The sequence below is a fragment of the Rouxiella badensis genome (assembly GCF_026967515.2).
Classification (GTDB): Bacteria; Pseudomonadota; Gammaproteobacteria; order Enterobacterales; family Enterobacteriaceae; genus Rouxiella; species Rouxiella badensis.
The window spans coordinates 4,135,405-4,192,696 of record NZ_CP114062.1; the positions used below are offsets into that span (position 1 = coordinate 4,135,405).

General features: G+C 52.8%; 52 protein-coding genes and 1 tRNA gene (2 of these 53 running past the window's edge). 26 read left to right on the forward strand and 27 right to left on the reverse strand.

Annotated features, from left to right (window positions below; translation table 11 throughout):
- Positions 1–674, forward strand: the 3' portion of a protein-coding gene (locus O1V65_RS19080; protein WP_017493503.1) for a DsbA family protein. Its footprint begins 115 nt before the window's first position; only the last 674 of its 789 coding nucleotides appear in the window; its start codon lies beyond the left edge, outside the window; its stop codon occupies positions 672–674.
- 65 nt (positions 675–739) lie between these two features.
- On the opposite strand, the gene O1V65_RS19085 is transcribed toward O1V65_RS19080, so the two are convergent.
- Positions 740–1,090 carry a hypothetical protein gene (locus tag O1V65_RS19085; RefSeq protein WP_269129944.1) on the reverse strand — a complete coding sequence of 117 codons (351 nt, stop codon included), beginning with the start codon at positions 1,088–1,090 and terminating at the stop codon, positions 740–742.
- Positions 1,091–1,321: 231 nt separating this feature from the next.
- Positions 1,322–2,212, reverse strand: coding sequence for a LysR family transcriptional regulator (locus O1V65_RS19090; RefSeq protein WP_017493501.1), 891 nt, complete (start codon positions 2,210–2,212; stop codon positions 1,322–1,324).
- Positions 2,213–2,665: 453 nt separating this feature from the next.
- Here O1V65_RS19090 and O1V65_RS19095 point away from each other — a divergent pair, with 453 nt between their 5' ends.
- From O1V65_RS19095 to O1V65_RS19110, 4 genes are all read left to right on the forward strand, one after another.
- Positions 2,666–3,505, forward strand: a complete 840-nt coding sequence (locus O1V65_RS19095; protein WP_017493499.1) for a sugar phosphate isomerase/epimerase family protein — start codon at positions 2,666–2,668, stop codon at positions 3,503–3,505.
- Positions 3,506–3,538: 33 nt separating this feature from the next.
- Entirely contained in the window at positions 3,539–4,813 is a 1,275-nt protein-coding gene (locus tag O1V65_RS19100) for an MFS transporter (protein ID WP_269129945.1), read from the forward strand.
- Positions 4,814–5,032: 219 nt separating this feature from the next.
- Positions 5,033–5,809: a type I 3-dehydroquinate dehydratase gene (gene aroD / locus O1V65_RS19105; RefSeq protein WP_225741543.1), complete on the forward strand. Its 777-nt coding sequence runs from the start codon at positions 5,033–5,035 to the stop codon at positions 5,807–5,809.
- A 955-nt stretch (positions 5,810–6,764) separates the two neighbouring features.
- Entirely contained in the window at positions 6,765–7,415 is a 651-nt protein-coding gene (locus tag O1V65_RS19110) for an acyl-homoserine-lactone synthase (protein ID WP_165429890.1), read from the forward strand.
- Here O1V65_RS19110 and O1V65_RS19115 read toward each other — a convergent pair.
- Entirely contained in the window at positions 7,402–8,142 is a 741-nt protein-coding gene (locus tag O1V65_RS19115) for a helix-turn-helix transcriptional regulator (RefSeq protein WP_165429891.1), read from the reverse strand. The genes O1V65_RS19110 and O1V65_RS19115 overlap by 14 nt on opposite strands.
- A 655-nt stretch (positions 8,143–8,797) precedes the next feature.
- Here O1V65_RS19115 and O1V65_RS19120 point away from each other — a divergent pair.
- The 3 genes from O1V65_RS19120 to O1V65_RS19130 all read left to right on the forward strand — a co-directional run bounded on the left by O1V65_RS19120 (position 8,798) and on the right by O1V65_RS19130 (position 12,749).
- Positions 8,798–10,726, forward strand: a complete 1,929-nt coding sequence (locus tag O1V65_RS19120) for a PTS mannitol transporter subunit IICBA (protein ID WP_017494176.1) — start codon at positions 8,798–8,800, stop codon at positions 10,724–10,726.
- 154 nt (positions 10,727–10,880) lie between these two features.
- On the forward strand, positions 10,881–12,029 hold the full coding sequence (locus O1V65_RS19125; RefSeq protein WP_192504258.1) for a mannitol-1-phosphate 5-dehydrogenase: 1,149 nt from the start codon (positions 10,881–10,883) through the stop codon (positions 12,027–12,029).
- Positions 12,030–12,200: 171 nt separating this feature from the next.
- On the forward strand, positions 12,201–12,749 hold the full coding sequence (locus O1V65_RS19130; RefSeq protein ID WP_038328484.1) for an MltR family transcriptional regulator: 549 nt from the start codon (positions 12,201–12,203) through the stop codon (positions 12,747–12,749).
- On the opposite strand, the gene O1V65_RS19135 is transcribed toward O1V65_RS19130, so the two are convergent.
- Both O1V65_RS19135 and O1V65_RS19140 read right to left on the reverse strand, forming a co-directional pair.
- Entirely contained in the window at positions 12,750–13,082 is a 333-nt protein-coding gene (locus O1V65_RS19135) for a hypothetical protein (protein ID WP_225741542.1), read from the reverse strand.
- Positions 13,083–13,270: 188 nt separating this feature from the next.
- Complete coding sequence (locus O1V65_RS19140) at positions 13,271–13,882, reverse strand: LysE family translocator (protein ID WP_017494180.1); 612 nt, start codon at positions 13,880–13,882, stop codon at positions 13,271–13,273.
- A 161-nt stretch (positions 13,883–14,043) separates the two neighbouring features.
- Between O1V65_RS19140 and O1V65_RS19145 the strand changes: the two genes are divergently transcribed.
- Together O1V65_RS19145 and O1V65_RS19150 are read left to right on the forward strand one after the other, a co-directional pair.
- Entirely contained in the window at positions 14,044–15,549 is a 1,506-nt protein-coding gene (locus O1V65_RS19145) for an aminotransferase-like domain-containing protein (protein ID WP_017494181.1), read from the forward strand.
- Positions 15,550–15,639: 90 nt separating this feature from the next.
- Positions 15,640–16,002 (forward strand): YibL family ribosome-associated protein, encoded by a 363-nt coding sequence (locus O1V65_RS19150; RefSeq protein WP_084912974.1) that lies wholly within the window; start codon positions 15,640–15,642, stop codon positions 16,000–16,002.
- A gap of 96 nt (positions 16,003–16,098) precedes the next feature.
- Here O1V65_RS19150 and sodA read toward each other — a convergent pair whose 3' ends face one another.
- Together sodA and fdhD are read right to left on the reverse strand one after the other, a co-directional pair.
- Entirely contained in the window at positions 16,099–16,725 is a 627-nt protein-coding gene (gene sodA, locus O1V65_RS19155) for a superoxide dismutase [Mn] (protein ID WP_273636401.1), read from the reverse strand.
- 264 nt (positions 16,726–16,989) lie between these two features.
- Positions 16,990–17,820: a formate dehydrogenase accessory sulfurtransferase FdhD gene (gene fdhD, locus O1V65_RS19160; protein ID WP_227955972.1), complete on the reverse strand. Its 831-nt coding sequence runs from the start codon at positions 17,818–17,820 to the stop codon at positions 16,990–16,992.
- Between the two features lie 176 nt (positions 17,821–17,996).
- On the opposite strand from fdhD, the gene O1V65_RS19165 reads away from it, so the two are divergent.
- A complete protein-coding gene (locus O1V65_RS19165) occupies positions 17,997–18,602 on the forward strand; it encodes a glutathione S-transferase (RefSeq protein WP_017493897.1) in 606 nt (201 codons plus the stop codon).
- A 53-nt stretch (positions 18,603–18,655) separates the two neighbouring features.
- Here O1V65_RS19165 and O1V65_RS19170 read toward each other — a convergent pair whose 3' ends face one another.
- Entirely contained in the window at positions 18,656–19,891 is a 1,236-nt protein-coding gene (locus O1V65_RS19170) for an MFS transporter (RefSeq protein ID WP_026110796.1), read from the reverse strand.
- A 245-nt stretch (positions 19,892–20,136) separates the two neighbouring features.
- Here O1V65_RS19170 and O1V65_RS19175 point away from each other — a divergent pair, with 245 nt between their 5' ends.
- Positions 20,137–21,132, forward strand: coding sequence for an acyltransferase (locus O1V65_RS19175; RefSeq protein WP_084912971.1), 996 nt, complete (start codon positions 20,137–20,139; stop codon positions 21,130–21,132).
- Positions 21,133–21,134: 2 nt separating this feature from the next.
- Here the strand turns inward: O1V65_RS19175 and O1V65_RS19180 are convergent, their stop codons facing one another.
- From O1V65_RS19180 to O1V65_RS19195, 4 genes are all read right to left on the reverse strand, one after another.
- Complete coding sequence (locus O1V65_RS19180; protein WP_269129947.1) at positions 21,135–22,055, reverse strand: GlxA family transcriptional regulator; 921 nt, start codon at positions 22,053–22,055, stop codon at positions 21,135–21,137.
- Between the two features lies 1 nt (position 22,056).
- Positions 22,057–23,085 carry an isochorismatase family protein gene (locus O1V65_RS19185; RefSeq protein WP_269129948.1) on the reverse strand — a complete coding sequence of 343 codons (1,029 nt, stop codon included), beginning with the start codon at positions 23,083–23,085 and terminating at the stop codon, positions 22,057–22,059.
- A 95-nt stretch (positions 23,086–23,180) separates the two neighbouring features.
- A complete protein-coding gene (idnD, locus tag O1V65_RS19190) occupies positions 23,181–24,212 on the reverse strand; it encodes an L-idonate 5-dehydrogenase (RefSeq protein WP_017493902.1) in 1,032 nt (343 codons plus the stop codon).
- Positions 24,213–24,362: 150 nt separating this feature from the next.
- Complete coding sequence (locus tag O1V65_RS19195; protein WP_017493903.1) at positions 24,363–25,568, reverse strand: benzoate/H(+) symporter BenE family transporter; 1,206 nt, start codon at positions 25,566–25,568, stop codon at positions 24,363–24,365.
- Positions 25,569–25,766: 198 nt separating this feature from the next.
- Between O1V65_RS19195 and O1V65_RS19200 the strand changes: the two genes are divergently transcribed.
- Positions 25,767–26,219: a GNAT family N-acetyltransferase gene (locus tag O1V65_RS19200; RefSeq protein WP_192504253.1), complete on the forward strand. Its 453-nt coding sequence runs from the start codon at positions 25,767–25,769 to the stop codon at positions 26,217–26,219.
- Here the strand turns inward: O1V65_RS19200 and O1V65_RS19205 are convergent.
- On the reverse strand, positions 26,216–26,755 hold the full coding sequence (locus O1V65_RS19205) for a hypothetical protein (RefSeq protein ID WP_017493905.1): 540 nt from the start codon (positions 26,753–26,755) through the stop codon (positions 26,216–26,218). The two genes, O1V65_RS19200 and O1V65_RS19205, sit on opposite strands and share 4 nt — an antisense overlap.
- Positions 26,756–26,868: 113 nt before the next feature.
- On the opposite strand from O1V65_RS19205, the gene yfcF reads away from it, so the two are divergent.
- Positions 26,869–27,501: a glutathione transferase gene (gene yfcF, locus O1V65_RS19210; RefSeq protein WP_269129949.1), complete on the forward strand. Its 633-nt coding sequence runs from the start codon at positions 26,869–26,871 to the stop codon at positions 27,499–27,501.
- Between the two features lie 37 nt (positions 27,502–27,538).
- Here the strand turns inward: yfcF and O1V65_RS19215 are convergent, their stop codons facing one another.
- The 3 genes from O1V65_RS19215 to bhsA form a co-directional block, all read right to left on the reverse strand.
- The gene (locus tag O1V65_RS19215) at positions 27,539–27,991 is read right to left on the reverse strand and encodes a GNAT family N-acetyltransferase (RefSeq protein ID WP_265576867.1); all 453 of its coding nucleotides are present in this window, start codon (positions 27,989–27,991) and stop codon (positions 27,539–27,541) included.
- Between the two features lie 37 nt (positions 27,992–28,028).
- The gene (locus O1V65_RS19220; protein ID WP_165429896.1) at positions 28,029–28,658 is read right to left on the reverse strand and encodes a LysE family translocator; all 630 of its coding nucleotides are present in this window, start codon (positions 28,656–28,658) and stop codon (positions 28,029–28,031) included.
- A 138-nt stretch (positions 28,659–28,796) separates the two neighbouring features.
- Entirely contained in the window at positions 28,797–29,054 is a 258-nt protein-coding gene (gene bhsA, locus O1V65_RS19225) for a multiple stress resistance protein BhsA (protein WP_017493988.1), read from the reverse strand.
- Positions 29,055–29,448: 394 nt separating this feature from the next.
- Between bhsA and O1V65_RS19230 the strand changes: the two genes are divergently transcribed.
- Positions 29,449–29,697 (forward strand): GlsB/YeaQ/YmgE family stress response membrane protein, encoded by a 249-nt coding sequence (locus tag O1V65_RS19230; protein WP_026110808.1) that lies wholly within the window; start codon positions 29,449–29,451, stop codon positions 29,695–29,697.
- A 61-nt stretch (positions 29,698–29,758) separates the two neighbouring features.
- Here O1V65_RS19230 and urtE read toward each other — a convergent pair whose 3' ends face one another.
- The 9 genes from urtE to O1V65_RS19275 all read right to left on the reverse strand — a co-directional run bounded on the left by urtE (position 29,759) and on the right by O1V65_RS19275 (position 42,444).
- A complete protein-coding gene (urtE, locus tag O1V65_RS19235; RefSeq protein ID WP_084912968.1) occupies positions 29,759–30,457 on the reverse strand; it encodes an urea ABC transporter ATP-binding subunit UrtE in 699 nt (232 codons plus the stop codon).
- 22 nt (positions 30,458–30,479) lie between these two features.
- Positions 30,480–31,280: an urea ABC transporter ATP-binding protein UrtD gene (urtD, locus tag O1V65_RS19240; RefSeq protein ID WP_017493991.1), complete on the reverse strand. Its 801-nt coding sequence runs from the start codon at positions 31,278–31,280 to the stop codon at positions 30,480–30,482.
- Positions 31,277–32,353, reverse strand: a complete 1,077-nt coding sequence (gene urtC, locus O1V65_RS19245) for an urea ABC transporter permease subunit UrtC (protein WP_269129950.1) — start codon at positions 32,351–32,353, stop codon at positions 31,277–31,279. Before urtC ends, urtD begins: the two co-directional genes overlap by 4 nt.
- Entirely contained in the window at positions 32,353–33,966 is a 1,614-nt protein-coding gene (gene urtB / locus O1V65_RS19250; RefSeq protein ID WP_390896415.1) for an urea ABC transporter permease subunit UrtB, read from the reverse strand. The genes urtC and urtB overlap by 1 nt, the downstream gene beginning before the upstream one ends.
- An 86-nt stretch (positions 33,967–34,052) precedes the next feature.
- Positions 34,053–35,321 (reverse strand): urea ABC transporter substrate-binding protein, encoded by a 1,269-nt coding sequence (gene urtA, locus O1V65_RS19255; RefSeq protein ID WP_017493994.1) that lies wholly within the window; start codon positions 35,319–35,321, stop codon positions 34,053–34,055.
- A gap of 114 nt (positions 35,322–35,435) precedes the next feature.
- The gene (locus tag O1V65_RS19260; protein WP_017493995.1) at positions 35,436–36,155 is read right to left on the reverse strand and encodes a GntR family transcriptional regulator; all 720 of its coding nucleotides are present in this window, start codon (positions 36,153–36,155) and stop codon (positions 35,436–35,438) included.
- Between the two features lie 17 nt (positions 36,156–36,172).
- A complete protein-coding gene (gene uca, locus O1V65_RS19265; protein WP_269129951.1) occupies positions 36,173–39,817 on the reverse strand; it encodes an urea carboxylase in 3,645 nt (1,214 codons plus the stop codon).
- A gap of 12 nt (positions 39,818–39,829) precedes the next feature.
- A complete protein-coding gene (gene atzF, locus O1V65_RS19270) occupies positions 39,830–41,674 on the reverse strand; it encodes an allophanate hydrolase (RefSeq protein WP_269129952.1) in 1,845 nt (614 codons plus the stop codon).
- A gap of 179 nt (positions 41,675–41,853) precedes the next feature.
- Complete coding sequence (locus O1V65_RS19275; protein ID WP_420066642.1) at positions 41,854–42,444, reverse strand: HD domain-containing protein; 591 nt, start codon at positions 42,442–42,444, stop codon at positions 41,854–41,856.
- Positions 42,445–42,553: 109 nt separating this feature from the next.
- Here O1V65_RS19275 and O1V65_RS19280 point away from each other — a divergent pair, with 109 nt between their 5' ends.
- The 4 genes from O1V65_RS19280 (at position 42,554) to O1V65_RS19295 (ending at position 45,594) form a co-directional block, all read left to right on the forward strand.
- Complete coding sequence (locus tag O1V65_RS19280; RefSeq protein ID WP_026110574.1) at positions 42,554–43,018, forward strand: MarR family winged helix-turn-helix transcriptional regulator; 465 nt, start codon at positions 42,554–42,556, stop codon at positions 43,016–43,018.
- A 127-nt stretch (positions 43,019–43,145) separates the two neighbouring features.
- The gene (locus tag O1V65_RS19285; RefSeq protein WP_017492238.1) at positions 43,146–43,571 is read left to right on the forward strand and encodes an organic hydroperoxide resistance protein; all 426 of its coding nucleotides are present in this window, start codon (positions 43,146–43,148) and stop codon (positions 43,569–43,571) included.
- Positions 43,572–43,719: 148 nt separating this feature from the next.
- Positions 43,720–45,405, forward strand: a complete 1,686-nt coding sequence (gene eptB, locus O1V65_RS19290; RefSeq protein ID WP_269129953.1) for a kdo(2)-lipid A phosphoethanolamine 7''-transferase — start codon at positions 43,720–43,722, stop codon at positions 45,403–45,405.
- Positions 45,406–45,517: 112 nt separating this feature from the next.
- Positions 45,518–45,594, forward strand: a tRNA-Pro gene (locus O1V65_RS19295).
- A gap of 55 nt (positions 45,595–45,649) precedes the next feature.
- On the opposite strand, the gene O1V65_RS19300 is transcribed toward O1V65_RS19295, so the two are convergent.
- The gene (locus tag O1V65_RS19300) at positions 45,650–46,075 is read right to left on the reverse strand and encodes a VOC family protein (protein WP_017492236.1); all 426 of its coding nucleotides are present in this window, start codon (positions 46,073–46,075) and stop codon (positions 45,650–45,652) included.
- Positions 46,076–46,246: 171 nt separating this feature from the next.
- On the opposite strand from O1V65_RS19300, the gene O1V65_RS19305 reads away from it, so the two are divergent.
- Positions 46,247–47,131: a LysR family transcriptional regulator gene (locus O1V65_RS19305; RefSeq protein WP_084912963.1), complete on the forward strand. Its 885-nt coding sequence runs from the start codon at positions 46,247–46,249 to the stop codon at positions 47,129–47,131.
- A gap of 55 nt (positions 47,132–47,186) precedes the next feature.
- On the opposite strand, the gene O1V65_RS19310 is transcribed toward O1V65_RS19305, so the two are convergent.
- A complete protein-coding gene (locus tag O1V65_RS19310; RefSeq protein ID WP_017492234.1) occupies positions 47,187–48,722 on the reverse strand; it encodes an FAD-dependent oxidoreductase in 1,536 nt (511 codons plus the stop codon).
- A 938-nt stretch (positions 48,723–49,660) separates the two neighbouring features.
- On the opposite strand from O1V65_RS19310, the gene dppA reads away from it, so the two are divergent.
- The 6 genes from dppA to hmsP form a co-directional block, all read left to right on the forward strand.
- Complete coding sequence (dppA, locus tag O1V65_RS19315) at positions 49,661–51,268, forward strand: dipeptide ABC transporter periplasmic-binding protein DppA (RefSeq protein ID WP_017492233.1); 1,608 nt, start codon at positions 49,661–49,663, stop codon at positions 51,266–51,268.
- A 138-nt stretch (positions 51,269–51,406) separates the two neighbouring features.
- Positions 51,407–52,426, forward strand: coding sequence for a dipeptide ABC transporter permease DppB (gene dppB, locus O1V65_RS19320; protein ID WP_017492232.1), 1,020 nt, complete (start codon positions 51,407–51,409; stop codon positions 52,424–52,426).
- Positions 52,427–52,436: 10 nt separating this feature from the next.
- Positions 52,437–53,351: a dipeptide ABC transporter permease DppC gene (gene dppC / locus O1V65_RS19325; RefSeq protein ID WP_017492231.1), complete on the forward strand. Its 915-nt coding sequence runs from the start codon at positions 52,437–52,439 to the stop codon at positions 53,349–53,351.
- A 10-nt stretch (positions 53,352–53,361) separates the two neighbouring features.
- Positions 53,362–54,384, forward strand: a complete 1,023-nt coding sequence (gene dppD, locus O1V65_RS19330) for a dipeptide ABC transporter ATP-binding protein (protein WP_017492230.1) — start codon at positions 53,362–53,364, stop codon at positions 54,382–54,384.
- On the forward strand, positions 54,374–55,390 hold the full coding sequence (gene dppF / locus O1V65_RS19335) for a dipeptide ABC transporter ATP-binding subunit DppF (RefSeq protein WP_165429902.1): 1,017 nt from the start codon (positions 54,374–54,376) through the stop codon (positions 55,388–55,390). The genes dppD and dppF overlap by 11 nt, the downstream gene beginning before the upstream one ends.
- Positions 55,391–55,556: 166 nt before the next feature.
- Positions 55,557–57,292 carry the 5' portion of a biofilm formation regulator HmsP gene (gene hmsP, locus O1V65_RS19340; protein ID WP_206023971.1) on the forward strand. The gene runs 244 nt beyond the window's last position, so 1,736 of the gene's 1,980 nt are visible here — the first part of the coding sequence; its start codon is at positions 55,557–55,559; the stop codon falls past the right edge of the window.

Here is a 57,292-nt window from a genome sequence, read left to right on the forward strand (position 1 = left end):
TTGCCTCTGAGTACATCATCGCGCACCCGGAAGTGTTGGTGCAGGCAAGCCAGAAGCTGCAGGCTCAGCAGCAGCAACAGCAGGAAACGGATTCTCTCAACGCGGTGCTGGGTAATGCGCCTGCGCTGTTGCAGGACAAAGACACTCCGTCTTACGGCCCTGCGGATGCAAAAGTTGCCTTCGTAGAGTTCTTCGATTACCAGTGCATGTACTGTAGCCACATGGCGCCGGTGGTGGAGCAAACCATCAAGGCGAATCCTAACGTGCGCTTCATCTTCAAAGAGTGGCCAATCTTTGGCGACCGCTGGAAAGCATCAATCACTGCTGCTGAAACCGGGCAGTATGTCTATAAGCAGAAGGGCGCGCAGGCTTACCTGGCCTACCACAATGCGATTTATGCGACTGGGCATGACGAAGGCAAGCTGACCGATGCGGATATCTCGGGTGCGGTTGAAAAGGCACATGCTGCGCTGCCAAGCGACGCACACCGTCAGGAAACGCATGCCGCGTTGGCGAAAAATGACGAACTGGCAAAATCTTTGGGCTTCCAGGGCACGCCTGGCTTTATCGTGATGCCAGTCAGTGGCGCTAACGCCGACAACACTACCGTGCTGCCTGGCGCAGTGTCGGCAGAACAGCTGCAGGCTGCCATCAGCAAGGCGCAGGGCAAATAATTATCTCTGTCTGAACGCAGAGCCTGAGAGGGCTCTGTGTTATCTCCCCTTCACAAATTCGCCTACTAATTTGCCTTGTCTGACGGACCTGCCGCCATGACATTGATACAGCTGTCTAGATTCTGACCTGCTATGGCCTTCTGCCCTGAGCTCAGTGACTGATATCGTTTAATGGATACCATAGCCACACTCTCGCTAAACTTGACCTTACTCACTGAATAATCGCTGTTTTCATTATCAATCACGGTGCGGATTTTATTTAAGAAAGCGCTATCGGTGTCGGGAGCAGCCTTACCCATCACATCGACCGCGACGCACGCTGCGGCATCGTAGTGAGGGTCTCGCGGTGGTGTACGCTTGAACCACCAAACGGCCAAACCAACCACCACCACAACGACCAGGAATAACTTTTTCATTACGAACACTCGTTCCAAACTAAATATCAAGGGTGAGTAGGGTAAAGAGCTGACAAGATAAAAGCCAGCTCTGTGAAAAATAGAGCACGTTGCCCTGAATATCTGCCCGGATCTTTAACATCTTTGGATCTGTATTAATCAATAATTAACATCACAGGCGGTTGCTACTGAAACATTAATTTACCAGCGCAAGTATGGATATTAAATAATACTCTCTCGGAATGTTTCCTATTAAATGTTTTGATCCTGGTAATGTAACAAAATATTCAGTAATTCTGGCTGATGCGGTGCAGCAGCTAATTTCACGAACGTCGGGAAAAAGATATTCGGCGTCGGGTAAATATCCACGATATGACAATATTCCAGTGCCTGTGGCGGTACCTCGCAGGCGGGCATCATTGACGCTGCGGCAATTCCTGATGCGATTAACTCACATACCATTCTCGGCTCATTGGCGGAAATAATAATATTGGGCCGCACGCCAAGCCTAAGCAGCTGATTATTAATGTACTCAAACGTGCCTTCGCCATTGATTCTTCTAATTAAAATCAGTGGAAGTTGCCCCAGTTCGGAGAGCAATATGTGATCTTTTGGCGGCGCTGGCAGCAATTTTTTTGAGACAACGGCGACTGCTTTCACCGGTTGCATACTGATACATTCGTAACTGCTTGCCATTTTTGGCTGTTGAAAAAGGCCGATATCGATGCGTTTTTTATCCAGCATTGACTCAAGCGTGCTGGAGTCAGCGACGATTGTTTCGATCTTTACGCCTTCAAGTTTTTGATAAAATTCAGATATTAGCGGGCTGAAATGGCGTTGAAACAAGTAGGAAATACCGATACGTAAAATCTCCTTCTTATTGTTCGCCACGAAGATGGCTTCACTGCGTGCCTCCTCGACGTTGCGCAGAATATCGCACGCCCGCAGATACAAAACCATGCCTGCCTCGGTGGTGGTAATTCCGCTCCCGTTGCGGGATACCAGCGGCGTGCCTACCTCCTCCTCCAGCTCCTGAAGCCGCTTGCTGAGCGGGGGCTGTGAAATATTGAGAATACGTGAAGCCTTGCTGATAGAGCCTTGTTCTACAATAACGCAGAAATAACGCAACCGTTTTAAATCCATACAAAACCTTTATAAATATTATTGTCTATAATAAGAAGATTTCAGTGAATAAAAATAGACTGACAAACTTGACGAATAACGTTGACGCAGATCAAAGGTAATTAATCCAACATACTACTTTTTCGGTATGGCTTACCACTGTTAAACAGTATTCCCTTCCCAATAAAGTTTATGACTACTCTTAAGGCTCGAGAATAAGACGAACATCGTAAAGAAGGTCCCATTATGATTAAGTCCATTAAAGAGGGTAGGTCAGTATATGACTCGATTTCGCTGTTCAAACAAGCTGATGTGAAACGCTTTATTCTCGCTTTCAAGTCCTGGCTTTAAGCAGGTTTCCGGCAGAGTCATTTTTGTTCTGTACGGCATCGCTCACCTATTTTTTGGTCGCGCTTTGCGCAAAATAAAGAGTTCGCTACGGCGAAAACAAGCACCAGTATCGGGAGAATTATGATGAAAAAGGCAGAAAATCCATTGTTTATTAACACCGTATGTTTAGGTGGAACGACTGATGACAAACTGCGTGCTGCGCATGACGCCGGTTTTCAACAGGTTGAGCTTTGGAGACAAGACGTTGAAGCCAGCGGGGGAGATACCGCAGGTATTAAAACGCTATTGCAGAAGTTGCCCGTCGGATTGACTGATTATCAGGTGCTGCTGGATTTTGACGGAGCGCCTGACAGCATCCGCGAAGATAAACGCCACGAGGCGCTGCGGATGTTGGATACCGCGGTTGCTCTCGGTGCGACCCTATTACTTACACCGGCCTGCACGCATAAAGAGTGCGTCGGTGAGCGTATTGAAGAAGATTTACGCTGGCTGGCTCGTCAGGCGGGTCAACGGGGTTTGCGCATTGCCTATGAAGGTATGGCCTGGAGTACCAAAATCAACAATACCGCCGATGCCTGGAAAATGGTTCAGCGCGTTAATGAACCTAATCTTGGGCTGGTCGTTGATGCCTTCCACATTTTTGTTCGTCAACGCACGGTAGCGGATTTACACGGTATTCCGATGGATAAAATCTTTTTGGTCCAGCTTTCTGACCTCTCCGAGCAGCCAGATCCTGAAAACCTTATCGACACCGCCCGCCATCGTCGACTGCTGCCGGGGCAGGGCAAGTTCCCGATTCATACTCTTATCGAGTATCTGCAAGAACAGGGTTACACCGGTCCTTTAGGTCTGGAAGTGTTTAGCGATGTCTTGAAAGCGCAAGATCCAGCCAGCGTAGCGCGTCAGGCCATGAAAGCGTTGCAAGAAACCTGTTTTGGTAAAACTCATCAGTTTTCAAACTAACGTAGAGCGCTTTCATTTCTGAGGAGAGACAAGATGTCTGAGCTACCTAGTTCTATCAATCTGGAGACTCCGGCCGCGAAAGCGGCCCCTCAAACCAATAAACCCGCCTACAATTCGACTATTCCAGCCAGGCGAACGCTGGTATTGGTTGGTCTGGTTTTAGTGTCGCTTAACCTGCGCGCCGCCGTCACGTCACTTAGCGCCATCTATGGTTTTATCGAGCACGATATTTCCGGGTTTAACGCGAATATCCTCGGTGTGTTGCCGCTGTTGTCGTTTGCGGTGTTTGGTTCGCTTACCGCCTCTGTGTCTCGCCGACTGGGCTATGAAGGCGCGCTGTTGCTCTCCATGCTGCTGGTCTGCGCCGGTATCGGGCTGCGAACCTTCACCGCTAGCTTCCCAGTTTTTGTGGCTTGCAGTATTTTGGCGCTGGCCGGAATGGGCTTCGGAAATGTGCTGGTTCAACCTACCATCAAGAAATATTTTCCCGACAGCGTAGGCGGTCTGACGGCAACTTATGCGGTCATGATTGCGGTATCGGCCGGTCTGCCGTCGGCGATTGCGGTGCCTATTTCTCAGTCCGACGGCTGGCGTGCCAACGTGGCGCTATGGTCTCTGACCGCATTGATCGCGGCGCTGCCTTGGGTATTACAGACTATCCGTACCCATCACCAGAGCGATGCGACGGTGGCAAAACCGCAGCAGAAAGCGCAATCCGCTGTTAAACACATTGCGGTGTGGAAATGGCCAGTTGCCTGGTCGATGGTTATCCTCTTTGGTGTCAGCATGATGAGTATGTACGCCATGCTCAATTGGTTGCCTACCTATCTCATTCAGAATGGGATCAGCGCAGCTAACGCGGGCGACATGCTGTTTGTATATAACATCGTCGGGATCGCGCACTCCATTCTGGTGCCAATTTATCTCGGGAGGATGAAAAAACCGTACATTGTGGTGGCAATCGGCGGCGTCATGCAGATTGTGGGATATATGGGCTTCCTGTATATGCCGGGTGAATCCTGGGTTTGGGCCGTCGTTGCGGCACCTGGCCTGATGACTATCCCTGCCACCTTCCAGCTGATTAACCTGCGCACGCGCAGCGTTCAAGGAGCTGCGTCGTTGTCTTCTTTCACCCAGGGTATCGGATACGTATTTGCTGCCGCAGGGCCTTTCTTCTTCGGACAACTGCACCGTTTCACCGCGGGCTGGCATGCCTCATTCTGGTTCTTGACCGTGATGGCTATCATCATGATGTTGGCCGGAGGCGCTGCAGTCCGCAACAAGTACCTCGAAGACGCGCAAAGCTGAATCCTTATCTAAGAATACTTAACCTCGATTTTAGTCAAAACCATCACTAGCCTTATGTCTTGAGGACGTTATTTTATGAAACGCCGGGAATTTATGAAATCAGGCGCAGCGCTGATTGCGGGAGCTTTTGTCCTTAAAAATGCCTCAGCGGCCATTTCTCACTCTGACAGCCTGACACCGTCAGGCGCCATTGCAGTCCCCAAGGGAGGGAACAAGCGCATGATTAAATTATTAAAGGTGAAAGGAATCTCTATCGGTGAGGGTGCACCAAAGCTGATTGTGCCGACAACGGCCACTCAGGAATCTGAAGTGTTGGACTCCGTACGACAGTTGGCCGCGGTGAAAGAGATTGATGTGGTTGAATTTCGCCTCGACTATCTGGACAACGCGCTAGACAAAATTGCCGTGGCTAAAATGACGCGTCAGGTTGCTGAACTCTTACCCAACAAAGTGATGTTAGTGACCTTCAGGACTGAGGCCGAGGGCGGTGCGAAGGCCATCAGCGACGCAGCGTATGGCAGTCTTTATCTGGAAATCCTCAACAACGGCAAAGCCGATCTGCTGGACGTAGAGATGTTCCGCAGTGAAGCGGTGGTAAGCAAGGTTGTGGCACAGGCACATCAACAAGGTGTCGCGATAGTGATGTCTAGCCATGATTTCAAGAAAACGCCGCCGAAGGAAGAACTCATTCGCCGTCTCCGTCACCAGCAGGCGCTGGGGGCCGACATCCTTAAAATAGCCACCATGCCTCATGACTCGGGAGACGTATTAAGTCTGATGAATGCGACCTGGGAAATGCACAGCCAGTATGCCGAAAGGCCGCTGCTGACAATGTCGATGAAAGGCATAGGCGTGGTGTCTCGCTTGTCCGGTGAATTAACCGGTTCAGCCTTGACCTTCGGCATGGTCGGTAAACCTTCAGCACCCGGCCAAATTGATGCCAGCCATTTACATCAGGTACTTGACGTTATTCATCAGGCCAGTCAACCGGTATAAATAAGCGGAATACCCTCGTCTTTTAGAAACTATTTAGAAAAATCTTGTGTATTATTTTATCAGAGGCAGGCTCTTTATTATTTTTATCATCTATTTGCAGTGGTTGAAAAATAAAGAGCCATTTTAATGCTTTATTTTTTAGAAAATACTTTCCTATTAACTTTAAAATAAAAAAATCCCCTTACTCTCGGCGAGATAAGGGGCTGCCAATTGGCCAACACCAGGGAATCTTCATGTTTATTGCTGTACTTAAGTATAGGTATTATTGGGTCATAAACCAGACCTTTTTATAGAATAGGATAAAGTGCTACAAATTTGAGCGAAATGTGAGATTGAGCGTACAGGGTCTATTCCTTCTATTTCCCCCACAGCAGATACCTTACTGAGACAACAATTTTTAATGTTAAGTAAATGATTTTAATGGATATGAGTATAATTGTGAGTGTTACCATCGTACAATCCTCCGTCCGACGTTAAATTAACTTAGCTTTAAACGCGGACTAATTGAAAAATTTCTAATATATTAATAATATTTTTATTCCAAAAATTAATGACTCTGCTACTTATTCTGCTTTCTTCTTAAATAATATTACCTGTGCTTTAGTGTAGGTAACATAAGAATATTGATTTTCGTATAGAGAGAAGTGGCTACCGTACACAGAAAGTTCTTGGATGGAGGGGCTGGATTTTTCAAATTTTTCAACGCTGCTTGAGATACGCCTTATCTATTAATTTCAATCATTCACTCGATTTATTGAATAAACGCTATTACGTTATTTTATCGCGTAACTCTCTGTATTTTAATAGACCCATAAATTTAGTTATTGATTGGGTGAATTAATTTTATTAAGTAATATTGAATGGAGAATAATGGGTTTTATTTATAGATAATTCTCTAATACTCAGATATTATTTTTCGCGATGGATTAACCCATACCATGGAAAGGGAGTGGAAATGATTAACTTTATTGATGTTGGCTATAATAATCTTACAAAAGAAAAATCTCAGGAGATGTATTCATTAAGAAAGAAAGTGTTCAAAGACAGACTGGATTGGGAGGTGCTGTGCAATGAAAACATGGAGTTCGATGAATATGATAATTCTGATACAACCTATTTGTTTGGTATATATAAAGGTAGAGTGATATGCAGTTTGCGTATTATAGAAATAGCGAATCCTAATATGATTACGGGAACTTTTTCATCTTGTTTTAATATGGAAAATATTCCCAAAGGCAATTATGTTGAATCAAGCCGCTTCTTTGTCGATAAAGAAAGAGTAACTACGTTGGGCTGTGAACAGAACTCCATTACTTTAATGCTTATTCTTTCTTTGATTAATTATTGTTTAAAGTCTAGTTATGAAGGCATTTTAACCATTGTTAGCCATGCGATGTATATTATTCTAAAACGCTCCGGGTTACATCTAAGCGTCGTCGAACAAGGATTTTCAGAGAGTCAGGATAAAATATACTTACTATTAGTCTCTGTCGATGACAGAAATCAGGATGTACTAAACATGAAGATCCATAAAGGGGTTTTATCACCTGAAAATTATTTAAAAAAATGGCCATTCGATATACCCTTTCAACTCAAGCAGGTTTAATCAATTTCATTTCAGTGCTCAATCGTATAGCCTGTTTTGCGTTGATAACGCCTAGCTTTTTTACCGCATTACCCATATGAAATTTAACGGTGGTTAATTTAATGCCAAGAATGAGAGTTATTTCTTTATAAGTTTTCCCCATGCTGGACCAGTAAAGTACATCATTTTCGCGCTTTGAAAATAACTCTTCATTTTTTTTATTGTTTTTTAATGTTACAGCGTTAATGTCTCGATAAAGAGTGGTCAATTTGTCGTGAGCCAAGATAAGAAGCATTTGCAGTTTGTCTTTATCTCTTTCAATATCCTCTTTAATGATAATTTCGTTTTCTTTATCAATTAGGATTGAAAGTGTGGCTAAGTTATTTAAATTATCATGAAGAACGAAGGTGTAGCCGTTTATAATTTCGTATTTTTTCCCGATCGAAAATACTTTAGATAATTTCAAATTTGCGTTAATCATAATATTGTCATTCCAGGGGAATGGCAATATGGTATTGAGTGAAGTAATAACGACGGGATCAATATACTGATAATCATTACTCTTATAGATACTGGTCCATTCATCTGGGTAATTCGAGATTGCAAAAAAATCTGAGGGATTTCTTTTGTTCATGACGGCATAAGTAAATTTCATTTCAGTATAGGTTGAAAATTTTCTTTTTAAAAAATATTCAACTGTTTCATTGATAATGTCGTTGTTATATATAGAGTTAGTCACAATGCTCATTGTGAATGATACCTTTAGTGAAATAATCAATTAGGTGATTATAGTCCACTGGTTAATATTATAATAGTCATAAAAAAATTAAACGAAAGAGATCCCTCTTCATACAAAACATTTATTTTTTATAAATTTTTTATTTATTCTGTGTCATGTCTTCTTCATTTTTGTCTTTTTGATAAGAACGGGTGCTTTAATTTTTTTATAACCTTTAGCTGTAATTTTATTTCATTAGTTCCTAAAAAATCGCTCGGTGAGTGAGTTCCGGTTCTCTGTGGTTTTTTTAATCACCTCGTCTCAACGTTAAGCTAAAAATAAATTGTGATATTCATCACGTTTTGGTGATAAATACTGACCTAAAAAAAGTGATTTAGATCACAAATAATGAGGTCATGTGCACTTTTTTTGACCTTTGTTCTTTAGTTACAAGGCTTTTATGTGATGTGGGTCACTAAAATGAGGGGTGGTGAGGGGGGGGGCTCGTGATCGTAATCACGCCCTTGGGCCTCTCTACGCGTGGTCATAATGACGTGCTAGAGTTCGCCTTGCAGACAGCAATTCGACGGAATCCCATAGCTTGGTTTTGGGGAAAATACCGTCCCAATAATTATCACGTATAGCGCGCTCTTATTGTTAGCGCGTATCAATAGGGGTGTATTTTATGTTTTCACCAGACGTTAAGGTCAAAGTTCAAAACTTTGGCCGCTTCCTGAGTAACATGGTAATGCCCAACATCGGCGCATTTATAGCCTGGGGTATTATTACCGCACTGTTTATCCCAACCGGCTGGATCCCGAACGCGACGCTTGCCAAGTTAGTCGCCCCAATGATCACCTATCTTCTGCCGTTGCTGATTGGCTTCACCGGTGGACGTCTGGTCGGCGGCGATCGCGGTGGCGTGGTGGGTGCTATCACCACGATGGGTGTGATTGTGGGGGCGGATATGCCCATGTTCCTCGGCGCGATGATTGCTGGTCCGCTGGGCGGGTGGTGCATCAAGCGCTTTGACCGCTGGGTAGACGGTAAAATCAAAAGCGGCTTCGAGATGCTGGTGAACAACTTCTCTGCCGGTATCATCGGTATGCTGTTGGCCGTGCTTTCGTTCCTGGCGATTGGTCCATTGGTTGAGGCATTGTCCAAACTGCTGGCTGCGGGCGTGCATATCATGGTTATCCATAACCTGCTGCCGCTGGCCTCGATCTTCGTGGAACCCGCTAAAATTCTGTTCCTGAACAATGCCATCAACCACGGTATTTTCTCCCCGTTGGGCATACAGCAGGCCACCGTCGCGGGTAAATCTATTTTCTTCCTGATTGAAGCCAACCCGGGTCCGGGCATGGGCGTGCTGATTGCTTACATGGTGTTTGGTCGCGGTAGCGCCAAGCAGTCTGCGGGCGGTGCGGCAATCATCCACTTCCTGGGGGGGATTCACGAAATCTATTTCCCATACGTGCTGATGAATCCGCGCCTGCTGCTGGCGGTAATTCTCGGGGGTATGACCGGCGTGTTCACGCTGACCGTGCTGAACGGGGGGCTGGTTTCTCCTGCATCTCCGGGCTCTATCATTGCCGTATTGGCGATGACGCCAAAAGGCACTTACTTCGCTAACATTACCGCTATCGTGCTGGCTTTCCTGGTTTCGTTTATCGTTTCTTCAATCCTGCTCAAAAGCTCGAAAGTGAAAGATGAAGACGATCTGGAGGCCGCGACACGCCGCGTTCAGGATATGAAAGCGCAGTCCAAAGGCCAGGTTTCGGCGGGTACTTCCGCCGCAGCAACCGGTGTGGCGGGTGACTTGTCTACCGTGCGTAAAATCATCGTAGCCTGCGACGCCGGTATGGGTTCAAGCGCGATGGGCGCAGGCGTGCTGCGTAAAAAAGTACAGGATGCCGGGCTGAGCAATATCTCTGTGACCAATACAGCGATAAACAACCTGCCGGATGACGTCGATTTGGTCATTACCCATCGTGACCTCACCGAGCGTGCGATGCGTCAGGTTCCTCATGCGCAGCATATTTCTCTGACCAACTTCCTCGACAGCGGTCTGTATACTGACCTGGTTGCTCGTCTGGTAGACGTCAACAAGGCGACCGAATATAAAGAGCGCGTTAACACCACCCTGAGTGACAGTCTGGTGAGCGAAGCGGATAATACCAACCTGTTCCGCATTAGCCCGGAAAATATTTTCCTCGGACTGACCGCGAGCAACAAGGAACAAGCTATCCGCTTTGCCGGTGAGCAACTGGTGAAAGGTGGCTACGTGCAAGAAGAGTACATCGAGGCGATGCTGGCCCGTGAGCAGCTGACCTCAACCTATCTTGGCGAGTCTATCGCGGTTCCTCACGGCACTATCGAAGCGAAAGACCGCGTGCTGAAAACCGGTATCGTGTTCTGCCAGTATCCGCAGGGCATTCGCTGGGGTGAGGATGAAGACGACTCGGCGCGTTTGGTTATCGGTATTGCGGCTCGTAACAATGAGCACATTAACGTGATTACCAAACTGACTAACGCACTGGACGAGGACGGCGTTATCGACCGTCTGGCAAACACCACCAGCGTTGAAGAAGTGCTTAATATCCTGCGCGGTTAAACGCAGTTCCTCAATAACCTCAGGGTTATCGAGCTTTAAAATTTGAGAACGTGACTAACCGGGTCTGCCAATATCCAGCGTAGGGATAGCAGACCCGGTTGTTGATTCGAAGCCCAGAGCTTCCTGGTTCTTGTCACCGTTTTAGGGAGTCATCATGAAAGCTTTACATTTTGGAGCAGGCAATATTGGCCGTGGTTTTATCGGCAAACTGCTTGCGGACGCACAGGTCGAGCTCACGTTTGCCGACGTCCATCCTGTTTTGCTCGATGCGCTGAAAAGCCGTAAAGGCTATAACGTCAACGTGGTTGGCGAGCAGGCCACCGTTGAGACCGTCAGCAATGTAAATGCCGTGAACAGCGCCGGTCAGGAGGCCATCGACCTGATTGCTCAGGTTGATTTAGTGACCACCGCCGTTGGGCCAACCATTCTTGAAAAAATCGCCTCTAACGTGGCGAAAGGCTTGATTCTGCGTCACCAGCAGGGCAATGAAAGCCCGCTGAACATTATTGCCTGTGAAAATATGGTGCGCGGCACCAGCCAGTTTAAACAGCACGTCTTCAACGCATTGCCAGAAGATGAAAAAGCCTGGGTTGAAGCTCACGTCGGTTTCGTAGATTCCGCCGTTGACCGCATCGTCCCTCCGGCAGCCGCAGGCTCTTCCGACCCGCTCGAAGTGACGGTTGAAACCTTCAGCGAATGGATTGTCGATGAGACCCAGTTCAAGGGGCCGCTGCCAGACATTAAAGGGATGGAGCTGACCGACAACCTGATGGCCTTCGTCGAGCGTAAACTCTTCACGCTTAACACCGGCCACGCGATCACCGCCTACCTGGGTCAGCAGGCCGGCCATGCGACCATCCGTGATGCCATTCTCGACTCTACAGTGCGTGATGTGGTGAAAGGCGCGATGGAAGAGAGCGGCGCAGTGTTGATCAAACGCTACGGTTTTGACGCAGAAAAGCACGCGGCTTACATCAAGAAAATTCTTTCTCGCTTTGAAAACCCTTACCTACAGGACGACGTCGAGCGCGTTGGTCGTCAGCCTCTGCGCAAACTTAGCGCGGGCGATCGTTTAATCAAGCCGCTGCTGGGCACTCAGGAATATGGCCTGCCGCACGCCAATCTGATTATCGGCATTGCCGCTGCTATGCGCTATCGCAGCGAACAAGACCCGCAGGCGCTGGAACTGGTTGAACTGCTTGACACACTGGGACCCAAAGCCACATTGGCACAAATTTCTGGCCTGCCGGCTGAGAGCGACGTGGTGGCTGAGGCCGTCAGCGCCTATGAGAAAATGCATTAAGGGAGCATTGAATCTTTCTAAACCCCCAAGTTACTGGAGCGGATTCAGCCACTGAAGGGTATCCCAACACCAGGTGAAGAAAGAGGTGTCGGGCGTAAATCGCCCGACCTGCCTCAATCAGGGAAGACGCCGTGGGCGTTGAAAGACTCACTTAACATCGTGATAGCGACCATGGAAAAAGCACAGGCGTTCGAGAACCGGGTATTGGAAAAGCTGAATGCGGGCAAAACCGTGCGCACTTTTCTGATGACAGCGGTAGAGCTGTTGGCTGAAGCACTGGATATTCTGGTGGTTCAGGTCTTTCGCAAAGATGACTATGCGGTGAAATATGCCGTAGAGCCTTTACTTTCCGGCAGCGGGCCGCTGGGAGATTTGTCAGTGCGCCTTAAGCTGGTTTATGCGCTTGGCGTAATCAGTCGCAACGAATATGAAGATGCCGAGCTGCTTATGGCTCTGCGTGAAGAACTCAACTACGACGGCAACGAATACCGTTTTACCGATGACGAAATTCTTGGTCCCTTTGGCGAGCTGCACTGCGTCGCCTCTCTGCCTCCGGCACCTACGTTCCTGAAGCCCGGCGAGGCCGACGAGTCGATGATAGCGATGCAGCGTCAGCGTTATCAGCAGATTGTTCGCTCAACCATGGTCCTTTCGCTCACCGGGCTGATTGCCCATATCAGCAATCAGCAGCCCTCCCGCCTTTCGCCGGTTAAGCGTTAATTAAGCCTTTTTGCGCCAGAATTTCCGCACGGCAAGCACTAAAACCAGCGAGATTGCCATCGACGTAAAATAGATTTTCGAAGAAGGGAAGTCGTTAACGGAAATCGCCACATCGCTGCTGACGGAATTCTGGAAACGATGCGTTTCCATCGTGACGAAGAGATAAAGGAAAAGGGCATTAAGGATCAGCAGCACAACCTGGAAAATACTCTCTTTTTTGAAACACAGCGGTTTTATCATGCCCAAAAAATAATGGGACAAAAGAAAGTAGGCGGCATACTCAACGGCTATCGTCACAGGGAGTAAAATAAACGCGGTGGCGTCGGTTATCATAGCGGGATGGTTTCCGAGATATTGGGCGACTAATATATCCAACGATAAATAGCCGAATAATGCGAAAAGAAACCCAAACCCAATCAGAAAATATGCCTTTACCATTTTTATCTCGTCACGCTTTGTCAGGTTACAAATCATAACCTGACAATAATCCCTTTATAAAGCTTTAATAAAATTCAGCGCATTCAATGAATAAAAGCGTTTTTTAGCTCATCGAACAGTAACCACAGCGCCGTCAACGCCATTAACCCTGCCATCAGCGTATTAAACGCCTTAAGTTTCCATTCAACCTGTAACGCCAGACGTAGCCTGTCGCCCATCAGCGCCCAGATCAACACGCAGGGCAAATTGAGTATTGCAAAACCTATACTGTTCGCCAGCGTGTGATGCAGCATATTGCCTCCTGGCGGTGTAAACAGGATGGCCACGTTGGTTGCCATCAGCCAGGCTTTTGGATTAATTATCTGAAAAAGCGCGCCGTTTATCAGGCGCATTGGGCGATCTTCGGCCCTGTTCTGCGGCGTAGATGAGCGAAAAATCTTCCAGGATAGCCAGAAAAGATAGGCACAGCCGATCACCGCCATTGGCAGGCGGATTACCGTCATCCAGCTCAATATAACGGCCAGCAAAGACGTCAGTACCGCGCACTGTAGCGCGCAGCCCAGCGTAATACCGAACGTCATCGGCAGCGTTTTACGCAGTCCGAAGTTTACGCCAGACGAGGCGAGCAGCAGATTATTAGGGCCCGGTGTAATAGACATCACGGTCACGTAACTCATAAAAGCAGTATCCAGCATCGGGCGTTCCTTATGTTAATGCGCTCTGCGGCGGTAGAACCAATGAGTGATTAGCATAGGACGTTAAATGCGCTGGTTACAGAACCAGATATCAGCTATTGTTATGGTTACAGTGGGTTAAAATATGAACTGTATCCATCTATTTGACGGGAACTGACACCATGGCCGAATTCATGCCCGCAACTCTGCTCTCTGTCGCCACCGACGAGGCGGCGGGAGAGACCCGATATCACCAGCTCGCCGACCAAATGGCCGAAGCCATTCGCCGCGGTACGCTCCTGCCCGGCAGCCGACTGCCTTCGGTGAGGCGCTGCTCTCAGATGCATCAGGTCAGCATTAACACGGTGGTTGCCGCCTATCGCCGTCTGGAAGACCGAGGGCTTATCGAGGCGCGTCCGCAGTCGGGATTTTATGTTAGCAGCGCGCTGCCGGTGCTCGAAAGCCGGATAGAAGAGCATTCTCCCGCCGCCGAACCGGCCGATGAAGTGCTGGCGCTGATCGATAAAGTATTCGCTGCGCAGACTAACCCCGAATACACCAACATTTCTTTGGCCTGCCCGCAGACCAGTGATTTTTATCCTGGCGGAAAACTGGGACGCATTATGTCATCGCTGCTGCGTCGCCAACCAAAAATAATCAGCCAATATGCGCTGCCGCCGGGAAGTCTGCATTTGCGCCAGCAGGTTGCCCGTCGCGCGATGGCGCTCGGCATGATCCTCGAACCGAACGATATCACCCTGACCCACGGCTGCATGGAGGCGCTTCAGCTCGCACTCCGCGTCACTACCCAGCCTGGCGATAGCGTCGGGCTGGAAACACCGACCTATTTTTTCCTGCTGCCGCTGCTGGCCAGTTTGGGATTGAAGGCGGTAGAAATTCCGACCGATCCGCAGGATGGATTGTCTCTCGACGCGCTGGAGCTGATGCTGAGCGAGAAGCGGCTTAATGCGGTGATTGCTATGCCGACTGCGCAAAATCCGATGGGTTTCACCATGCCGTTGGCTGCCAAAAAACGTCTGGCACGCCTGATGAATGACTATCAGGTGCCGCTGATTGAAGACGGGCTTTACGCCGAAATTCAGTTCGGCGCAACGCTCTCTCCGGCGGTGAAATCGTTTGATAAAAACGGCTGGGTGCTTTTTTGCACCAGCTTTACCAAAACGCTGGCGCCTGATTTTCGTATTGGCTGGATAGCCGGCGGACGCTTTGGCGAAAAACTGCGTCAGCTCAAGGCGGTGTCTTCTATGTCTGAGTCGGTGTTGCTGTCGGAAACGTTGGCGGTATTTTTAGAGTCTGGCGGTTTTGACCATCATCTTAGAAGCTTGAGAAGGCGCTATGCCGCACAAATCGATGAGGCGAAATCACTGATTATGCGTTATTTCCCACAGGGCACGCGGGCGACACAGCCGAAAGGTGGGTTCGTTTTTTGGGTTGATTTACCCCCCGCCGTTGATACGGTGAAGCTTTTTGACCTCCTGCTGATGGAGAAAATCTGCCTCACGCCCGGCACACTGTACTCACCGAGTGGGCGCTATCGCAACGCGCTGCGTTTGTCATGCTGTTATCCGTTTGATGCGCGCTATACCGACGCGCTGGCACGGGTAGGGCGGCGAGCCTGTGAGATAAGTGGATTACCGCCCGGCATCGTTACACAGGCTGCTGAATAGACAACTTCCTGTTACACTAGAGGTTGAATTCAATTTTTAGTCGTCCTGCCCCGCAATCTCGCGGCGCCTGATGGCATACGGGTTAGCGAAATGATCGAAAAAGAAAAAGCAGAGATTAAACGTCTGAGCGATATGCTCGATGCACTGAATCACAAAGATGCGACCGTTATTCAGCAAGGCGTGACCGAGTTGATCGACCAGCACATGAAAGAAAAAGAGAAGCTGGCGGCTGAAATCGAGCGTCTGCGTAGCGTTAAAGAGGTCAAGCTGAGCGCCGAAGCGCAGAAGCTGGCACAACTGCCGTTCCGTCGTGAAATCACCAAGAAAGAGCAGGCCGATATGGGCACGCTGAAGAAAGCCGTTCGCGGTATCGTGGTGGTTCACCCGATGACGGCGTTGGGCCGTGAGATGGGTTTGAAAACAGTGACAGGCTTCGCTAAAAAAGAGTTTTGATATTCGACCTTTTTAAGCTTAAAAAAAACCGACGAAGCAAGCTTCGTCGGTTTTTTTATGGCTTTTTTCCGGATTCTAAAACCCGGAAAAGAAGGCTTATTTAGCGGCTGCGAAGTTCTCAGCGGCTACGTCCCAGTTAACCACATCCCAGAATGCTTTGATGTAGTCAGGGCGTTTGTTCTGATATTTCAGATAGTAAGCGTGTTCCCAAACGTCCAGACCCACGATTGGAGTACCTGATGCGCCAGAGATTGCTTCGCCTAACAGTGGGCTGTCCTGGTTAGCAGTAGAAACTACAGCCAGTTTGCCGTCTTTCTTAACCAGCCAAGCCCAGCCAGAACCGAAACGGGTTGCTGCAGCTTTCTCAAAGGCTTCTTTGAAAGCGTCAACGCTGCCGAAGTCACGTTCGATAGCGGCTTTCAGTTCGCCCTGCAGGGTGGTGCCCTTTTTCAGGCCTTTCCAGAAGAAGCTGTGGTTAGCGTGGCCGCCTGCGTTGTTACGCAGAACCGTTTTCTTGTCAGCCGGTACTTTATCAAAGTTCAGCAGCAGCTCTTCAACCGGCAGCTTTGCCAGTTCTGGCAGGCTTTCCAACGCTGCGTTAGCGTTGTTTACATAAGTCTGGTGGTGTTTAGTGTGATGGATTTCCATCGTTTCTTTGTCGAAATGCGGCTCAAGTGCGTCGTACGCGTAAGGCAGGGATGGTAGTGAATAACTCATGTTCATCAGCTCCATTTTTGTTGGGCAGTGCAGAGTAGTATGAGCACCGCGTAATCAGTGGGATCATTATAGTTAATAAATTGATATTGAAAATGATTATCTATGCTCCGCACTTTGTGTGGGTATTACACAGCCCGCGTTATCCGTGGCTTAGAGCAAGATTATCTAACTAACAGGGAAATTAGTCTAAGACCAGGCCGTTAACCTAACAGCAATAAGGTGGCACATTAACCCTGCTGCTTGTAATGCTATCAATCGACGGCTGCTTTACTACACAACCAGTCGCTGCGGATGGCTATATACCGTGGCGCGCCCCGGTTTACTGAAGCCTACCAGCGTAAGATTACAGCGCTCGGCGACGTCTACCGCCAGCGAGGTCGCGGCCGACACGGCGAACAAAATTTCAATGCCGCACATCGCGGTCTTTTGCACCATTTCATAACTTGCACGGCTCGACACCAACGCCGCACCGCACTGCCAAGAGGTTTCACGCGCCTTGATGCCCAACATTTTATCCAGCGCAACGTGACGGCCTACGTCCTCACAGCCGCCGAGCAGTTCACCCTCTGGGGTTATCCAGGCTGCGGCGTGGGTGCAGCCGGTCAACTGGCCAACGGGTTGTATCAAATTTAGCTGCGCCAGTGCAGTGTCCAGATTGCTGAGCGAAAAAGTCTGCGTAAACGGCAGCGGCGCCAGCGGACGGAACAGGTCATCAAGTTGCTCGATGCCGCAAACGCCACAGCCGGTTCTGCCCGCCATCGCCCGGCGTCGTTCTTTGAGTCCAGAAAAACGGCGGCTCGACAGCTCTATATTGACCTCAATACCATGACAGTTTCGTGTCACGTCGATGCCATAAATATCACGCGCTGAATCAATAATCCCTTCCGAGAGAGAGAAACCCACGGCAAAGGCTTCGAGATCTTTCGGCGATGCCATCATCACTACGTGTGAAATACCGTTATAAACCAGCGCAACCGGAACCTCTTCAGCCAGCCAGTCGGGCTGACTATCGGCCAGATTGCGACGTTGAATCACCTGACGCTGCTGCACGCCAACCTGAGTTTCCGCTACTGATGAGGCCTGTTTGGTGAGGTTATTCAAGGTAATTTCCGATAGATTTATGAAGGATTCCGACTACGCATTAGGGTAGTCCTAACGGCTGAAAAATTGAATCTCAATCTGTGCCTATTGCTGGTAAAAAGCGGCCCGGCTGCTAATTTTATAAAAGATGGATGGCTATTTTTCGGCTTTCCCCGAACTTGAATAAGGAGGGTTTAATGAAGTTGATCGGCAGCTATACCAGTCCTTATGTGCGTAAAATTTCGGTGATGCTGATTGAGAAAGGTATTTCGTTTGAGTTTGTAAACGATCCTCCGACCAGTGCAGGCAGTAAGGTGACGAATTTCAATCCTTTAGGGAAAGTTCCCGCGCTGGTGACCGAGGAAGGTGAGGTGTTTTATGACTCACCCATTATCGTGCAATACATCGAGCTGCTTGGCGCTTCACCGACTTTACTGCCCCCGGAGCCTTTAGAGGCGCTGAGGGTGAAACAAATCGAGGCGCTGGCCGACGGGGTGACCGATGCCGCGGTGGCGTTAGTATTGGAAAACCGGCGTGAGGCGGCGCAGCGTAGCGAAGAGTGGATTATTCGCCAGCGTGGCAAGATACTGCGTGGGTTGGATCAGTTGGAAAAATACGCCAGTCAGCGTCATCTCTTAAATGGGGAAAGTCTCAACGTCGCTGATATCAGCGTTGCCTGCATGCTCGGATACCTCAATTTTCGGCGCATTGCGCCCGGCTGGTGCGTTGAGCGCCCAACGCTCATCAAGCTGGTCGAGCGGCTGTTTCAGCGCGAGAGTTTTGCCAGAACCACCCCGCCTTGAATGTCTTCCTTCCCCCACGCGTTGAAGTGGGGGAAGGCCGGACTCATCACTGCTTAGACCGCAGCGCCGTTAACCACCGGGCGGCGTTTACGGATGAATACCGCCACCAGTGAAAGCCACAGCAGGCCGCTTATCAGGTTGAAGATATTAAATAATCCGCTGCCACCGCTGAGGTAGGCCACTTTCGCCAACTCAATGCCTAAGGTGAAGACCATCATACTGATCATCCCCATGGCTGCAGAAACCGTGCCTTTGCTCATGTCGCTCGAGAACAGCGTCAGGCGATATAAACCGGCGTTAGCGATGCCGATACCGAAGGCATAAAGGCTTAGCCCGGCGGTCATCCACAGGTAGGCATGGCCGGATAAAAACGTCACAATCGCCGCGATAAACAGGCCGGCAACCATCGGGACGGCACCCAGCTTGATAAGCTGCTCAACGCTGCGTTTGCCGGTCAGCTTCGCGAGCGTGATATTGCCAATAATCAGTGCGCCAAAGACGGGAACCTGAAGCACGCCATACTCAAGCGCGGACAGCCCCTCACCGCTGATAAGGATCACCGGAGACTGCGCAATCCACGCCAGTAAAGGCAGGCTGGCAAAGCCAATCGCCAGTGCGCCACACAGGAAAGGACGGTTTTTCAGCACGATTTTGTAATCGTGCAGCAGGCCTTTTACCGACAGTTTCTCGCCAATGCGTGATGCGGTTTCGGGCATTGCCTTGTGCAGGCCCCAAAACGCGATACTCGCCAGCACGGCAAAAATCACGAACATCAGCTGCCAGGGCGCATATTGAATCATCGCCGCTCCGGCCAGGGGGCCAAGCAGCGGGGCGGCGAGTGCCACATTCGCCATCAGCGCAGTAATGCGAATACAGACCGACTCTTCAAAAGACTCCTGAATCGTGGCGTAGCCAACCGCGCCGATAAAGCACAGGCTTATCCCCTGGAAGAAGCGGATAACCATAAATTGTTCTATGGTTTGGGCAAACAAGATAGCCAGACAGCTCAGCACAAAGAATCCGACTCCGGCCAGCATCACCGGACGACGCCCACGGCGGTCTGACAGTGGCCCAAGCAGCCATTGCAGGAACATGCCGCCTGCGAGGTAGGCGGTCATTGAGGTCGGCACCCAGTCTTCGCTGGCATTGAAGTTAGCCACAACGGCCAGCATGCCGGGCTGAATCATATCGTTGGCGATATAAGTCGCAAACTCAAACAGTACCAGGCACAGAGGAAAAAGCAGTGCCTGCCGACCCAAGAGGGACGCAGTATTCGGAGTGTTATGCATAATAAGTTCACAAAAAGGGTGCTAATTTACTGATTATTAGCAGCAAAAAGGGACGTTCCGGGCGGAATAGCGCAAGCGGAGTCAGTAATTGCGGACATTCTGCCGATTATTTGAGCAAATGGCAACGATCTTTCCGCCGATTAGCACAATCTGAGAGTGATTGTTTAGTGCTATAGATAATAAATAGTCGATTAAGCTGCCATAAACAGGCATAAAGTTAAAAATAATTAAGGAAAGAGCCTGAGATGAGCCAAAAAATAGTCTGGATTGATAATCTCCGTGCACTGGCCTGTGTCATGGTGGTGATTATTCACGCTACCAGCTTTCAAGTCGTTAATTTCAGCGCAATCGATACCCCCGCCTGGTGGTTTGCCAATGCACTAGACTCCCTGTCTCGCGCGTCGGTGCCGATATTTTTCATGATTTCTGGTGCGCTGTTCTGGGGCGAGAAGAGCGCAAAGCCACGCCATTTTTTACGCATCGGTCTTTGCCTGCTTTTTTATAGCGCGGTGTCGTTACTCTACATCCTGATTATGACAAAAATAGGTTTTTGGCCCTCATTCGCTCATATCCTGCAGAAGCCGGTGTTTTTTCATCTTTGGTTTTTCTACGCAATAGGGCTGATATACCTGCTTTCGCCCTTTATTCAGGTCAAAAAGGTGCCCTTGCCTATGCTGTTGATTACCGCGGTTGTGGCCGGTGTGCTGGCTAATCCTCAGCTACCTGCATTTAATCTGGGCGGTTTTCACCTGCTTCCGCTGAATCTCTATATCACCGGCGATGCCTTTTATTATCTGCTGTATGCGCTTTTGGGACGCGCACTGGCGACGCTGGAAATGGATAAGCGTTGGCAGGGTTGGGTGGCAGGAGGCATGTTTCTGGCAAGCTGCGCCTTGATTGCCCTTGGCACGCAGGCGCAGTCGACCCATAACCAAAATTTTGCTGAGACTTACTATGTCTATTGCGGTCCACTGGTGTTTATCGCGGCGTTGTCGCTGTTTGTCTGGGGCAAGCAGGTGCTGGCAACGGTGTCGTCGTCGGTGATGGCGATGATTTCACGCCACTCACTGGCCATTTATGGTTTTCACGCGCTGGTCATTATCTGCCTACGCGGCAAGCATCTTGATTTTCCACAGTTCCCGCTGCTCAACATGCTTTATCTTTTCGCCTGTGGTTTGGGCGGTGGCCTGCTGCTGGGGTTGTTGTTGCAACGCGTCGACGGCCGACGCTGGGTAAGCTGAACCTAACTCTGCTGCCAGCGCTGCAGGGCGCGACGAAGCTGCCGTCCTGAAGAAAATCCGGCGGCGAGCGCGGCCTTTTCCAGCCCAAACCCCTGCTGCATGCGCTGTCTGGCGACCGCGATGCGCAGCTGTTCGTGGTAGTCTCGCACGCTAATGCCCAGATATTGGCGGAACAGTCGGGTGAGGTGCCTGCTGCTAATATGCGCCTTTGCCGCAATGTCCTCTACCTGCCAGGCAGATTCCGGATCTGCAGAAATTACGTTTTGTGCCCGATGAATCGCTGGATGCAGATGGTTGCGGTGCTGTAGCCAGGGTGAAAGCTGCGGGTCTTCACCGCCGCGGCGAAAATAGACCACCATCTCACGGGCGACGTCCAACGCGGCCTGTGGCCCGTGATGACGGGTGATGAGATACAGCGCCAGATCGATGCCTGCGGTGATACCTGCACTGGTTAATATGCTGCGATCTTCAACAAAAATGCGATTATCTTTCACTAATGCGGCGGGAACCTGCTGACGAAGTCGAGGGATAACCTCATGATGCGAGGTACATTGATATCCGTCGAGCAAGCCAGCCATACCCGCCAGTAAACTCCCTGAACAGATGCAGACCAGCTGCAATCTCGCGCCTTCAATCGCGGTTTTTTGGGTCTTTAACCAGTCACGAACGGCCTGTGCGGGGGGCGTATCAAACTGTGTCTGCGAGTTGCTGACGCCGGGAACGACGAGGATGCTGCCATCCGGCATATCGTCTGGCAGGGGTTTCAGGCGACTCACCACCAGCCCGGTGGTGAGTTCAACCTCTTGCAGTGGGCTAATGTAATGCAGTCTGAACTGGCCGCTCAGGCGCAGGGTTTCTGCCGGACCGGTAAGGTCCAGCGCCAATGCGCCGTGCAGTGTCACAAAGAAAACATCGCGCTGCATATCACTCCAGATTAATCGTTAACTGCTGTTGCAAATAGGCGGCGACGTCCGGCTGCTTCTGCAGCAACGTTGCGACAAACGCATCGCGCTCAAAGGCCATGACTTGCATATCCCAGACGCAGAACGATTCGTTTAACGCCTCGCGCCATTGGCCGTTTTCGGTCACCCAAATTTTCATTCGTAGCTCGTTTTCGTTGTCCCACCAACCGACCACCAGATAATCCATGGTTTTACCGCGATGTTCCAGCATCCAGCCCACGCCCGGACGATCGGCGGTGGTGGCCTGCGGCGGAAGCCAGCTGGCGACGCGGGTGTAGGCGCGTTCAAAAATGTCGGCGGGTGAGGTTGTCCCTGCAAACTTAATGGCGTAGCGCTTGAGCTGCCAGCCTTCATGATGCCAGACGGGCAGCGGCGCAATGCGACGGCCGAGATAGGGTTTCGGCTGCCAACTGGCGTCGGAAGAGGTCGTCACGGTCGACTCTGCACGATTATCAAGCTCGTTTAACGCACCGTCAACGTTGGTCACGTGAGCAAAACGGTCGGTTAGCACCAGTTCGGTACGGAGCTTAATCTCATCGCTGCTCAGCGTCAGGCCTGAAGAATGCGTCATCGGGAAGGTCAGCGTGGCCTCAGTCACGAAGGTCACGTCAAACCCCAGATCCGAGGCGACGCGCGCGGTGGTCTCGCAGCACTGCTCGGTGCGCATTCCACTGATAACAAGATGATTTATCTGACGATCGCGCAGCCAGACATCCAGGCCCGACTCGGTAAGCGCATTGTGCACGTGTTTATAGATGCGCACTTCAGGCTCATGACTGAGGAAAGACATTGGTGTGACGAATCCAGACTCGAGGGCGAAAGGTCCCTGACTGACGTGAAAAATATCAACCAACGGCACGTTGCGGCTCTGACAGCCATCAATGAGACGCGTAAGCGCCTGCCTGAAGGCGGGGAAATCTTCCTGTTGCCAGAAATCTTTTTGTTCGAAAGAACGCTGTACGTCGACGATCAGTAATGCACTGTGAGACATTTTCGGCCCTCCTCTTTTCGGTATAACGCCATATTGCGCGCTGTTCGAAAGGTGAGGAAGGCCAAAAACGGACATGAGGGTGTCTGTGCGGGACGTTAGAACACCAGCTGCACTTTCGCGGCCTTGGTTTTATCAGCTGCAAACTCGAGTGCGGTGGTCAGCTCGTCCTGCGGATACTCGCCCGACAGCAGCGGCATAGGATCGATAACCTTGTTTGCCAGCCATTCGACGGCAGTCACGAACTCTTCGGTAAAGCGGAAGCTGCCGACCCATTTAATCTCTTTGGCTATCAGCATCATCATTGGGAAATCAGGGATGGCGCCGCCCATGCCCACTTGCACCAGCGTACCCTTGGCGCGCGTCACTTCCAGACAGCGGCGAATAGAGGAGTGATGGCCAGAGGCATCGAATGAAATATCAAAATAGCCTTTCTGCTCCAGGTAAGGCGAGAAGTCACCGCTCGCGGCATGCAGCGTTTTGGTGGCACCCATCGCGGTGACAATTTCCAGACAACGCTCACTGAGGTCGGTGCAGACCACTTCGGCAGCACCTTTGGCCTTGGCGGCCGCCGCGATAAGGCTACCTATCGGACCCACGCCTGAGACGAATACCGTCTTACCCTTTACGTCACCGGCCTGATTTACCGCGTGAATAGCCACAGCCAGTGGCTCGGCAAATACCATCAGCCTGTCGCTCACGCTGTTGTCATAGGGAATACACTGGGCATTGTCGACGATTTTATACTGCGTGAAGGCGCCGTTGATGTGTGGGAAATACATCGCGCTGCCGAAGAACTTCATTGTTGTGCACTGATTTTCTTCACCGGCCAGGCAGTATTTACAGGTTTTGCACGGCTTACTCGGATTAAGTGCGACTTTTTGGCCCGGCTTGAGTGCTGCGCTGTCTGATTGCTCAACGACACCGACCACTTCATGGCCAAGCACCATCGCTTCGCGGACTTTAAAATCGCCCACGGCACCGTGTTCATAGTAATGCAGGTCTGAGCCGCAAATCCCGCCTCTCGTGACTTTGACCAGCGTACCGACCCCCTGATAATCCAGCTGCTGATTAACGACGGCGACGTCTTTTTTCCCGGTGACTACGCAAGATTTCGTTTCGATCTTCATGTGATTATTGCTCTTTATCTGGCTAATTATTGAATCAGTAAAGAGACTTTACGGGGGGTAAAATGTGATCACCGTCACTAAAATGCGTGTTACCTAATCCTGTTACTCATAACATGAAGGGCCTCAACTTTTTGAGGCCCTGATTAAAATTTAAGAACGCGGATTACTGATTTTTTCCTGATTTTTTTCAGGCAGGCTGAGGATACCGTGGGTCAGTACCCCTCCTATTAGACCCCAGAAGGCGGAGCCAACGCCAAACAGTTGAATACCTGATGCAGTAATGAGGAAGGTCACGATGGCCGCGTCGCGCTGCTTTTCTTCTGTTAATGCGCGATAGAGGCTGCCAGAAATGGTGCCAAGCAGCGCCAGACCGGCGACAGTATGAATCAGCGGCGCAGGCAGCGCGGTGAACAGCGTACCGATTGAACCGCCCATTACGCCAGCCAGCAGATAAAACACGCCGGCGGCAACGGCGGCGGTATAGCGCTTGTTGGGGTCGGGATGCACGTCTTTGCCCATGCAGATGGCCGCCGTAATGGCCGCAATACCAATAGAGTAGACACCGAACGGGGCAAGAATCAGCGCCAGCAGCGCGGTAACGGTAATCAGCGGCGAGACCGGTACTTTAAACCCAGAGGCATGCAGGGTGGCGATGCCGGGCGCGTTTTGAGAGGCCATCGAGACCACGAAAAACGGCAGACCGATGCCAACCAGCTTCTCCCAGGAGAAATGCGGCATGATAAATTCAGGCGCGGCGAAGTGTACTGCCTGACCGTGGAAGGCGATATCCCCCTGCCAGGCGGCGATCGCTAACCCAACGCACAGCGAAAGAATAACCGAGTAGCGGGCTATCAGGCGTCGTGCAATCAGATACGTCAGGCACATGCCGCCCGCCAGCAGCAGGTTGGTCTGTAGGGAAACAAAGGCATCGAGCCCAAATCGCAGCAAGATACCCGCCAGCATCGCGGCCGAGAGCGCCTGCGGTATATAGCGCATCATTTTGGCGAATAAACCGGTGACGCCGCTCAGTAAAATCAGGCCGCTGGCAAAAACAAATACACCGATCGCGTCATTGAGCGACGTGCCGGGTAAGCTGGTGACCAGCAGCGCCGCGCCCGGTGTCGACCAGGCGGTGACAATCGGCGTACGGTAATACAGTGAGAGCGCGATGCCGGTAACGCCCATGCCGAAACCGAGCATGGTAAACCAGCTGCCTATTTGCGCGAGATTGGCTCCTGCGGCCTCGGCGGCCTGAAAAACAATCGCCGCTGAGCTGGTATAACCCACCAGTACGGCGACAAATCCGGCGATCACGGCGGAAAATGACCAATCTTGCAGACGATTTTTAAATAACATTCTCGACAGACCTTGTGTTTGCTGGCTGTGCTCTTGAGCCGGATTAGCGATAGCGTCTTATTTTTAGTCCGTTATAGAGCATTATTTGTGTGAGAATATCAATGGGCAGTCGAGTGATTTAAAATAAATATGCTATTTTATTCATATTTGGTGAATTTAAATTCACTCTGGTGGCGTTAATCTGAATAAGGAAAAGAGATGAGCACTATCGATAAACCGATCATTCGTCCACTGGTCCCTGCCGACAGAGAGCAATGGGAAGCGCTATGGCGCGAATATCTGGATTTTTACCAGAGTACCCTCAATCAAGACGTTTTTGAGCGCACGTTTACACGGCTTTCCGAAGAAAGCTATGAGGCGATGTTTGGCTATGTCGCTGAGCATGAAGGAAAGTTGGTAGGAATAGCCAACTGCATCAATCATGACCACGGCTGGTCGCTCGAGCAGGTGACCTATTTGCAGGATCTCTACGTCTCACCGGCCGCGCGTAAGATGGGCGTCGGACAGGCACTCATTGAGGCGGTCTATGACTATGCCGATCGCAACAATAAAGCCAACGTCTATTGGACCACGCAGAGTGCTAACCACACCGCCAGAAAATTGTATGACCGCGTGGGCGTATTGACCGACTTTATTAAATATTGCCGCTAATCGACGCTTTTAATCGGGGTGATATAGCAGGTGCTTAATTCACTCACTTCGTCTTCCTGCTGACTAATCTCGTAGCCTTTGTCGTTAAGAATAACGGCGCTGTAGGGCACGCGATTCACCTGATTCAACACTGATTCCTGATAACTTTTCATAATATTGGCCTTGGCAATCGCCTGATTTGGCTGGTCGAGGCCGGTTACCTGAATAAAGGTGTCCCTAAATTCGTTAGAGAAAGAGGTTTTCTCCAGACGGCTCACAATCAAGGCGTGGATGTTGACCGTCACGTCGTTGCCGAGCAGATAAATCAGCACCGTTTGATAGACCAGTTCGTCGTGGGATTTCTGTACTAAAAAGCCGTTTTCAATCACCTTCATTGGCTGTTCATTGGGATAGATAATATCGCTCAGGCATAACGTTCTGTCGCCAATCTGCATATGGCTGAATTTTTCTTTTATTTCTTTCGCCGACGATGCCAATGACGGCGTCGAATACAGCGCGGGAAGCAGCAATACCCATACCAGAGCAAATCTCTTCATCGAGCCTCCTGCCGGGAAATTATTGAGTTAACTCATAGTCATTGCTTACAGATTAGGCTATGTTTCAGAGATCAGAACAGGGAATAAACGAGAATTCGCTATCAGGGGGTAAAATGAGTGAACCGAAGTTAACGCTATATTCCGATGCTAATTATTATAGTCCGTATGTGATGTCTGCATTCGTCGCATTGACAGAAAAAGGCATCCCGTTTGAGATTGAAACGGTAGATTTGGCGCAGGCAGAAAATCTAAAAGAAAATTATTCGGCGATTTCGACGACACGCCGTGTACCGACCCTGTCGAACGGCAATTTTCAGCTGTCCGAGTCTTCGGCAATTGACGAGTATATTGAAGAGCTGTTTCCGGCACCGACTTTCCCGGCTATTTACCCTGAAAACCAGGAAGATCGCGCCAAAGCACGTGAAATTCAGGCCTGGCTGCTCAGCGATCTGATGCCTATCCGCGAAGAGCGTTCAACCGAGATTGTTTTTGGTGGCCAGCATCGTCCACCGTTAACGCCTGCGGGTGAAGTGGCGGCGGCGAAGCTGTATGACGCTGCGCTGCGCCTGCTGGGTGAGCGTAATAATCTGTTTGGTGAATGGTGTATTGCCGATACTGACCTGGCATTGATGCTGAATCGTCTGTATTTGAACGGCGATAAAGTGCCTGAAAAGCTGGTCGATTACGTTCAGCGCCAGTGGGATCGAGATTCTGTAAAAGAGTGGCTTGCTCTGTCTGCGCGATAATGGAAAGGTAGCCCGATGCTTTCGGGCTACCTGCCGTTTAGCCCAGTCTTTTGGAAAGATAGAAGCGCTGATGTGAGGCTTCAACCCCTTTTTCAGCACGCGTATCTTCGATGTAATCTTCAAGCGTCATCTTGCACTCATAGCCCAGGCGTTCGTAGAACGGGCGCGCCTGAAAACTGAAGGTATCAACCAAGGCGTAGCGACAGCCGCGGGCAATAGCCTGTTCTTCAGCCTGTCGAATCAGCAGCGTGCCGCAGTCTTGTCCACGCAAAGATTCGGCCACCCACAGATATTTAATCATCAGATACTTACCTACGGTTTCAGCTATCAGTCCCGCCGTTTTATTACCGGCATCGTCTTCGACGAATACCGCCAGCTCTTTGAAAGATTGCTCTGGAATATAATTTTTATTGTATTCACGAAGACCATTTTTGACCGCCTCGACGTCGTCAAAAGAGGGGGTGGCCGTGATTCGTGTTTTGATGGTCATTTTCATTCTCTTGTTATCAATAATTTTTCTACAAAATTTAGCGCTTGCTGGTCGCCAGACGCACAGCAAAGGCGACAAACACCAGCCCAGTCAGGCGGTCCATGTTACGAACCACCGCAGGGCGTTTTAACCAGCGCGAAAGCGGACGAGTGGCTGCAATCATCGTCGAAGACCAGACTGTACCAATCAAGACGTGGATCATCGCCAGGCCAAAGGTGTAGGCGGCAACGGGATAACCGCTGGCGACAAACTGCGGCAGAAAGGTCACGTAAAAAACGCCAACCTTCGGATTCAGCACGTTGCCGAACAACCCTTTAATGAACCCGTTGCTGCTCTTTTTCAGCGGAGCATCGGCGGCGGATTCTGCCGCCATCTGATTACGGGGTTTGAACAGCATTTGCAGCCCCAGCCAGCAGAGATACGCCGCTCCGACCCATTTAAGTACGTTAAACGCCAGTTCCGAGGCGGTAAGCAACGCACCCAGACCCAGCGCCACGATCGCACCCCAAATCATACACCCGGCGTTCACCCCCATTGCGGCTTGAAAGGCTTTCTTACTGCCTTCGCTGGCGGCGGTACGAAGAATCAGCGCGGTATCGAGACCGGGCGTCAGCGTCAGCAGGGTGATGGCAAAGGTATAGGAAACGAGAGAATCGGTCAGTGTCATGGGCTGTTCCTTCGACTGGAAAGAGACAGCATATTTATCAGCGACGGGGCATGCAATAGAAAAGCAAAAAGCCGATGAAATCTCCTTTTAAGGCGATCTCATCGGCTTTTTGCGGGTAAAACGTCGTTGGTGTAACGATTATTTGTACAGAACTGCACTTGCGCTCATCAGGTTGTTACCGGTCACTGAAGTGATGCGGTAAGAACTGGCACCCGCTTGTTTCGCCTGATTGGCCAAATCGTTGTTTAAAGAGTCCAGGGTGGTTGCGCCGCTGGCGGTTACAACGCCGATTTTTTGCGCCCCGTCAGCAGGTTGAGAGACTTCTTGTGCAGCAAAGGTGGCGAAAGAAGCGAAAGAAAGGGCCGCAGCTACTGCAAAATATTTGATGCTTTTCATAATGTCATTCCTAATCGGTAATATGAGTTTGAAAGGTGATTGCCTTTCGATGAGCAAATAATAGGCCGATTGAGTGAGGATGAAAAACGGATTGATTTGAGGAAGTCATTCAAAAATACTGTTCAACATTTACGCGTTTTTACGTTTAACCCGGCAGAGCTTTACATCCCGAGAAGGCGGTTTACGTTGGACGCACAATGCGCGCAGATTCCGTCCTTGTGGCTGATTTTGAGCGAGTTTGTTTTAATCTGCTAAAATAGATATCGAGTAACAGAAAAAAGGTTCGCAGCGCTAAGCGACGAACTGATTCGTAGGAAGGGAATTTTCTACATTGGTTTGGCCTGATTGGCTGAACAAATTTCACGGTAACACCAACGTATTAGGAGACGTCGAAATGGGTATTTTATCCTGGGTTATTTTTGGTCTGATTGCAGGTATTCTGGCTAAGTGGATCATGCCAGGTAAAGACGGTGGCGGCTTTATTCTGACCGTGATTCTGGGGATTGTAGGTGCGGTTGTGGGGGGGTACATCAGTACCTTCTTCGGCTTTGGTCGTGTAGACGGCTTTAACTTTGGTAGCTTCGTGGTCGCCGTTATCGGTGCCATCGTTGTCCTGTTCATCTACCGTAAGATAAGGTCGTAATCGCAACACGTGTTTTGAAAAAGCCGCGCACTGTCGCGGCTTTTTTGTCACCGTTATTTTCTTAAATTGCCACCAGCCCTCTTACCCCTTCGGCCTCCATCTCACTGCCCTGTCCGCGTTTTATGATGTTACCGCGCGACATCACCAGATAGCTGTCGGCCAGCTCTGCCGCAAAATCATAAAATTGCTCGACCAGCAATATTGCCATGTCCCCTCTGGCAGCAAGCTGGCGGATAACGGCGCCTATCTCTTTAATAACCGAGGGCTGAATACCTTCTGTCGGCTCATCGAGGATAAGCAGGCTGGGCCTGCACGCCAGCGCGCGACCGATGGCCAACTGCTGCTGCTGTCCGCCGGAGAGGTCACCTCCGCGGCGATTTTTCATTTCCAGTAGTACGGGAAACAGGTGATAAATTTCATCTGGGACCGTTTTGGCCTCACTGCCCGAAAAGCGCGACAGGCCCATCAGTAAATTTTCTTCTACTGTTAAACGAGGAAAAATTTCGCGTCCCTGCGGGACGTAGGCAATGCCCGACTGTACCCGCTGGTGCGGCTTGCGGCCATTGATAACCGTGCCGTTCCAGCTAATGGTGCCGGATTTCGCCGGAATCAGTCCCATCAGGCACTTCAGCAGCGTCGTTTTGCCGACCCCATTGCGGCCTAACAGGCAGGTGACCTCACCTATTTTCGCCTCGAAAGACAGTCCGCGTAAGATATGGCTACCGCCGTAAAACTGGTTTAGCTCATTGACTTGCAACATGATTCACTCCCTGCGGCGCAGCTTAGCGGCCCAGATAAACTTCGATAACCTGCTCGTTAGCCTGCACTTCCTGCAGCGACCCTTCCGCCAGCACTTGCCCCTGATGCAGCACGGTAACGTGGTCGGCAATGGTTTCTACAAATCCCATATCGTGCTCGACCACCATCAGTGAATGCTTACCGGCGAGCGACTTGAACAGCTCGGCGGTGTACTCGGTTTCGGCGTCAGTCATGCCGGCGGCAGGCTCGTCGAGCAGCAGCAGATGCGGTTCCTGTACCAACAGCATGCCGATTTCCAGAAACTGTTTCTGGCCGTGCGACAGCATGCCCGCCATGCGATGCCGTTCGCCCTGCAAACGCAACGTGACCAGCATTTCGTCGATCCGGTCGCGCTGTTCGCTGTTCATTTTCGCGCGCAGACAGGCCCACACCGATTTATTGGTTTTTTGCGCGATTTCGAGGTTTTCAAACACCGTCAGCGCCTCAAACACCGTTGGCTTCTGGAATTTACGACCAATGCCCGACTGTGCGATACGCACCGGATCCAGCCGGGTCAGGTCGATATTCTGGTCATAAAGTACCTGTCCCGACTTAGGCCGTGTCTTGCCGGTAATAACATCCATTAGCGTCGTTTTTCCCGCGCCGTTCGGACCAATGACGCAGCGTAATTCTCCAACGCCGATGCGCAGCGAGAGGTCAGTTAACGCCTTGAATCCGTCAAAGCTGACGTTGATTTTATCCAGCGTCAGAATCGGATCGGTCTGCTCGCGGTGCTTATCGGCAGGCTGCTGTTGAGTGAAGAGGTCCAGCGTCATTGAGTTCATTGGGCTTTCCTTTTACGCAGCAGGCCAATCACGCCCTCGGGCAGGAATAGCGTCACCACAATAAACATGCCGCCGAGAATAAACTGCCAGTACTCGGGAATGGCGACGGTAAACCAACTTTTAGCCCCGTTGACGATGCCCGCACCCAGAATCGGACCGATCAGCGTGCCGCGTCCGCCCAGTGCGACCCAGATGGCGGCCTCGATAGAGTTAGTTGGCGACATCTCGCTCGGGTTGATGATGCCGACCTGCGGCACGTAAAGCGCGCCTGCCAGACCGCAGATCATTGCCGAAATCGTCCAGACAAACAGCTTGAAGCCTTTAGGGTCATAGCCGCAGAAGATAAGCCGGTTCTCGGCGTCGCGCACCGCCGTCAGCACGCGGCCGTATTTGCTGCGTGCCAGCGTGAAACCGAGTGCCAGACTGGCCACCAGCAGCAGCACGGTGGCGATAAACAGCCCGATTCGCGTTGAGGTCGCCGTGACCTGAAAGCCGAGCAGGGTGCTAAAGCCGGTGAAGCCGTTATTGCCCCCGAAGCCGGTCTCATTGCGGAAAAACAGCAACATACCGGCGTAAGTCAGCGCCTGCGTCATTATCGAGAAGTACACGCCTTTGATTTTGGAGCGGAAGGCGAAGTAGCCGAAAACGAACGCCAGCAGGCCGGGCACCAGCACTATCAGGCACAGTGCCCAGGCAAAATGCTGTGTTCCTGCCCAGAACCACGGCAGTTCGGTCCACGAGAGGAACGACATAAAGTCTGGCAAATTGTTGCCCGCGGCCTGGCGAATCAGGTACATCCCCATCGCGTAGCCGCCGAGTGCGAAGAACAAACCATGCCCGAGCGACAGCAGCCCGGCGTAGCCCCACACCAGATCGAGGGCGATCGCGACGATCGCATAACAAAGGATCTTGCCGACCAGCGTCAGGGTATAGGTTGAAATCGCCAGTGGATGGGTCTGCGGCAGCAGTGCCAAAAAGGGCATCACCAGCAGCGCAATAAGCACCAGCGTGCCGAGGCTCATCGCCAGACGTGGCGCCTTTTGTACGCCTGTAATCGTTAAGGGTTGCGTCATCAGTCAATCACCCTGCCTTTAAAGGCGAAGAGTCCCTGCGGACGTTTTTGGATAAACAGGACGATCATCGCCAGTATCAGGATTTTACCCAACACCGCGCCGATTTCCGGTTCGAGGATTTTATTCACGATGCCGAGGCCGAAGGCGGCCACGACGGTGCCTGCCAGCTGGCCGACGCCGCCGAGTACGACCACCAGGAAGGAGTCAATGATGTAGCCCTGACCCAGTTCCGGCCCGACGTTGCCAAGCTGCGAGAGTGCGACGCCGCCGAGTCCGGCAATGCCCGAACCGAGGCCGAAGGCCAGCATGTCCACTCGACCGGTCGGCACGCCGCAGCAGGCGGCCATGGCGCGGTTTTGGGTTACGGCACGCACGTTCATGCCCAGACGCGTCTTGTTAAGCAGCAGCCAGGTCAGCGCCAGCACCATCAGCACGAAAATAATGACCGCGATGCGGTTATACGGCAGCACCAGATTTGGCAGCAGCTGAATGCCGCCGGAGAGCCAGTTCGGGTTGGCGACCTCAACGTTTTGCGCACCGAAAATCACCCGTACGCCCTGAATCAGGATCAGACTGATACCCCAGGTAGCCAGCAGCGTTTCGAGCGGGCGTCCGTAGAGGTGGCGAATGACAGAACGTTCGAGCAGCATGCCCACGCCAGAAGTAATAAAGAACGCCACCGGCAGCGCCACCAGCGGATAGATGGCCAACAGGCCGGGCGCATAGTGCTGGAAGAAGGACTGCACCATGTAGGTCGAGTACGAACCCAACATCAGCATCTCGCCGTGGGCCATGTTGATGACGCCGAGCAGGCCGTAGGTGATAGCCAGACCTAACGCAGCCAACAGTAGAATCGAACCCAGCGACAGTCCGGTGAAGGCCTGACCCAGCCAGTCGCCAATCATCAGCCGATGCTGCACGGCCTTGAGGCTGACCAGCGCGGCGGTGCGCACGGTCACGTCGGTCTCGACTTTAGGGTCGGTCAGCGGTTGCAAATGGCCCTGAGTGTCGGGGTCTGAAGATTCGCCGAGCAGCTCCACCGCGCGCAGGCGAACCTGCGGATTCGGATCGCTAAGCTGCAGGTTTGCCAGTGCAATGCTGAGTGCGGCGTGCACCGTGGCGTCTTGTTCCAGCGCCAGTCGTTTGGTCAGCAGCGGCAGCTGGTCTGCCTGCGCCTCGCGCTGCAAAGATTTAGCGGCCTGCAGGCGCACGGCGCTGTCTTTGCTGACCAGACGGTGTGCCGAGAGGGCGTTAGTTATCAGGTTACGCAGCCGGTTGTTCAACCAAACTGCCTTGACGTCGCCCTGCGGCTTAGCCGCGCCCTCAAGCGGCGCAAGGGTATCGCCCTGCCTGATGAACGCATGATGCGCCTCATCAATCACGACATCTTCCTGCTTTAGTGCCTCCAACAGCGGTAAACGCTCAGGCTGCGGGTCAGTCGCCCACTGCTGAAGCAACGTTGCCTGCTCGGAACGACTGGCCGCAGCGAAGTCATCGGCAGGGCCGGCCTTGGCCCACAACGGCAGGCAGCAAAGCAGGAAAGTCAGGGTTCGCAGGCCCGGCGTGAGGCCGAGTCGCAAACGGGGGAAGGGCAGGAGTTTCATCATAGTCATCATCGCTTTATTAATCTGATACGACGAGACCGCCACGGCCTGCACTTGTGAAAGGCAGCACAGGCCGTGACGGACCTTCAGGTCAATTACTGAGTGCTTTTCACCGGATAGTCAGGCTTCTTGTCGTCACCCGGAATATAAGGGCTCCACGGCTGGGCGCGCACCGGTTTGTCGGTCTGCCACACCACGTTGAACTGACCATTGGACTGGATTTCTCCGATCATCACCGGTTTGTGCAGGTGGTGGTTGGTTTTGTCCATGGTCAGGGTGTAGCCGTCCGGAGCCTTGAAGGTCTGACCGGCCATTGCCGCGCGGACTTTGTCGACGTCGGTTGTGCCCGCTTTCTCAACGGCCTGTGCCCACATGTGGATACCCACGTAGGTTGCCTCCATCGGATCATTGGTGACCGCGGTATCGGCGTTCGGCAGGTTGTGCGACTTGGCGTAGGCTTTCCATTCGGCAACGAAGGCTTTGTTGGTTGGGTTATCCAGCGACTGGAAGTAGTTCCACGCCGCCAAATCGCCGACCAGCGGCTTGGTGTCTATCCCGCGCAGCTCTTCTTCACCGACCGAGAAGGCAACCACCGGCACATCGGTCGCTTTCACGCCCTGGTTAGCCAGCTCCTTGTAAAAGGGAACGTTGGAGTCACCGTTGATGGTGGAAATCACAGCCGTTTTACCGCCAGCCGCGAATTTCTTGATGTTGGAAACGATGGTCTGATAATCGCTGTAGCCGAACGGGGTATAGACCTCTTCAATGTCTTTATCCTGAACGCCTTTGGAGTGCAGGTAGGCGCGAAGGATCTTGTTGGTGGTGCGCGGATAGACGTAGTCGGTACCCAGCAGGAAGAAGCGTTTGGCACCACCGCCGTCTTCGCTCATCAGGTACTGCACGGCAGGAATGGCCTGTTGGTTAGGCGCTGCGCCGGTGTAGAAGACGTTCGGCGACATCTCCTCACCCTCGTATTGCACCGGATAGAACAGCAGGCCGTTCAGCTCTTCGAACACGGGCAGCACGGATTTGCGTGAGACCGAAGTCCAGCAACCGAACACCACTGCGACCTTGTCCTGGGTCAGCAGTTGGCGGGCTTTTTCAGCGAACAGCGGCCAGTTTGACGCAGGATCAACCACCACCGGCTCCAGCTTTTTACCCAGCACGCCACCGTGCGCGTTAATGTCATCAATGGTCATCAGCGCGACGTCTTTCAACGGCGTTTCAGAGATGGCCATGGTGCCGGAAAGTGAATGCATAATACCGACCTTAATGGTGTCGGCGGCCTGTGCAGCGAATGCCAGACCCATACTGACCACGGTTGCCGAGAGGGCAAAGGCTTTAATAAAGCGACGACGTTGCATAAGTACTCCTGTTAAAAGTGCCAAGCCGGTCATCTTTCAGGCTGCCAGGCTTGGCAGCAGCGTGAAATCTTTAGGGCGTGCTGTGTTTAGGTGTCGAAATACGTTTTAAAAAAGTCACGAAGACGGGGTGTCCGCTTCGTCTTCTGGTCTCGCCTGATGCAGCATATGAAGAGTTATTTTGCGCACCTCGGCTTTACTGACGGCAATGTGGTCCTGTAGTTGGCGTTGTGCCTCCTGGGTCTGGCGCTGCATGATGGCGAGTAAAATGCTTGCGTGTTCGCTATAGGTCGCGTTGACGCGCGCGTCTTTGGTAAAGTCCAGCCGCCGGATGATGCGGATTTTCTCAGTCAGGTCGCGGTGGATTTTTGCCATCTCACCGTTGCCCGCTGCCGCCACCAACGCCATGTGAAACTCTTCGTCGAACCGAGAAACCTCTTGCCCGTCCTCCAGCCTTGGCTCATCTATCCAGAAACTTTGCAGTGCAAACAGTGGCTCGGGCGTCACGTCCATCGTACAGAGGCGTTTTACCGCCTCGAGTTCCAGAACGATGCGCAGGTCATAAAGCTGTTCGAAGTACTCGAAATCAAACGGTCGTACCTGCCAGCCGCTGCGGAAAAACACCTCCACGTAGCCCTCACGCTCCAGCCAGAAAAGCGCCTGACGCACCGGCGTGCGGCTCACGTCCATTCTTTCGGCAATCTCGTTCTCGCTAAATTTGTCACCGGGCAGCATGCGAAAACTGAAAATGTCGTCCTTGAGCTGGAGATAGATTCTTTCTGCCAGACCCTCAGGCCTGGCCTTGTTGCGTCCGCTACGTGAGCCGGTAAGCTGCATAAATGCTCCTTTGGGGCCTATTCCTGGCCGATTCCGTCTTTATCAATCCACAGCAGGGCGTCACTCGGTCCGACCGGACGACCCTGCTGGCAGCCAATTTTCAGCACCGTGCCGGAGCAGGGCGCATTGACCGCAAGCTCCATTTTCATCGCTTCCACCACGATAAGCGGCTGACCGGCTTCAACGTATTGACCCGGTTCGACCAAAATCTTCCAGACGTTACCGTTCAAATCGGCGCTGACCCGCTCGCCCGGCGGGGGGGCGAGGTTTTCCACCGGCTGCACGCCGTTAACCGCCGCCTCGACGGCGGCGCTTTCCTGTGCCTGCCAGTGCGCCACTTCATTGATGAAGGCTCTGTGCTGGCGCAGGCGGAAATCGGCGATATCATCGGCATTGTCGGCCAAAAAGCGGTTATATTCGGCGAAGTCGAACTCGGTGTGTTCAATGCGTACCTGAGCGCGGCCTTCGCGGAAAGCGTCACGCTGTTGATCCAGTTCGGTCTCGGTGACCTGATAGAAACGCACCTGATCGAAAAAGTGCAGCAGCCAGGGTTCACCTTGTTCGAACTGGCTGTTTTTAAGGAATTTATTCCAGATTGGCAGCGTGCGGCCCACCAGCTGATAGCCGCCCGGTGAGTCCATGCCGTAGATGCACATATACATACCACCAATACCGACGGTGCCCTCGGCGGTGTAGGTGCGTGCCGGATTATATTTGGAGCTCAGCAGGCGATGGCGCGGGTCGACTGGCACGGCACACGGCGCGCCGAGGTACACGTCGCCGAGGCCGAGGATCAGATAGCTGGCGTTGAAAATGATGTCTCGCACTTCCTCACGCGTTGCCAACCCATTGGTGCGCTGAATGAAATCGACGTTGTTCGGCAGCCACGGCGCGTCGGCGCGCACGGTTTGCTGATAACGTTCGACCGCGCCTAGCGTGGCGGTATCTTCGAACGCCATTGGCATGTGCACGATGCGGGTCGGAATTTTCAGCCTGCTCACGTCAGCCAATTGATGTTCCAACGTCAGCAGATGCTGTAGCAGCGCCGACTGATGGATGACGCGGCTGTCATAACGTACCTGTAGCGAACGGACACCGGGGGAGAGCTCTTCGACGCCCGCCCGACCGGCTTCGCGGAGAGCTTTCATCAGCAGATAGATGCGCAGACGCAGCGCCAGATCCAGCACGTTATCGCCGTACTCAATCAGCACGTAGCCGTCACCGGCCTGGCGATAGACCACGCTCGGGCGCTCGTCCGTGGCTGGGAGCTGGGCAAGAATGGTTGCCGAGGCAGTGGTGGTCGGCAGCAAAGAAGGGACCGGTAGCGCCATCGCTTCAATCGGCATCAGCGAATCGAGGGTGCCCTGCTGGGCCATTTCCAGCGCCTGAGCCTGTTCAAAGCCGATCGGATGGAAGCGGATTCGGTCGCCGGGTTTCACCTGGCCAACCTTCCACAGCTCGGCCTTGGCGATGGTGACTGGGCAAACAAAGCCGCCGAGGCTCGGTCCGTCGCGGGTCAGGATGACCGGGAAGTCACCGGTAAAGTTTATCGATCCGATGGCGTATTCACAGTCATGCACGTTGGAGGGATGCAGGCCTGCTTCGCCGCCGTCCAGACGCGCCCACTGGGGTTTAGGGCCGGTCAGGCGCACGCCGAGGCGGTTAGAGTTGTAGTGCACCTGCCACTCTGCCTCGAAGAAGGCATCGATAGAATCTTCGGTGAAGAAGTCTGGCGCGCCGTGTGGGCCATAGAGCACGCCAATATTCCATTCATCGCCATAGACCGGAACAATGTCTTCAGCGGCGGCCTGCGGAAGACCGACTGGCGCGGGCGTGGTGCAGGCGGCAAGTTCAGGCTGCGAGACATTCAGCATGTCGGCGACGCGCAGGGTGCGACCGGCGTGGCCGCCAAACTGGCCAAGCACGAAGGTCGAACGGCTGCCGAGATAAACCGGGACGTCAAAGCCGTTACGCACGGCAAGATAGGTGCGACAGCCGCTGGTGGCGCGGCCCAGCGTCAATATTTGCCCGGCCTTTACGTCAACCGGCGCCCAATAGGCAATCTCAACGCCGTCAACGTCCGCCGGGCAGCGCGCGCCGGTGAGTGCGATGGTGGCGTCACAGTGGAAGCGCAGCGTCGGGCCTTGCAGAGTAAATTCCAGACCGGCGGCGTCGAGAGGGTTACCGACGATGCGGTTCGCCAGACGAAAGGCAAAATCGTCCATCGGGCCGGAAGGGGGTACGCCGATGTCCCAATAGCCGAGACGGCCCGGATAGTCCTGAATGCTGCTGTAGGTGCCGGGTGAGATAACCTCGACGGCGTGCGGCGCATACTCGAAGCCGTCGAGCATACGCGTCCACATCTCGCCCTGATGGAACACCGGTGACGCAACGACCTGACGCAGATAGTCAATATTGCTGGCGATGCCGTGCAGGCGGGTTGCGGCCAACGCCTGAGACATTTTTTCCAGTGCCTGCGCGCGGGTCTCGCCGTGAACAATCAGCTTGGCAATCATCGGGTCATAAAACGCCGAGACTTCGCTGCCGGTCGACACCCAGCCATCGACGCGTACGTCTTCAGGGAAGAACACTTCGGTCAGTACACCGGGGCTTGGCAGGAAGTTTTTCAGCGGATCTTCGGCGTAGAGTCGCACTTCAATAGCCACCCCTTTTGGTGGCTGCTGCATGCGCGGCCAGTCCAGCGGTTGCTCGGCGGCGACGCGCAGCATGCATTCGATCAGGTCGAGGCCGGTAACCTCCTCGGTGACCGGATGCTCGACCTGCAAACGCGTATTCACTTCAAGGAAATAAAACTCGTCGCGCGCGGCGTCGTAGATGAATTCGACCGTACCGGCGCTGCGATAATTGACCGATTCGCCAAGCTGCACTGCTGCACGATGCAGTGCGTCACGCGTTGCCTGCGGCAGGTTAGGGGCCGGGGTTTCTTCCACCACTTTCTGGTTGCGGCGCTGCAGCGAACAGTCGCGCTCGCCGAGTGCAACCACCTTGCCTTTACCGTCGCCAAAAATCTGCACTTCTACGTGACGCGCGCGGTCAACGAAGCGTTCGAGAAACACGCCTGCGTCACGGAAGAACTGCTCGCCGAGGCGTTTTACGCTGTCCCACGCACTGCGCAGAGCGGCTTCGTCATCGCAGCGGGTCAGGCCAATCCCCCCGCCGCCTGCGGTGCTTTTCAGCATGACGGGATAGCCAATATGCGCGGCAGCGGCCGCCGCATCGTCAATGCTGTCGAGCAAGGCAGTGCCCGGGGTCATCGGTACGTCGGCTTGGGCGGCTAACTCACGGGCGCGGTGCTTAAGGCCGAATTCACGAATTTGATGTGCAGTCGGGCCGATAAAGGCGATGCCGGCTTCCTCGCAGGCGTCGGCAAACTCGGCGCTTTCAGATAAAAAACCGTAGCCAGGATAAATCGCCTGTGCGCCGGTCTCTTTAGCAGCGGCCAGAATTTTGTCGATCAGCAGGTAACTCTCCGCCGCTTTTTCACCGCCAAGCGCGACAGCGATATCGGCATCGGTCACGTGCGGGGCGTTGCGGTCGGCGTCCGAGTAGACCGCCACGCTGGTGACGCCGAGACGTTTCAAGGTGCGGATGGCACGGCAGGCGATTTCACCGCGGTTGGCAATCAGGACAGTCGTGAACATGTGCGTGGCTCCTCAGGCGTTTTTCGCGGCGGTGGATTTCAGGTGCTCGACGTAGCTTCTCCAGCCGCCGAACGAGGTGACGTCGGTTGCGCTGTCGATAGCCCAAGGCTCGCAGATAAAGCCTTTTACGCTGCGGCCGTCAGCCAGCTGAAGTGTGCCAATGCCCAGCGGCGCGGGGATCTCGGCCACAAATTCACCGAAGCGCGCCAGAGGAATATCCCAAAGTTCAACGATGATGCTACTGCCGCCTTCGTCTTTAACCAGACCCGGTTTCGGCGGCTGGGTATTAGCAAGGGCATAAAGTTTGTAATCGCTGGCGGTACGGGTTTGCTCGACGCGCACGGCGTTGCGGGAGGTGAGCTGGAAATTTAGCGGCATACCGGTGAGGTGTGCGCCGACGACGGCAACGCGGACGTGATCGGCGCTGACGGCCATAGGACCTGTCATGGCGCTGTCGGCGTTGAGGGTTTTATCGGTCGCGCCCAGCGTCAGAGACAGGCTGCGTTGCCACTGGCGGCCAAAGGCGGCAAGCGCAGCATCGTGCCAGGCTGGAGCAATCAACGTGATGCCTGAAGGCAGGCCGTCATCACGAATGCTCGACGGCAACGCCAGTGCGCAGAGATCGGCGAGGTTGGTAAAGTTGGTGTAGGTGCCGAACTGGGAGTTAAACAGCACTGGCTCCTGCACCATTTCGTCAAGCGTGCGAAGGGTTGGCGAGGTTGGCACCACCAATGCGTCGAACCCTTCCAGCGCCTGATTAATCTTGCGCGACAGCTCGGCACGCAGATATTCGGCTTTCCATGCATCCGTCGCGCTGTAGTTCAGACCGCTGGCGACAATGCCGCGTACCACAGGGTCCATGACCTCCGGCGTGTCTTCAAAAATTTTGCCGACGGCGACGGTGCGCTCGGCGACCCATGCGCCGTAATACAGCTGTTCGGCCAAGGCTTTGAAGGGCGTGAAATCGATGTTGACCAGACTAACGCCGCTGCTGACCAGCTTGTCGAGCGCCAGCTGGAAAGCTTTCTCGGACTCGGTATCGCCGAAGAACTCGAGGCTGTCGGGTACCGCAAAGCGCGGTTGGGAAGACATCACGGCCGGGGCCGTGTGCGGATTAGCGCGTGAATAGGCGTCTTCAGCGTCATAGCCGCCGGCCAGAGTGGCGACGTATGCAGCATCCGCCACGCTGAGCGCGAAAATAGAAACACAGTCGTTGAGGCGACAGGCGGGCACCACACCGCGGTTTGAAAGCCAGCCCTTGGTCGGTTTCAGCCCCACAATGTTATTGAATCCCGCCGGAACGCGGCCCGAACCGGCGGTGTCAGTACCGAGCGAGAAAGCGACCAGCCCGCGTGCCAGTACGGAGGCAGAGCCTGAACTTGAGCCGCCGCTGACGTAATTCGGGTTAAAGGTGTTTTTTACCGCACCGTGCGGTGAGCGCGTGCCGACCAGCCCGGTCGCGAACTGGTCGAGATTGGTTTTGCCGATGACGATTGCGCCTTTGGCCTGCAGATTGGCGACGACGGTGGCATCGGCCTGCGCGATATATTCGAAGGCCGGGCAGGCGGCGGTGGTTGGCCATCCTGCGACGTCAATATTGTCTTTTACCGCAAAAGGCACGCCATACAGCGGCAGTGTGGCGAGGGAACCCCCGGCCTGTTCGCGCAGTGTTTCAAGTTGAGTGATTTGCTCTTCAAGCTGGGTGGGCGTTGCGCGATAAAGCCAGGCATTGTCACGTTCGTCAAGGCTGTTGAGTACGATGCCTAAAGAACTGCGCAGGCTCAGGGGCGCGCTTTGATAATGACGCTGCCAGTCACGTAACTGATATCCAATATAAGGCGTTGATACTGAGGTCATAGTTGAATTCCATCTAGTACACAAGATTGAATTCATCTAAGCAAGCGGTGTGCCAATTTTTAATTATTTGTTTTTAATGATTATTTAACTAATTTCTCATTTTTTGTGCACGGCAATGTCTCACCGCTGCGGAGCATTTGTACAAAACGAGGGCAATCAATGAACGATTTGGAGGCGGGTTAATTTCCCGCCAGATAAGCCTGTTCGGTGCCTTGAAACCAGCTACTTGGAACGTTATGCGGGGGATGATGCAGGCGTTGCAGGCCGTCGTTAATGATGATTTCTGCCTGTCGCCACAGGGTGGTGTCGCCTTCTTTTAGCACGCCCAACAGCAATCGTTTCTCGACAAGATAGGTTTTGGCAAAGTCAGGATCGTGGGTGACCAGCGAACGGAGGTTGTCGATGAGGTCGGCGAGTTTGATGGTTTTGGCGGCGGCAGAGGCCTTGGCGCTGTGCTCTCGGTCGAGGTTTTTCCGCTCAATGCGGTTTCCAACGCAACTCAGGCTTACGTTGGTCAGCATCGCCACCAGTTCCGCGACCTCAGCGCCAAAATGCGCGGTAATGTCGCTAAGGGTGGTCGGCGTATCTTCGACAGTATCGTGTAACCACGCCGCGGCCAGCATGGCCTCGGTATGGGGCACGCTGCCAACAATATTCGCGACGGCCTCCGGGTGCACGATATAGGGGTCATTAGTATATTTGCGACGCTGATCGATGCTGGCGTGCGCTTTACTCGCATAACGTCTCGCTTTGTCGACTAGGCTGGTCATGATATTTCCCCTCTGGTGGCACCTTGTCTTTGTTATAGCATGGACAAGGTAAAAAATAATAATTGTAAATATGCTTGCTATAATATCGTGCGCTATTTATATTCTTCCCATGAACACAAAACACGACACCACACCCGCTGCAATGCATGCTCTGCATCTCGACCAGCAGTTATGCTTTGCGCTGTATTCCGCCAATCTGGCGTTGAATAAAGTTTATCGTAAGTTGCTGAGCCAACTGGACCTGACCTATCCGCAATATCTGGTCATGCTGGTACTGTGGCAGCAGGACGAAGTCATGGTGTCGGAAATTGGTGAAAAGCTGTTTCTGGATTCGGCGACCTTGACGCCGCTGCTTAAACGCCTTGAAACCGCAGGGCTGGTGGTGCGTCGCCGTGCCAAGGTTGATGAGCGTCAGGTAATTATTTCTCTGACCGACGCTGGGCGCACATTGCAGGAAAAAGCGCGTGAAATTCCCGAGGCGATTGCCTGTGCGGCAGAATGCAGTATCGAGGACGCGACGGCGCTGAAAAAGCAGCTGGAGACTCTCAGAGGCAATCTGCAGCGTAAAGCCTAGTTAAAGATATTACGTAGTCACGAGGTGCAAGGTTTTGCGCCTCTGCTACAATCAAATATATAGCGTGCGATTTAATCGTGTTTATTTATTGGTTATCACTCACTTAGTCACTTAATAGGAATACATCATGTCTATCGAAAAAGTAATTTACCGTGCTCATGCTTCAGCTACCGGCGGTCGTGATGGCCGTGCAACCTCATCAGACGGCGTGCTCGATGTGAAACTGGGTCTGCCAAAAGAGATGGGCGGTGCGGGCGGCGAAGTGACTAACCCAGAGCAGCTGTTTGCCGCCGGTTATTCAGCCTGTTTCCTCGGTGCGTTGAAGCACGTTGCTTCGTTGGAAAAAGTACGTATTCCTGCTGATGCTAAAATCGAAGGCGCAGTCGGTATTGGCCAGATCCCAGGCGGATTCGGCATTGAAGTGGCGTTGGACATCACCCTGCCTGGCATCGAGCGCAGCGTCGCAGAAGACCTGGTCGAGAAGGCGCATCAAGTTTGCCCATACTCAAACGCGACCCGTGGCAACATCGACGTGACCCTTACCGTTAAGTAATGTCAGCCACAGCCTTGTGATTGATCTGCGGGAGGCCTTGGCCTCCCGTTTTCTTTTCAGACTTTCCCCACCGAATATGTAAACTATCCCGCCTTATTAATGTCAAAATGATTCAAAATATTTCAAATTCTCTGGAAAATAATCTTTCATGAATAGAGTGAAGACTCTATCGCAGCAAAAAATCTGTTTATTGTTAGCGATTTATATTGGCATTTTTTTAAACTTGTCGGTTTTTACACGACGCTTCGCCTCGCTCATCGACTCCCCCACGTCGTTTGAATGGACCGCCGCCGTCATTGAAATTGCCACCACCATCCTGTTCGGCTTCTTTGTGCTGCGTCTGCTGTCGTTTGGCGGAAAACATTTCTTTCGGCTTATCGCCGGGCTGATTGTGCTGATTTCGGTCGCGGCCAGCTACTACATGACCTATTTCAACGTGGTCATCGGCTACGGTATTATCGTATCGGTGATGACTACCGATATCGATCTCAGTAAAGAAGTGATTGGCTTCAAGTTTGTGCTGTGGATGCTGGCGGTCAGTGCGCTACCGCTGTGGCTCATCGCCCAGAATGAAATGCGCGGCACGCTGCTCGAACAGATGAAAACGCCCGGTCAACGGCTGAAGCCGCTGCTGGTGTGGCTCCTGGCAGGCCTGCTGGTCTGGCTGCCGCTGCGGATGATGGACAAAGAGCAAAAGGCCAACGAGCGGTTAAGCAACGTGGATATGCCAAGCTATGGCGGGGTGGTGGCGCACTCTTATCTGCCGTCGAACTGGCTGGCGGCGCTCGGTTTGTTTGTCTATACGCAAATTGATGAGAGCCGCGATGCGGGCGATTTGTTTAATCCTGCCGAGGCTTACCGTTATGAGCCACCTGCGGATATCGATGATACTTACGTGGTTTTCATTATCGGTGAAACGACGCGCTGGGACCATATGGGGCTGCTCGGCTATGGACGAGACACCACGCCGCTGCTGTCGAAAGAGAAAAATCTTGTGGCCTTTAAGGGCACGTCCTGCGACACCGCGACCAAGCTCTCGCTGCGCTGCATGTTTGTGCGCGAAGGCGGCGTTGAGGATAATCCGCAAAGGACGCTGAAAGAGCAGAATATTTTTGCCGTGATGCGCCAACTGGGCTTCAGTTCAGAGCTGTTCGCTATGCAGAGTGAAGTCTGGTTTTACAACAATGCCAACACCAATAACTACTCTTTCCGCGAGCTTATCGCTTCTGAAAAGCGCAATGACGGCAAGCCGGTAGACGACATGCTGCTGGTGAGAGAACTACAGGAATCCCTGAAGCGCTACCCTAAAGGTAAACACCTCGTCGTGCTGCATACCAAAGGCTCACACTACCTCTATTCTCAGCGTTATCCGCGCAGCTTTGCCCGCTTTACGCCTGAATGCATGGGGGTGGACCAGTCCTGTAGTAAAGATCAGCTGATTAACGCCTTTGATAACAGCGTGTTGTATACCGATACCTTTATCTCGCGGGTGATTGATCAGCTGCGCGATAAAAAAGCGCTGGTGTTTTACGCCGCTGACCATGGTGAGTCTATAGGCGAGAACTCGCATCTGCACGGTACGCCGCGTGAGATGGCGCCGCCGGAACAGTTTCGGGTGCCGATAATCGTTTGGGCGTCTGACGCTTTCCTGTCGCAGACCGAAAGTCAGCAGGCGTTTGCCTTGCTGCGTCAACAGCAGGGCAGTGATAAACCGCATCGTCACGAAGAACTCTTTGACTCAATTTTAGGTTGCCTGGGTTATCGTTCGAACGACGGAGGGATTAACCCGGCAAATAACTGGTGTGCCGAACCTCAGGCCAAGAAGGGAATTTAGCGGTTAAAATCGCCGTTTTAAACAGGGTTCGTGTGTTTTATAAGCAGTTGGCGAATTGGGTAAAAAAAGGGATTGACGCTTAGAACCCGCAGCAGTAAGATGCGGCCCAATTCGGCGAGTAGCGCAGCTTGGTAGCGCAACTGGTTTGGGACCAGTGGGTCGGAGGTTCGAATCCTCTCTCGCCGACCACATTTAGAAAAACCCGCAAGCTTCTGGCTCGCGGGTTTTTTGCTTTCTGGCGTTCTTATTTGGCGAACAGCTGACTCATATCCTTGAACGCTTTGAATTCCAGTGCGTTGCCGCACGGGTCCAGCAGGAACATGGTCGCCTGCTCGCCGACCTGGCCTTTAAAGCGTACATAAGGTTCAATCACGAACTGAGTACCAAAAGACTTTAGGCGTTCCGCCAAGGCTTCCCACTCTTCCCAACTCAGTACAATCCCAAAATGGGGTACCGGCACGTCGTGGCCGTCCACCGGATTGGTGTGCGCCGAATCCTGCGTCGCTGTTTTTGGATGCTCGTGGATAACCAGCTGATGACCATAAAAGTCGAAGTCTACCCACTGAGCGCTTGAACGGCCTTCCGAGAGGCCAAAGGTTTCGCCGTAAAAGGCGCGACAGGTCGCGAGATCATAAACCGGGATAGCAAGGTGGAAAGGACTCAGAGCCATTGATAATTCTCCTGTTCCCCGACCGGCGTGCGTTGCAGTGGCAGCTCGCATAGGTTGGGAAAATGTGGTGTGAGGTTATATTGTGTTCATCCATTCTTAACGATAAAATTTTTAATTAAAAACAAATATTATTGTTGTGATTCATTAAAAAAACAGATGAGTGAGGCGGCGATGTTACGTGAACTGAAAACCTTCATTGCAGTAACGCAAGACGGCACTTTCGCCGCCGCCGGACAGCGCATTGGCCTGACTCAGTCGGCCGTAAGCGCACAAATTCGGGGTCTGGAAGACTATCTCGGTATGACGCTATTCGACAGAACCGGGCGTTCGGCGGTGTTAAACGCCGCCGGAAGCCGTATCTTGCCCATGGCTGAACAGATCCTCGAAATCTTTGCCAGCATGTCTCAACCGGAGAGCCTCGGGGATTTTCGCGGGGTTATCAAAATTGGCGCTATCTCGACCTTTCAAACCGGCCTGCTGCCGCAGGTGCTGGTCAAACTCCATCAGAGTGCGCCTGCGCTGGAAACTAAGCTGGTCCCCGGTGTGTCATTCAATCTTTTGACTCAGGTCGATGCAGGCAATATCGACCTGGCTATCGTCATTAAACCGGGTTTCCCGCTGGCCAAAGATCTGCACAGTGAAACGTTGGCGCGCGAGCCGTTCGTGCTGATTGCCCCCACGCACCTGCAAGGTGAAGATCCGATCGCCTTGCTTCGCGAACAGCCGTTTATCCGCTACGATCGCACCTCGTTCGGTGGGCGTATGGTGAGCCAGTTTCTGCGCAGCCAGCGGCTTGAGCCGAAGGTCGCGCTGGAGATCGACGAAATCGATGCCATTGTGAAAATGGTCGAAAATGGGCTCGGGGTGGCGTTGGTCCCGCTGGCAGGATTGTGGCTGGAGCGTAAGGCGAATCTGCGCGTCGTGTCGCTTGACGAGCTCACGTTTCATCGTGAACTTATCCTGGTCATGCGCCACGCTAACAGGCAATCGCCGTTGCACATGCTCATCGGGCGATGCCTGCACGACGTGGCGCAAACGTCTCTTTCGCATCAGTGAGACGACCGGGAGCCTCTCTCTCCCTTCCGGAGATACGTCAGAAAGGGGAGGGTGATTAGCCTTCCTGCGTTTCCTTCACCAGCTTACGCGCCTGATTTAGCGTCATATCATGCTGCATCTCGAGCAGCAGCCTGCCGGTGGTGCGTTCGCGGCCAGTGGCAACGACGCCAACCAGACTATCTTTAAGCCCGAACAGTGCGACAAAGTCCCTATCCTCAAGCGAACCAATAATATCGACCTTGTCCCATTGGTCGGGATGCCCTAAATGCTCGAAGCGGGTACCGAAATGCTGTGTCCAGAAGAACGGCACACGATCGAAGGCTTCGCGCTCGCCGAGCATGTTGATTGCGGCCGTACGGCCCTGCTGTTGAGCAACGCGCCAGTGTTCAATGCGGGTATGTTTACCGTCCATCGGGAAGCTGGCAATGTCACCTGCGGCGTAAATATCCTCAGCGGCCTGCAGATATTTATCCACCTTTAGACTGCCGTCGTCGTCGAGCGGCAGGTCGTGGATAAACGAGGTGACGGGCTGTACGCCGGTCGCCAGCAGCACAACGTCGGTTCTTACGCTCGAACCGTCTTTAAGCTCTACCGCTTCGACGCGACGATCGCCTTTAAAGCCCACGACCTCGCCGTCAATAAATTCAACGCCATTGTGTTCGTGCAGTGCGCGGAAGTATTTGGCAATCTTCTCGCCAAACTGTGCCTCAAACGGCAACGGTTGGGGTGCAATCACCTTGATGGCAATATCACGTTTGCGCAGTGCGGCCGCCATCTCCATGCCGATAAAACTGTTGCCGATAATCACCAACTGTTTGAGTTGATCCACGGCGCAGAGCAGCGTTTTTTCCTGTTGGAGATTACGTAAAACGTGAATACCGCTCAGCTCACCGCCCGGTAGAGCGGGACGTATCGGCGCACCACCGGTGGCAATCAGCAGCTTTTTAAACGAAACATGCTGTTGATTGGCGAGGCGAAGCTTTTTCTTTTTCTTGTCAATGTGGGTCACCGTACTGACAATCCGCTGCACGTTGCGCTGTTCAAAAGCGCTGTCTTCGAGCAGCGGCGGAACCTCATCCACCTTCATGCTGCCATCAGGCACGAATTTGGTCAGTGCAGTTCTGTCGTAAGGGGCAGACTTTTCCCGATCGATAATGACTATCCTGCCGTGATACCCGCTTTCTTCCAGCGCGCTCAGCGCAGCACTGCCGGCCGCACCCGAGCCCAGAATTACAATTTGATCGGTGTTATTACCGGCTTGCAGGCGGGTATGCTGACGGGGGTCTTTCACATCGACCATTACCTCGCCGTGTTCAACTTTAGTGGGGTACTGCGTCAGGCCTTCCAGCGCGGGCGGCTGTTCAAGGCTACCGTCGTCAAGATTAAACACGGCTTTATGCCATGGGCAAACCAGCTTGCCGTCGCACACGGCCCCTTCTGCCAGCGGCGCACCTGCATGCGGGCAATTTGCCTGATACGCATGCACGCTGTCGTCCTGACGGACCAGCACAAATGGGGTTTCGTCGCTTTCGAACTGTTTCGGCTGATTTTTTGCAAGATCTGCAAGCTTGATGATTTTTTTAAAAGTCACAACATGCTCCTTTCTTTTGTGTGTGGTTGTTTATTCAACAAAGACCCTACAAAAAGCAGGACTGACTTAAGCCTAGCAGCCATGAGCACGTGTGCCATGAGGAGAGGGTGGATTAGGAGGATTCGGACCGGTGTTCGGTCGAAAAAATAATTTCCCTATTGAAAATCGCAAATTAAAGCAGCGAATTCATTGAGGTGGGGGCAAATGTCGGTTCCAAAACAGACCCTGTCGACTGAAACAGGCATCAATCACGCTGCGCATTATTATCATCTCACGCCTACCGAAATCGGCAGGGTGTGAAATGTTTTCTATTTTAGGTTTTAGAGGGGGCTGTTGCGCGATTTTTAACCTGCACTATAATTGTGCATAACACCCCATTTTCCCCTCGAAAGGTTTATTTCAATAGTGAAATAAGCGTGCCTTAATTACCTCTTTATGACTAGCCTCCAGCATTTTCGGCTGCCGTTTACCCAAATTTATAAAATAACCGTTCATATAATCATCATTTGACGCGGGATTTTTGAGCTTTTTATACGGCGTTTTCCGCTGGTTGGGATAACAAGCGTGGAGTTATGTCCTGAAATATCGATTTATGACTCAATATTAATCCTGTAAATGTTAATTAACTGTTTTTTTATGTTTGTTTGCTGTTACTCACACTCTTTGTAAAAGCCTTGGCGTTATATTGACGACGCCTGAGAGAGTTGCGAAATTGATGTCAACAGGATTGACCAGAGGATTAATCCGGTAATTATTTGCACCCCTTTTTGGTGCAACTGTTTCCCCAAAACATCTCTGGTGACGTTTGTCATACGTCTGAAACATCACTTCTGCAGCTAACCGACAACCCTGTCCACCCGTAAATAAAAAATAAAGGGTGGCTTGAGCTGAACACACAACACACATCCACATCACCATTACTAAATGGAGCAAAAGCGATGAGAATTTCCTTGGGAAAATCAGGCCTGCTGAAGTTTAGCCTCGGCCTGATTGCGCTGACCGTGGCCGCCAGCGTTCAGGCAAAAACGTTAGTTTATTGTTCTGAAGGCTCGCCAGAAGGCTTTAACCCACAGCTTTTCACTTCGGGTACAACCTATGACGCCAGCTCCGTACCTATCTATAACCGTCTGGTTGAGTTCAAGATTGGTACGACTGAAATTCAGCCAGGACTGGCCGAAAAATGGGACGTCAGCCCGGACGGCAAAACCTACACCTTCCATCTGCGTCAGGGCGTAAAGTGGCAGTCGAGCAAAGACTTCAAGCCAACCCACGACTTTAACGCCGACGACGTGCTTTTCTCCTTTAACCGCCAGAAAGATACTGCGAACCCGTACCACAAAGTGTCGGGCGGCAACTATGAATACTTCGACGGCATGGGCATGGGCGATTTGATCAACAAAATCGTCAAAGTGGATGACCATACCGTGCAGTTCGTGCTCAACCATCCTGAGTCTCCGTTCCTCGCGGATATGGCGATGGACTTCGCTTCAGTGCTGTCTTCCGAATACGCCGACGACATGATGAAAGCCGGTACGCCTGAGAAGCTCGACCTTAACCCAATCGGTACCGGTCCGTTCCAGATGATGCAGTACCAGAAAGACTCGCGCATTCTGTACACCGCCTTCAAAGGTTACTGGGGCACCAAGCCGAAGCTGGATCGTTTGATCTTCTCCATCACGCCAGATGCGTCCGTTCGCTACGCCAAGTTGCAGAAAAACGAGTGCCAGGTGATGCCATTCCCTAACCCGGCTGACATCGCGGCAATGAAGAAAGACAAGTCAATCAACCTGATGTCTGAACCGGGACTGAACGTCGGCTATCTTGCGTTTAATACCGAGAAAAAACCGTTAGATAACGTGAAAGTGCGTCAGGCGTTGACTATTGCCGTGAACAAGCAGGCGATTATTGATGCGGTTTATCAGGGCGCAGGCCAGGCGGCCAAGAACCTGATCCCACCGACCATGTGGGGCTATAACAACGACGTTCAGGACTACCCTTACGATCCTGCCAAGGCCAAAGAGCTGCTGAAAGAAGCCGGTATGCCAAACGGCTTCTCTATCGATCTGTGGGCGATGCCGGTTCAGCGTCCTTATAACCCGAACGCGCGTCGTATGGCCGAGATGATCCAGGCTGATTGGGCGAAAATCGGCGTTAAAGCCAACATCGTGACCTACGAATGGGGCGAATACCTCAAGCGTGCGAAAAATGGCGAACACCAGACAGTGATGATGGGATGGACCGGCGACAATGGGGATCCGGACAACTTCTTCGCCACTCTCTTCAGCTGCCAGGCGGCTAAAGACGGTTCCAACTATTCAAGATGGTGCTACAAGCCGTTTGAAGACGTGATTCAGCCAGCCCGTGCTGAACCGGACCATGACAAGCGTATCGCGCTCTACAAACAGGCTCAGGTGATCATGCATGACCAGGCTCCGGCGCTTATCATCGCTAACTCAACCGTTTACGAGCCAGTGCGTAAGGAAGTGATCGGTTACGTGGTTGATCCACTGGGTAAACATCACTTCGAAAACGTCGACATTAAATAACTGCCCATCGAGCGCGCAGGAAGCGGCGCGCTCAAAGCGGACTAAACTTTAAAGATGTAAATCGTTAAAGCAATGTGAGTTAACAATAAGCCCGGCGAGCTACGGTTCCCCGGGCATTTTATACAGAGAGTACGGGATATGCTGCAGTTCATACTCCGACGTTTGGGGTTAGTAGTCCCAACGTTTATCGGCATTACTTTGCTGACCTTTGCCTTCGTGCACCTCATCCCCGGCGACCCCGTTACTATCATGGCCGGTGAACGCGGTGTGTCACCTGAGCGCCATGCTCAGCTAATGGCAGAAATGGGTCTCGACAAGCCTCTTTACCAACAGTATTTCCACTATGTGGTTGGCGTGTTACACGGCGATTTAGGCATGTCGTTGAGCAGCCATACACCGGTCTGGCAGGAATTCCTCCCGCGCTTTGAAGCGACCCTTGAACTGGGCATTTGTGCAATGATCTTTGCGGTCATTGTCGGTATTCCGGTGGGTGTGCTGGCGGCGGTGAAGCGAGGTTCCATCTTCGACCACACGGCGGTGGGCATCTCGCTTACCGGCTATTCGATGCCGATATTCTGGTGGGGGATCATGCTGGTTATGCTGGTCTCGGTGCACTGGAATCTCACGCCTGTTTCAGGGCGAATAAGCGATACCGTGTTCCTTGATGACAGCAAGCCGCTCACCGGTTTTGCGCTAATCGATACCCTCATCTGGGGCGAGCCGGGTGATTTCAAAGACGCGGTCATGCACATGATTCTGCCCGCGATTGTGCTCGGCACTATTCCGCTGGCGGTCATTGTGCGTATGACGCGATCCTCAATGCTGGAAGTGCTGGGTGAGGATTACATCCGCACCGCGCGCGCCAAAGGCGTGAGCCGTATGCGTGTCATTGTGGTTCATGCGCTGCGCAACGCGATGCTGCCGGTGGTGACGGTCATTGGTTTGCAGGTGGGTACGCTGCTTGGCGGTGCGATCCTGACCGAAACTATCTTCTCCTGGCCGGGCGTGGGCCGCTGGCTAATTGAAGCCTTGCAGCGCCGCGATTATCCGGTGGTTCAGGGCGGCGTATTACTGGTCGCCACGCTGATCATCCTGGTTAACCTGTTGGTCGACGTGCTGTACGGCATCGTTAACCCGCGTATTCGTCACAAGAAATAAGAGGCGCACAATGACTCAAGTTACTGAACCTGTCGCCGGTGAACTGGTTACGGGCGCCCCGACGCCTATGCCGCCAATGCGCGAGTTTTGGCATTACTTCAAACGAAATAAAGGGGCCGTTACCGGTCTGGTTTACATCGTCATCATGCTGCTGCTGGCGCTCGGTGCAAACCTGCTGGCACCGCACGGTCCGGCAGAGCAGTTCCGCGATGCTCTGCTGAAGCCTCCGGTATGGATGGACGGTGGCAGCTGGAAGTTCTTGCTCGGCACCGACGACGTGGGGCGCGATATCCTCACGCGTCTGATGTACGGCGCACGCCTCTCGCTGCTGGTTGGCTGCCTGGTGGTGGTGCTTTCGCTGATCCTTGGCGTGATTTTCGGTCTGTTTGCCGGCTACTACGGCGGCGTGGTTGACGCCATTATCATGCGCGTGGTCGATATCATGCTGGCCCTGCCGAGCCTGCTGCTGGCGCTGGTGCTGGTCGCTATCTTTGGCCCGTCGATCGTCAACGCCTCGCTGGCGCTGACCTTCGTTGCGCTGCCGCACTATGTGCGTCTGACGCGCGCGGCGGTGCTGGTTGAGGTGAACCGCGATTACGTGACCGCCTCCCGCGTGGCGGGTGCCGGTTCGGCGCGCCAGATGTTTGTGAACATTCTTCCTAACTGTCTGGCCCCGCTTATCGTGCAGGCCTCACTCGGTTTCTCCAACGCCATCCTCGACATGGCGGCGCTCGGCTTCCTGGGCATGGGCGCACAGCCGCCGACGCCTGAGTGGGGCACAATGCTTTCCGATGTTCTGCAGTTCGCGCAAAGCGCCTGGTGGGTGGTGACCTTCCCAGGCGTGGTCATTCTGCTGACGGTACTGGCATTTAACCTGATGGGGGATGGCCTGCGTGACGCCCTCGACCCGAAACTCAAGCAGTAAGGGGCGCGAGATGGAAACAACATTGATTGAACAAGTACCGGTCGGCAAGACGCTGCTGACTGTGAATAAGCTGTCGGTACATTTTGGTAACGAGGGCGCACCATTCCGCGCCGTAGACCGCATCAGCTATACCGTGAAGCAGGGCGAAGTGGTCGGCATCGTCGGCGAGTCAGGCTCGGGTAAATCGGTCAGTTCGCTGGCGCTGATGGGGTTGATTGATTTTCCGGGCAAGGTGATGGCCGACCAGCTGGAATTTGGTGGTCAGAACCTGCAGGGCATCAGTGAAAAACAGCGACGTCAGATAGTGGGCTCCGAGGTCGCGATGATTTTCCAGGACCCGATGACCAGCCTCAACCCTTGCTACACCGTCGGTTTCCAAATTATGGAAGCCATCAAGGTGCATCAGGGCGGAAATAAAAAGACCCGCCGTCAGCGTACGATCGACCTGCTGAATCTGGTGGGTATTCCTGACCCTGCGTCGCGTCTGGACGTCTACCCGCACCAGCTTTCCGGCGGTATGAGTCAGCGTGTGATGATTGCGATGGCGATCGCCTGTCGGCCTAAGCTGTTGATTGCCGACGAACCGACCACCGCTCTCGACGTGACGATTCAGGCGCAGATCATCGAACTGCTGCTCGAACTGCAGCAGAAAGAGAACATGGCGCTGATGCTTATCACCCATGACCTGGCGTTGGTGGCCGAAGCGGCGCATCACATCATCGTGATGTACGCCGGGCAGGTGGTGGAGACCGGGCCGTCGTCCGAGATTTTTCGTGCGCCGCGCCATCCGTACACTCAGGCGCTGCTGCGCTCGCTGCCGGAGTTTTCTACCGACAAGGCGCGGCTACAGTCGCTGCCGGGCGTAGTACCGGGCAAGTATGACCGTCCAAACGGTTGTCTACTGAACCCACGTTGCCCGTATGCCAACGACCGCTGCCGTAAAGAAGAGCCTGCACTGCAAGGTGAACCGGGCCGTCAGTCCAAATGTCATTATCCGCTGGATGATGCCGGGAGACCAACCTATGAGTCTTAATCACACCACCGGAAAGCAGCCGCTGCTGAAGGCTGTCGATCTGAAAAAATACTATGCGGTCAAGGGCGGCATGTTCAAACCTGAACGCACGGTGAAGGCGCTCGACGGCATCTCTTTTGAGCTGGAGCGTGGCAAAACGTTGGCGGTCGTCGGTGAGTCAGGCTGCGGGAAATCTACCCTCGGGCGTCTGCTGACCATGATTGAAGTGCCGACCCACGGTGAACTGTATTATCAGGGACAAGACCTGCTCAAGCCTGACGTCACCGCCGAGAAGCTGCGTCGCCAGAAGATTCAGATAGTGTTCCAGAACCCGTATGGCTCTCTGAATCCGCGTAAAAAGGTCGGCCAGATTCTTGAAGAACCGCTGCTGATTAACACCAGGCTCAGCAGCGCCGAACGCCGTGAAAAAGCCTTGGCGATGATGGCGAAGGTCGGCCTGAAAACCGAGCATTACGACCGTTATCCGCACATGTTTTCCGGCGGTCAACGTCAGCGTATTGCCATTGCTCGCGGTCTGATGCTGGATCCGGACGTGGTGATTGCCGACGAACCGGTCTCCGCGCTGGACGTGTCGGTGCGCGCACAGGTATTAAACCTGATGATGGATTTGCAGCAGGATCTCGGCCTGTCGTACGTCTTTATTTCGCACGACCTTTCGGTGGTTGAGCACATTGCTGATGAAGTGATGGTGATGTATCTCGGGCGCTGCGTGGAGAAAGGCTCGAAGGAGGCGGTGTTCAACAATCCGCGCCACCCTTACACCCAGGCGCTGCTGTCTGCGACGCCACGCCTGAATCCGGGCGATCGTCGTGAGCGCATAAAGCTGACCGGCGAGCTGCCTAGCCCGCTGAATCCACCGCCGGGCTGCGCTTTTAACGCCCGCTGTCGTCGTGCTTTCGGAAAATGTACTCAGCTGCAGCCCCAGTTGAAGCATTACGGCGATGGGCTGGTAGCCTGTTTTGCCGTCGATCAGGACGAAGAGGAAAAAACCGCCGTTCACGGGTAATCTAACGCTCTGCATGACGCCGGTCGGTTCGCTGACCGGCATTTTTTGCCTTAACACCCCCTTTCATCCGTCAAAACCGCCTGCCAACGCGATTACTGCACCCACGCGCGCGAGCTGTTATCATGCGCTGAGGATGCATTTTCAGGATTCGGCGAGGAGGGAAAGGTTGCGGGTTAGACGTTCGCTAACGATTAAACAGATGGCGGCAGTGTCAGGTGTGGCGCTGGTTACAATCTGCTTCTTTATCGCCATCCAGCTGTTTCACTTTGTGGAGCAGAGGAGAGACGACTACGCCCAGCAGTTAGAAAATATCGGCCATTCGGTGGTTCGTCCGTTGTCGCAATCCGTTCTAAACGTCGACCTTAAAGAAACGCAGCACATCCTGAATACGCTAAGACCGGTGGGCATTCTTAACCGCGCAGAGGTTGTGTTGCCTAATCGTATACCCACGCTTAGCACGCATTTTCCCGAGGGACGCCCGGTTCCTGACTGGGTAATGGCAAGCTTTGATCTGCCTATTAAGGTCTCCGTACCGCTCTATTCACCCGCGGTGAATCCCACAACGTCGCAGCCTATCGCCTATCTGGTGCTACAGGCCGACCCCTATCGCATGTATCAGTTTTTTGTCAGCGCGTTATCAACGCTGTTGACCACGTATCTGCTGCTGGCGCTGGTGCTCTCTATTGCCATCAGCTGGTGTATTAACCGGCTGATTATCCACCCTTTACGTTCAATCGCCCGCGAACTGGAGTCCTTGCCTGAGAGTGAGGTGCACTATCACCAGTTGGCCGCGCGGCCGCGCCATCGTGACGACGAACTGGGTATTTTGATCCGCAGCTATAACCGCAACCAGCAGTTACTCGATAAGGCGCTGAAAGCGATGCAGGAAACGCGGGAGAGCTTTCCTAATGAAGAGCAGTTCGTTTCTCGCGTCGAGCAGCGGATCAACGGGAGTCTTGCCGGTAAAGATTTCCACATCATGCTGATTTGCATAGAAAACGTGGGTGAAGGGGAGGGCGCATTTTGCCCGGTTATCTCCTCGCTGCTGAAGGTGCTGCCCGAGCAAAGCCTGCTTGCGCGACTGGGCTACAACGAATTTGCGGTCATGGTCAGCGAGATTGAACGTCCCTTTATGGCGATGCGGCTGGCGAGAGAACTTATGGCGAGCATCAATACCCCGCAGACAACCGCTGAAATGGGCATCACGCTACATCCCACCGGCAGTATTGGCATTGCCCAATATATTGGCAGGCAGGCGATTAGCGGTCACCAGCTGCTTACCCACGCCCGCGCCGCGAGACTGTCGGCCGACAGGCAGGGCAAAAACCAAATTCTTTTCTTCGAACCCGGTCTGACCGCGAAAATTCATCGCCGCCTGTTGCAGGAAAACGAAATCCTTCACGCAATGGAAAAGAACGACTTTACGCTGTTCATCCAGCCGCAGGTCAATATGTCTACCGGTGAGGTGATGGGCGCAGAAGCATTCCTGCGCCGTAAGATGAACGACGGCAGCTACGGGCTGGAAAGCGATTTTATCGTGGTGGCTGAAGAGATTGGCGTGATGGCGCAGCTTGGCTACAAGATGCTGGAGCTTGGATGCCATATCCTGGCCGACTGGCGTCGCCGTGACATTACGTTGCCGCTGTCGCTGAGCCTCTCGGGGGTACAGATTCAGCAGGCCAACTTCCTGCCTGAACTGCGCAGTCTGATCAGCCGTTACCAAATCGACAACGGCCAGCTGGTGCTAGAAATCACCGAAACGGCGCGTATCGCCGACTGGGAGCAGGCGTTGATTGTTCTCGCCGAGCTGCGCAGATTGGGAATTTCGGTCGAGCTCGATGATTTTGGGCTAGGTTATTCTGGCCTTGAGTACCTCAACCGCCTGCGCAATGTCCCGATCAA

Bases quoted from the DNA above. Each gene is read 5' to 3' on its own strand.
- O1V65_RS19185 (WP_269129948.1), bottom strand. From the start codon at position 23,085: ATGTCTCACAGTGCATTACTGATCGTCGACGTACAGCGTTCTTTCGAA.
- eptB (WP_269129953.1), top strand. From the start codon at position 43,720: ATGAATAGAGTGAAGACTCTATCGCAGCAAAAAATCTGTTTATTGTTA.
- O1V65_RS19100 (WP_269129945.1), top strand. From the start codon at position 3,539: ATGTCTGAGCTACCTAGTTCTATCAATCTGGAGACTCCGGCCGCGAAA.
- dppA (WP_017492233.1), top strand. From the start codon at position 49,661: ATGAGAATTTCCTTGGGAAAATCAGGCCTGCTGAAGTTTAGCCTCGGC.
- O1V65_RS19150 (WP_084912974.1), top strand. From the start codon at position 15,640: ATGATCGAAAAAGAAAAAGCAGAGATTAAACGTCTGAGCGATATGCTC.
- O1V65_RS19115 (WP_165429891.1), bottom strand. From the start codon at position 8,142: ATGAGCATTGTGACTAACTCTATATATAACAACGACATTATCAATGAA.
- dppD (WP_017492230.1), top strand. From the start codon at position 53,362: ATGGAAACAACATTGATTGAACAAGTACCGGTCGGCAAGACGCTGCTG.
- O1V65_RS19175 (WP_084912971.1), top strand. From the start codon at position 20,137: ATGAGCCAAAAAATAGTCTGGATTGATAATCTCCGTGCACTGGCCTGT.
- O1V65_RS19170 (WP_026110796.1), bottom strand. From the start codon at position 19,891: ATGCATAACACTCCGAATACTGCGTCCCTCTTGGGTCGGCAGGCACTG.
- O1V65_RS19140 (WP_017494180.1), bottom strand. From the start codon at position 13,882: ATGCTGGATACTGCTTTTATGAGTTACGTGACCGTGATGTCTATTACA.
- O1V65_RS19275 (WP_420066642.1), bottom strand. From the start codon at position 42,444: ATGACCAGCCTAGTCGACAAAGCGAGACGTTATGCGAGTAAAGCGCAC.
- O1V65_RS19220 (WP_165429896.1), bottom strand. From the start codon at position 28,658: ATGACACTGACCGATTCTCTCGTTTCCTATACCTTTGCCATCACCCTG.
- atzF (WP_269129952.1), bottom strand. From the start codon at position 41,674: ATGACCTCAGTATCAACGCCTTATATTGGATATCAGTTACGTGACTGG.
- bhsA (WP_017493988.1), bottom strand. From the start codon at position 29,054: ATGAAAAGCATCAAATATTTTGCAGTAGCTGCGGCCCTTTCTTTCGCT.
- O1V65_RS19280 (WP_026110574.1), top strand. From the start codon at position 42,554: ATGAACACAAAACACGACACCACACCCGCTGCAATGCATGCTCTGCAT.
- O1V65_RS19120 (WP_017494176.1), top strand. From the start codon at position 8,798: ATGTTTTCACCAGACGTTAAGGTCAAAGTTCAAAACTTTGGCCGCTTC.
- O1V65_RS19215 (WP_265576867.1), bottom strand. From the start codon at position 27,991: ATGACCATCAAAACACGAATCACGGCCACCCCCTCTTTTGACGACGTC.
- O1V65_RS19130 (WP_038328484.1), top strand. From the start codon at position 12,201: ATGGAAAAAGCACAGGCGTTCGAGAACCGGGTATTGGAAAAGCTGAAT.
- O1V65_RS19110 (WP_165429890.1), top strand. From the start codon at position 6,765: ATGATTAACTTTATTGATGTTGGCTATAATAATCTTACAAAAGAAAAA.
- O1V65_RS19195 (WP_017493903.1), bottom strand. From the start codon at position 25,568: ATGTTATTTAAAAATCGTCTGCAAGATTGGTCATTTTCCGCCGTGATC.
- O1V65_RS19260 (WP_017493995.1), bottom strand. From the start codon at position 36,155: ATGCAGCTTACCGGCTCACGTAGCGGACGCAACAAGGCCAGGCCTGAG.
- O1V65_RS19135 (WP_225741542.1), bottom strand. From the start codon at position 13,082: ATGATAACCGACGCCACCGCGTTTATTTTACTCCCTGTGACGATAGCC.
- dppB (WP_017492232.1), top strand. From the start codon at position 51,407: ATGCTGCAGTTCATACTCCGACGTTTGGGGTTAGTAGTCCCAACGTTT.
- aroD (WP_225741543.1), top strand. From the start codon at position 5,033: ATGATTAAATTATTAAAGGTGAAAGGAATCTCTATCGGTGAGGGTGCA.
- urtD (WP_017493991.1), bottom strand. From the start codon at position 31,280: ATGAACTCAATGACGCTGGACCTCTTCACTCAACAGCAGCCTGCCGAT.
- dppF (WP_165429902.1), top strand. From the start codon at position 54,374: ATGAGTCTTAATCACACCACCGGAAAGCAGCCGCTGCTGAAGGCTGTC.
- dppC (WP_017492231.1), top strand. From the start codon at position 52,437: ATGACTCAAGTTACTGAACCTGTCGCCGGTGAACTGGTTACGGGCGCC.
- yfcF (WP_269129949.1), top strand. From the start codon at position 26,869: ATGAGTGAACCGAAGTTAACGCTATATTCCGATGCTAATTATTATAGT.
- idnD (WP_017493902.1), bottom strand. From the start codon at position 24,212: ATGAAGATCGAAACGAAATCTTGCGTAGTCACCGGGAAAAAAGACGTC.
- O1V65_RS19085 (WP_269129944.1), bottom strand. From the start codon at position 1,090: ATGAAAAAGTTATTCCTGGTCGTTGTGGTGGTGGTTGGTTTGGCCGTT.
- urtA (WP_017493994.1), bottom strand. From the start codon at position 35,321: ATGCAACGTCGTCGCTTTATTAAAGCCTTTGCCCTCTCGGCAACCGTG.
- O1V65_RS19090 (WP_017493501.1), bottom strand. From the start codon at position 2,212: ATGGATTTAAAACGGTTGCGTTATTTCTGCGTTATTGTAGAACAAGGC.
- urtE (WP_084912968.1), bottom strand. From the start codon at position 30,457: ATGTTGCAAGTCAATGAGCTAAACCAGTTTTACGGCGGTAGCCATATC.
- urtB (WP_390896415.1), bottom strand. From the start codon at position 33,966: ATGACTATGATGAAACTCCTGCCCTTCCCCCGTTTGCGACTCGGCCTC.
- uca (WP_269129951.1), bottom strand. From the start codon at position 39,817: ATGTTCACGACTGTCCTGATTGCCAACCGCGGTGAAATCGCCTGCCGT.
- O1V65_RS19180 (WP_269129947.1), bottom strand. From the start codon at position 22,055: ATGCAGCGCGATGTTTTCTTTGTGACACTGCACGGCGCATTGGCGCTG.
- O1V65_RS19285 (WP_017492238.1), top strand. From the start codon at position 43,146: ATGTCTATCGAAAAAGTAATTTACCGTGCTCATGCTTCAGCTACCGGC.
- O1V65_RS19300 (WP_017492236.1), bottom strand. From the start codon at position 46,075: ATGGCTCTGAGTCCTTTCCACCTTGCTATCCCGGTTTATGATCTCGCG.
- urtC (WP_269129950.1), bottom strand. From the start codon at position 32,353: ATGACGCAACCCTTAACGATTACAGGCGTACAAAAGGCGCCACGTCTG.
- O1V65_RS19305 (WP_084912963.1), top strand. From the start codon at position 46,247: ATGTTACGTGAACTGAAAACCTTCATTGCAGTAACGCAAGACGGCACT.
- O1V65_RS19165 (WP_017493897.1), top strand. From the start codon at position 17,997: ATGAAGTTGATCGGCAGCTATACCAGTCCTTATGTGCGTAAAATTTCG.
- O1V65_RS19230 (WP_026110808.1), top strand. From the start codon at position 29,449: ATGGGTATTTTATCCTGGGTTATTTTTGGTCTGATTGCAGGTATTCTG.
- O1V65_RS19145 (WP_017494181.1), top strand. From the start codon at position 14,044: ATGGCCGAATTCATGCCCGCAACTCTGCTCTCTGTCGCCACCGACGAG.
- O1V65_RS19205 (WP_017493905.1), bottom strand. From the start codon at position 26,755: ATGAAGAGATTTGCTCTGGTATGGGTATTGCTGCTTCCCGCGCTGTAT.
- O1V65_RS19200 (WP_192504253.1), top strand. From the start codon at position 25,767: ATGAGCACTATCGATAAACCGATCATTCGTCCACTGGTCCCTGCCGAC.
- O1V65_RS19095 (WP_017493499.1), top strand. From the start codon at position 2,666: ATGAAAAAGGCAGAAAATCCATTGTTTATTAACACCGTATGTTTAGGT.
- sodA (WP_273636401.1), bottom strand. From the start codon at position 16,725: ATGAACATGAGTTATTCACTACCATCCCTGCCTTACGCGTACGACGCA.
- O1V65_RS19125 (WP_192504258.1), top strand. From the start codon at position 10,881: ATGAAAGCTTTACATTTTGGAGCAGGCAATATTGGCCGTGGTTTTATC.